The following is a 55,662-nucleotide window of genomic DNA, read 5'->3' as shown; positions in this document are numbered from 1 at the left end:
CGAGAGTGAGCAGGAAGGCCAGGACGAAGACGACGCTGGAGTGGCCGAGGGAGAACCAGAAGCCGACGGACAGCGGCCGCTGCCCCTCGCCCATCAGTTTGCGGGTGGTGTTGTCGATGGCGGCGATGTGGTCGGCGTCGAAGGCGTGCCGCATGCCGAGCGTGTACGCGGTGACGCCGATGCCGACGCCGAAGGACTGCGTGCCGATGGCGTGGTGCTCGGGGGCGACGATCACGACGAGGGTGAACCAGCCGATCACGTGCAGAGCCACGATGACGGCGGCCATCCCTCCCGCCCTGGTCCACTCCTGCCGCGTCATGGAGGTACGGACGCGGTGCCGGGCCGTGGCGGGGAGGGGCGGAGTGGACTCGGGGGCGGCCGTCATCGGGGGAGGGTCTTTCTGCAGGACGGACGGCTGCGGGAAACAGCCTCGCGCCATCCTCCAGTACTTGCGATCTATGCGCAGTAAAGCCCGCGACAGGTCTTGTCCATGGATCCCAAAACCCCGCGGGATCCAGAAAACCGCAGGCCCGGAAACTTCGGGTCACCGACGAGCTCCCGGGCCGGGCACCCTGCGGCCTGATGTCACACCCCGGCGTGCGGTCCGTCCGGCCGGCCGCGGCGCTGCTCGACCATCTCGCGGCTCAGCTCCTCCGTCTCCGTCTCCGGCAGCCGCTCGAAGCCGTCCTCCGTGATGACGGAGACGACGGGATAGATGCGGCGGGTGAGGTCCGGGCCGCCGGTCGCGGAGTCGTCGTCGGCCGCGTCGTACAGCGCCTGGAGCGCGGCCAGGGCGGCCTCGCGCCGGGACATGCCGGGGCGGAACAGCTTCTTCAACGCGCCCCGGGCGTACGGCGAGCCGGAGCCCTCGGCGTGGAAGCCGGACTTCTCGTAACGGCCGCCGGCGACGTCGAAAGCGAAGATGCGGCCGCGCCCGCCCTCGGGAGCCGCGGGATCGTAGCCGGCGAGCAGCGGGACGACGGCGAGGCCCTGCATGGCCTGGCCCAGGTTGCCCCGGATCATCGTGGCCAGCCGGGTGGCCTTCGCGGCGAGGGTCATGGGGATGCCCTCGACCTTCTCGAAGTGCGTCAGCTCGACCTGGTAGAGCTTCACCAGGTCGAGCGCGAGCCCGACGGAACCGGCGAAGGCCACGGCGGTGTGGTCGTCGGCGGGGTGCACCTTCTCCAGGTCCCGCTGGGCGATCAGGTTGCCCATCGTCGCCCGCCGGTCGCCCGCGATCAGCACCCCGTCGCCGAAGGTGAGGGCCAGCACGGTCGTGCCGTGCGGGGCGCCCTCGGCGCGGACGCCGTCCGGGAGGATCCGGCGGGTGCTCAGCAGGTGGGGGCGGTGGGCCGCCAGGAACTCGGTGAAGGACGAGGAGCCCGGCGTGAAGAACTCCTCCCCCAGCCGCCCCTCGTGGTCGATCCCCGCCATGGCGTTCCCCCCTCGTCCGTGACCTTCGTTTCCCGACTCCTACCTGCACCGGGCGGGCGGGAAACGCGAGTTGAGGCCTCAGTGGCCGTTGCTGTGCCGCGCCGGCGGTGCGACGCGGACGTCCAGGTCCGAGATCCGGTGGACGGGCCAGGTGCGGGCATAGCGGGGCGGGGTGCCGCCGGCCGGTGCGATGTGCGCGACCGGGAGACGGTCCGCGGTGCGCAGGACGTCCGCCACCGTGGTGTTCTCGTTGTGGCCGGAGGTCGCGCCCGAGGAGCAGCCCGTGTAATAGCCGATGGGAATGGCCTCGTGGCCGGTGAGCAGGCAGGGCGGGCTCACGCCGAGGCGGTGCAGCGCTCCGGCGGTGCGGTCCCAGTCGCGGCGGCTGTCGGTGTTGCGGGAGACGGTGTTCTCCAGGACGGCGATCTGCACGGCCAGATGCCCGGCCAGGCCGAGCGCGACCGCGGTGGCGGCCACCGGCCGCCATGTCCGGCCCGGGGTTCTGACCAGGTGCCACAGGGCGTCGGCGACCGGGATGGCGAGCAGCGCGTAGGCAGGCTGGAGGAAGCGGGGCGCCGCGTAACCGATCATGAACAGGTACGGCAGTGCGGCCGTGGCGGCGCAGGCCAGGGGGACCAGGGTCCGTCCCAGGCGCCGGGCCCGGGCCGCGACGAGCAGACCGAGGCCTGCGAGGACCGGCAGGGCGAACCACCAGACGGTGACCACGGGGTGGGGCATGGACCCGGTGCACGGCCGGCACAGGGCCCGTCCGCCCAGGCTGCGCAGCTGGTCGTCGACCGCGATCTGCCAGCCCAGTCCGCCCTGGATGCGGGAGGCGTCCGACAGCCGCTGCCCGAGCCCGCCGTGGCCGACGTAGGCCTCGATCACCCATTCGACGGCGCCGGCCGCGAGGCCTGCCGAGAGGACGAGGAGGAGGCGCCAGTGGCGGCGGGCCAGGGCGAGGACGAGCAGCGGTACGGTCACCCAGACCGCGTCGGTGGGCCGCATCCACGCCATGAGGGCGGCGCCCGCGGCGACGCCCCACAGCGCCGTCCGGGCGCGGGGGTGCGCCCGGGCCCGCAGGAAGCAGCCCACGGTGACCAGGGCACCGATCGCGACCCAGTAGTTGGGCATGGCCTGCGGACCGTAGAAGAGGGTCACCCACAGGGACGCGAAGAGGGCGCCTCCGGCGGCCAGGACCCGGGTCGGGAACAGGCCGCGCCAGGCGCGCAGGGCCAGGTAGAGGGCGAGGCCGGACAGCAGGGCGAGGTAGACGCGCAGCAGCGGTGTGGACGACGACCAGGACGCGATCGGCGCCACGAGCAGGGAGACGCCCCGGGAGCGCGGTGCGCTGAAGAAGGCCGCCGGGGTGTCGGGGGTGACCTGGCTGACGTAGACGATCTCGTCCCAGCCGAGGCCGAGGACGGGCCGGACGAGGACCAGTTGCGCGACGGTGAAGACCGCGGCCACCGCGGCGAGCGGTCGGTCGACGCGGCTCCTGCGGCTGGTGCCCGGCCCGGGCGTCTGTGTGCGTCTTCGCCTGCGAACGAGAATCGCGTTCGCGCCGTGGGACATCGTCCACCCCTAACCCCTACGCGCGTAGGGCCGCTGCGACCTCCACGGCCCGTGGGCCGAAGGCGGAGGTCCGATGATCGGAAAACACGGCCAAACTAACCCGCGGGGCGTAGGGGTGCAGACCGGAATTCGGCCAAGTGCCTGACGCGATCGGGAGGTCAGCGGGTGTTCGGGGCGCGGTGCGGGGGCCGGCCCGGGGCCGGACGCCGGGTCGGCGGGGGCACGGGGCGGGTGACGGGGGTGTCCTCACGCACCGTCACCTCGGTGCCGTGGTGGCGGATCGTCAGGGGCGGGCCCGAGCGCAGGGTGTACGTGGCCTGACCGGAGGTCAGCTCCACCCGCAGGCAGCGGCCGAGGAAACCCACCGAGAAGGCCAGCCGGCTGTACCGCTCGGGCAGGCGCGGCGCGAACCGCAGGCCGCCGTCGGCGCAGCGCATACCGCCGAACCCGGCGACCAGCGCCATCCAGGTGCCGGCCAGCGAGGCGATGTGCAGTCCGTCGCGGGTGTTGTGCTCCAGGTCCCCGAGGTCCATCAGCGCGGCCTCGGCCGTGTAGGCGCAGGCCAGGTCCAGATGGCCGGTCCGGGCGGCCAGGACGGCCTGGACGCAGGCCGACAGGGAGGAGTCTCGTACGGTCAGCGGCTCGTAGTAGGCGAAGTTGCGGGCGATCTGCTCCTCGTCGAAGTACTCCTCGAAGAAGCTGCCGCAGCTGTACATCGCCAGCACCAGGTCCGCCTGCTTGATCACCTGCTTGCGGTACAGGTCGAAGTAGGGGAAGTGCAGCATCAGCGGGTACTGGTCCGGGCCGGTGCGGGCGAAGTCCCAGCGCTGGTAGCGGGTGAAGCCGGCGTGCTGTTCGTGCACGCCGAGCTCCTCGTTGTAGGGGACGTGCACCGCCTCGGCGGCGTCCCGCCAGGCGGCCCGCTCCTCCTCGTCGGCGCCGAGCCGGGCCGCCTCGTCGGGGTGGCGTTTGCAGGCGTCGGCGGCGGCGAGCAGGTTCGCCCGGGCCATGAGGTTGGTGTACGTGTTGTCGTCGGCGATCGCGCTGTACTCGTCCGGTCCGGTGACACCGTCGATGTGGAAGACGCCCCGGTCGTCGTGGTGGCCGAGGGAACGCCACAGGCGGGCGGTCTCCACCAGCAGCTCCACCCCCACCTCGCGCTCGAACTCCTCGTCGCCGGTGACCGCCACGTACCGCACCACGGCGTCGGCTATGTCGGCGCCGACGTGGAAGGCGGCCGTGCCCGCCGGCCAGTACGCGGAGCCTTCCGAGCCCTCGATGGTGCGCCAGGGGAACGCGGCCCCGCGCAGGCCGAGCTGGGCCGCGCGCTCCCGGGCGGCGGGCAGCGTGCCGAGGCGCCAGCGCAGGGCCTCGGCGGCGGCCGCCGGCGCGGTGTAGGTCAGCAGCGGCAGCACGAACGCCTCGGTGTCCCAGAAGGCGTGGCCGTCGTAGCCGGAGCCGGTGAGTCCCTTCGCGGGGATGGCGCGCTGTTCGGCGCGGGCGCCGCCCTGCAGGACGTGGAAGAGGGCGAAGCGGACGGCCTGCTGGATCTCCTCGTCGCCGTCGACCTCGACGTCGGCGCGCTCCCAGAAGGAGTCGAGGTAGGCCCGCTGGTCCTTCAGGAGCCCCCACCAGCCGCTGTGCGCGGCCGCCGCGAGGGCCGCCTCGACCTGGTCGCTCATCGCGGGCCGGGAGCGGGCGGCGGACCAGCCGTGCGCGACCAGCTTCTCCACCCGCAGCCGCTCCCCCGGCTCCAGGACCGAGGTGACGGTCAGCCGCGCCACGTCCACGTTGCTCTCGCTGCTGGTGGTGGTCCGTTCCGGGCCGGTGACGAGGTGGTCGGCGGCCACGGCGACCCGCAGGCCGCTGCGCCGGGTGCGGTGGACCAGGCGCAGCCTGCTGCCCGAGGCGAGGTCCTCCTCCGGTTCCAGCGGCGACTTCAGCGCCCGCGCGGCGCGCGGGTCGCCGTCCGGCTCGGGCAGGCTCTCGTTGGCGACGAGTTCCGACTGGACGACGACGCGGGTACGGCTGTCGACGGGCTCCACCTCGTAGGCGACGGCGGCGATCGCCCGCTGGGTCAGGGAGACCAGCCGCGTGGAGCGCACCCGGATGGTCGAGCCGGCCGGGGAGGTCCACTCGCAGACCCGTTCCAGCACGCCGCGCCGCAGGTCCAGGGTCCGCTCGTGGGTGACGAGCCGCCCGTAGCGCAGGTCGAACGGCTCGTCGTCGACCAGGAGGCGCAGCACCTTGCCGTTGGTGACGTTGATGGACGTCTGGCCGGACTCGGGGTAGCCGTAGCCGGCCTCGGCGTAGGGCAGCGGGTGCAGTTCGTGGACGCCGTTGAGGTAGGAGCCGGGCAGGCCGTGCGGTTCGCCCTCGTCGAGGTTGCCGCGCCAGCCGACGTGGCCGTTGGACAGGCCGAACACGGACTCGCTCTGGGCCAGGACGTCGAGGTCGAGCTCCGTCTCGCGCACCGTCCAGGGTTCGACGGTGTACGCCCGCTGCGCGATCACCGCGTGCCCCCCAGTTCGGCGAGGTCCGTCACCACGATGTCGGCGCCGTGCGCGTACAGCGCGTCGGTCTGTCCCACCCGGTCGACGCCGACGACGTACCCGAAGCGGCCCGCGCGGCCCGCGTCCATGCCGGCCAGGGCGTCCTCGAAGACGGCGGCTTCGGCCGGTTCGATGCCGAGGTCCTCGGCGGCGGCCAGGAACGTGTCGGGGTGCGGTTTGCCGGGCAGCTTGCGCTCGGCGGCGACCACGCCGTCGATCCGTACGTCGAAGAAGTGCTCGGCGCCGATCGCGCGCAGCACGTCACGGCAGTTGGCGCTGGAGGAGACGATCGCGGTGCTCAGTCCGTGGGCGCGGACCGCCTCCAGGTAGCGCAGGGTGCCGTCGTAGGCCTCGACGCCGTCGGTGCGGATCTTCTCCAGGACCAGCTCGTTCTTGCGGTTGCCGAGCCCGTGCACGGTCTGCGCGCCGGGTGGGTCGTCCGGGTCGCCGTCGGGCAGGTCGATGCCGCGGGAGGCGAGGAAGGTGCGCACGCCGTCGGCGCGTGGTCGCCCGTCGACGTACTCGTCGTAGTCGGACGCCGCGTCGAACGGCCGGAAGTCCGCGCCGTCGCGCTCGCGCAGGAAGGCGTCGAACATCTCCTTCCAGGCGGCCGCGTGCACGACGGCCGTCTTGGTGACGACACCGTCGAGGTCGAAGAGGCAGGCGTGGATGTCTTCGGGGAGACCGAGCTGCGTCATACAGATCCGGTTCCCCGGCCGGCGATGTCCAGTGAGTGGCGCACGCCACATTCCGGAGGATGGCAGACTCTGCGGTGTGCCGCTCACCTTCGACGACCTCGTCCACCGCGCCCGCGCCCTGCCCCGGGGAGGCCGGCGCGCGATCCTCGGCATCACCGGCAGCCCCGGCGCGGGCAAGTCGACGCTCGCCGAGCGGCTGGTGCGGGAACTGAACGGATCCGGCGCCCCCTGGGTGGCGCACGTCCCCATGGACGGTTTCCATCTCGCCGACGCCGAACTGGAGCGGCTCGGCCTGCGGGACCGCAAGGGCGCGCCGGACACCTTCGACGCGGCGGGGTACGCGGCGCTGCTGCGGCGGCTGCGCTCCCAGGAGCCGGATGACGGCATCGTGTACGCGCCCGGTTTCGAGCGGGTGCTGGAGCAGCCGGTCGCGGGGGCGATCCCGGTGCCGCCGGCGGCCCGGCTGGTCGTGACGGAGGGGAACTACCTGCTGCTGGACACGGGCGCGTGGCGGCGCGTCCGGGCCGAGCTGGACGAGGTGTGGTTCTGCCGGCTCGACGAGGACGAGCGCGTGCGCCGGCTGGTGGCCCGGCACGAGGAGTTCGGCAAGAGCCACGACGAGGCGGTGGCCTGGGTGCTGCGCTCGGACCAGCCCAACGCCGCACTGGTCGCCACGACCCGGGACCGCGCCGACCTCGTCGTGCCGGAGTCCGCCCTGCCGTGTGTGGACGCGCAGGCGTGAACGGACGGCGGGTCAGCGCCCCAGCGTGAGCTCCGGTTCCGCGTCCGCGCCGCCCGCCGCGTCGCCGATGACGGCCGTGAACGCCTCGGTGCGGACCGTCAGGACCGTGCCGTCGCGCTCGAACCCGGGTGTGAACGCGCTGTCGTCACGGCCGTAGCGCACGGCGAAGACGTGCAGGTCCTCGGGTGCGCCGGGGGCCGGTCCGGCCTCGATGGCGGTCGAGGTGACCAGGTGGCGCCAGCCCTCGTCGGGGTTGCCGTAGCCGCGCGGATCGAGGGCCAGGGCGAAGGCGGCCTGCTCCTGGGTGGTGGCCGCGCGGGCGTCGAAGTGGTGCGGGCCGTCCGGGCCCGGGTGGGTCAGCCGCAGTGTGCCGGCCGACGTCACCCGGGGCTCGGCGGTCCTGCGGACCCGGTCGCCGTCGTCCTCGGCGTACGGCATGCCCGCCAGCAGGTACGGGGTGCCGTCGAGGCGTTCCACGGCCACGGTCGTCCACAGGCTGGTGCCGTCGGTGACGTAGAGGGACCGCACATGGCGCAGGACGTGGTCGCGGCCGACGACGGGCTGGGTGACCAGCTTGGCCGCCAGGCCGCCGGCGCGGACGTCACGGACGCGGACCTCGCCCATCGGGCGGCAGAGCAGGAAGCCGTCGGTGACGGGGCCGAAGCCGTGCTGGCGGTTGACGGCGGCGGCCAGGTAGTAGGTACCGCCCGCCTCGATGACGGAGGGGGTCATACGGTCGTCGAAGGCCACCGACACCGTGCCCGCGCGCAGGTGGTGCCGGGCCGCAGCCGTGGACGGGGCGCGGTGCCAGGGCGTGGTGTCCTGGATCTGCCAGACCAGCATCCACGCGAAGTGGCCGTCGACGCCGCCGTCCGCCTTGACCGCGTGCCGGGCCCAGCGGCTGTCGCCCCGGTAGCGGCCCAGGTCGGAGCCGATGCGGGCGCTGAAGTAGCGCAGGCCCAGCACCGACTCGAAGGCGGAGTGCTGTTCGCTGTAGCGCGGGCCGCCGTTGTCGAAGCCGCCGTTCGTCAGGCGGGCGTCGATGTAGCGGGCGAGCGCGTCGCCGTCCTCGGCGAAGACCTCCTCGCCGCTGACCCGGTGGGCCTGGGCGAGGAAGGACAGGGAGATCGGGCCGTAGTTGTTGTCGTAGGCGCCCCCGTGCTCGGGCGGCAGGAGCGCGCCGCGGTCGCGGACGCGGTGGGCGCGGATCTCGTCCTGGTACAGCCGCAGGGCCTCCCGGCGCACCGGGTCGCCCTCGGCGGACGGCAGGTGCCGGGCCAGCATCAGGCCGCCGACGACGCAGCCGATCGCCTGGTTGCCGGCTTCCTGCGGGTTGAAGAACGTGGCCTTGGTGAGCCAGCGCCAGTAGCCGTGCGCCACGTCGAGGAGCCGGGCGCGCTGTGCGTCGTCGACGAGGCCGTCCGCCGCGTCCAGGACGTTGACGGACTGGAGCAGCGCCCATACCGTGCTCGGCCAGTCACCGATGGGGTGGGCTCCGGCCGCCAGGGTGTAACGGGCGTACGGCAGACCGGAGTTGCGCACCCGGAGGTTGGGGTAGCCAGGGTTGTCCTCGGTGTAGACCCGCTCGTCCAGGTGGAAGGCGAGGCTGCGGCGTACCGCTTCCGGCAGGCGTGGGTCCTTGGTGCGCTGCCAGGCGAGGGCGAGCAGGGAGGTGATGCCCAGGGACGTGTCGCCGATGTCGTCGGCACAGTCCGGGTGTTCGAGGTTGCCCTCCGGCGTCATGCGGGCCAGGGCCTGCTCGGTGACGTCGGCGAGGACGGCGTCGTACGCCTCCGGGGTGTCCGGGAGGTCGTGCAACGGGCCGCGCTGGTGAGGGAGGTGCACGGGTGGATCAGCCCTTCATGCCCGAGGTCAGTCCTTCAGTCCGGCATTGATGTCGGCGCCCATGACATAGCGCTGGAAGACCAGGAAGATGGCGATCAGAGGGATCATGGAGATCACCGATGCGCCGAGCAGGACCGACCAGTTGATGTTCTGCGCGCCGACGATGCTCTGGATGCCGATCTGCACGGTGAACTTGTTGGGATCGTTGAGCATCAGCAGCGGCCAGATGTAGTCGTTCCACCGCCACTGGAAGGACAGGATGGCGAGGGTCAGCATGATGGGCCGGGAGAGCGGCACCATGATCCGCAGGAAGATCGACAGTTCGCGGGCGCCGTCGATGCGTGCGGCTTCGACGAGTTCGTCGGGAACCGTCAGGAAGAACTGGCGGAACATGAAGCATCCGGTCGCGGTGAGCACGGCCGGGAGGATGATGCCGGCGAACGAGTTGTAGAGGCCGAGGTCGCGGACCACCAGGAACTCCGGGGCGAGCATGACCTCGGACGGCAGCATCGTGGTGGCCAGGATGCACAGGAAGAAGACCTTGAGCCACTTGTTGTCGTACTTGGCCAGCGCGTACCCGGTGCAGCAGCTGACACCCACCGTGAGGATCGTCGTGATCACGCACACGATGGTCGTGTTGACGAAGTACTGGGAGAAGTTGGCGCTGTTCCACGCTGCCTTGAAGCCCGACAGGGTGGGGTCGTGCGGAACCAGCGTCAGCGGATAGGAGAACAGGTCGCCGGCCGGCTTGAGGGAGCTGAGGATGAACCACAGCACCGGCAGCCCGTAGAGGCAGGCCAGCAGCCACAGCAGTGTCGTCGCGGACACCGCCTGCCGGAGCCCGCCGGTGGCCGCGCCGCGGGGCCGCTTCTTGGAGACGGGCCGTGCGGATCCGGCGTCGACCGGGCGGGGCATGTCTGTGGTTGTCATCGGTTCTCCACCCGCCGGTTGACGATCAGCTGGATGATCGCTACGGCCATCAGGATGAGCATGAGCACGAACGACGCGGCGCTCGCGTAGCCGATCTGGCCCCGTTTGAAGCCGGTCTCATAGATGTACTGGACCATCAGGTTGTTCGACGTTCCGGGTCCGCCGTTGTTGAGGGCGACGAACACCGGGTATTCCTTCATCGCGTTGATCGTGTTGAGCAGGATGACGATGAACGAGGTGGGCGCGATGCTCGGCAGCGTGATGTGGAAGAACTGGCGCCACGGACCGGCGCCGTCGAGGGAGGCCGCCTCGTAGTACGACAGCGGTACGTTCTTGATCGCCGCGATGAACAGCAGCATCGAGAAGCCCGTCCAGGCCCAGGACGCCGCCATCACCACCACCAGCAGCGACAGGTCGGCGTTCGACTGCCAGGGCACGGCGCTCCCGCCGAGCTCGTGGATGATGTAGTTGACCAGTCCGAAGTTCTCACCGAACAGCCACCGCCACAGGACACCCACGACGATGGGCGACAGCAGCCACGGGATGAAGAAGATGACACGGGCGACCGACGCGCCCTTGGCGTGCCTGCTCACCACGACGTTGGCGATGAGCAGCGAGAACGCGAAGTTCAGCGGAACGAAGAGCACGGCGTACAGCAGCGTCCGGGTCAGCGCGTCGTAGAAAGTGGAGTCCCCGAACAGGTTCTGGTAGTTGTCCAGTCCGACGAACTGGAACACCCCTACACCCGTGTAGTTCGTGAAGGAGTAGACGAGCCCGATCACCGCCGGCCAGACGAAGAACAGCGCGAAGAGCACGACGTTGGCCGCGATGAGCACGAGCGGCGCAAGGGTGTACTTGCTGCGTCTCCTGGGCGGGCTCGCGGACACGTCCGGGGCGCTTTTGGTCATCTTCCTGACTCCGTGCTGGTGGAATGGGTTCCTGTGGGCTCAGGTCACGAGCCCGGCATCACGCGGGGGCCCGGAGGCCGGGCGGCGGTGTCTCGACCCCGCCGCCCGGGCCTGCCTGGCCGCGCTCAGCCGCCGACCTGCTGGTTGTAGACGTCCACGATGGTGTCCAGCGCCTTGTCGACCGACTGCTGGCCGTTGATCGCCTTGCCGAGCTCCGTCTTGGTCGGGTCCTCGGGCAGGCTCTTGCCCTTCAGCACCCACTTCGTCTGCGCGGTGTTGAAGTAGCCGGAGATCGGGGCGTAGAGCGGGATCGACTCGTTGTACAGCTTGAACGCCGCCTGCGCCGCATCCGACTTGAAGGGGTACTTCGGGTTCAGGCCGCTCTCGACCGGCAGGAAGCCGGACGTCTCGCACAGCTCCTGGTAGTGCGCCGGCTCGTACAGCCAGGTCAGGAATTTCTTCGCGGCGTCGGCCGCGGCGGCGTTGTTGTTGAAGCCCACCGTCATGCCGCCGCTGTTGACGTCGCTGGCCTGCACCGGCTCGGCGGGAGTCGGGACGCTGGCCCAGTCGAACTTCTTGATGCTCTCGGCGAAGGCGGGAACCTGCCACACGCCGGACCAGTAGGCGACCACGTCACCGCTCTGGAACATGGCCGACGGGTCGGCGCCGCTGGTCCACACCGACTTCGGCATGGTCTTGTCGTCGTTCATCCCGACGAAGCGCTTCACGGCCTTCCTGGTCGCGGCGTCCACCGAGAACTTGCCGGAGGAGTCCGCGTGGACGTACTTCCCTCCGAGCTCGTACACCATGGCGCGGAGCCGGGACGGCGACTGGTCGAAGGTCAGGGAGTACTTGGCGCGGGTCTTCTCCCGGACCTTGTCCGCCGCCTTGATGAACTCGGTCCAGGTCCAGGTCTTCTGGGGCGAGGTCGGGAAGGAGACACCGGCCTTCTCGAACAGCGTCTTGTTGATGAACATGCCGGACGCGGTGACGTCCGAGGGGATGGACAGCACCTTCCCGGACGAGTCCTTGGCGACGAAGTTGGCGTTGATCTTGTTGCTCTTCTTGTTGGCGATGGAGCTGAGGTCGATCAGCTTGTTCGCCCAGATCGGGTCCAGCGCGGGCACGGCCGCCACGTCGGGCAGGGAGTTCGCCTGCGCGGCGTTGTGCAGCTTCGTCGGGTAACCGTCGTAAGGAATGTTGACGAGGTTGACCTTGACGCCGGTTTCCTTCTTGTACTGCGTCACCATCTTCTTCCAGCCCGCGTCCTGCCCCGGAACCGTGGAGATCCAGAACGTCAGCGACTTGGAGGTCCCGCCCGAGTCGGACCCCGACCCGCAGGCGGAGAGCAGAAGGGCACCTGCCGTGGCCACGGCAGCGAGGGGAACCACGCGGCGTATGCCGCCGCGGCCGAGTCGGCGGGAGCGCCGCACACCCACACTGGTCATCTTCGATCCCTTTTCGTCGTAGCGGAGGAAGCACGGCGCCAGCCGAGGCGGCACGGGTGCAGTTCGCGGGAAAAATTCGCTTTCCGGGGGCACGGCCTCGCCCGGCCGCGACGCCTTGACGGGTGGGGTCCCCGGCCATGCCGGCCGACGTCGCACAAGCACGCCCTCGTGCGGCTGCCGTACTTCTCGTACGGGCGGGAGGCTCACCCGGAGTCGGCGTCCCGGCCGACTCAGAAAGCGCTTGTCCGGACATTGGCAGACCGATGGCGCAGCCGTCAATGCTTCGCCCGTACAGCTCCGGTCACGGTTTGAATTCCATGGGCGACCGCGAGCCTGCTGGCGCCCGCCACGGTGCCGGTGTCGCCCACCACGCTGCTGACCACCTCGGTGGGCCAGCTCAGCCGGGCCAGCTCGGCCCGCACACCGGGCAGGAGCTGCGGATCCGCTCCGGTGCCGCCGCCCAGGACGATCAGGCCGGGGTCCAGTACGGCGGCGACGGCGGCGGCGAGCCGGCCCACGTCGGCGGCGTGCGAGGCGATGACCGCGCCGGCCGTGGCATGCCCCTGCCCGGCGAGGGCGACGAGCCGCTCGGCGGTGCGCGGGCGGGGTCCGTCGCCGTCCTGCCAGGCCTCGGCCGCCCGGCGCAGCAGGGTGCGCGAGCCCATGCGCTGCTCCAGGCCCTCGTGGCGCGGGGCGCGGTCGTCGTCCCAGGGGTAGGGCAGCCGGGCCACCTCACCGGCGGCGCCGTTCGCCCCGCGCAGCACCCGGCCGCCGATGACGACGGCGAGACCGATGCCGACGCCGATGCGCAGGTAGCCGAAGGTGTCACGGCCGACGGCGGCGCCCTCGTGGAGCTCGGCGAGGGCGGCGCAGTTGACGTTGTTCTCCAGGTGGACGGGAACGCCCTCGGGCAGCGCGACGGCCATGGCGTCGAAGACGGGGCCGGCCTTGGCGGTCGCGGGGCGCTCCCCGGCGCGGTCCCGGGTGGGGACGTCACCGACGGCCACGACCACGGCCCGCAGCGGGGCCCCGGCGGGCAGCGCGTCGAGGACCTTGCGGACGGTGTCGGCCGCGTCCGGGCGGGAGCCGGTGCCCTCGGCGAGCAGGGTGCCGTCCAGGGCGCAGCCGCGCACCCGGGTCACGGCGGGCCCCAGGTCGACCGCGAGCACGGCGCCGGCGGCCGGTCCGAGACGGTAGATCGCGGCGCTGCGGCCGGTGCCGCCGGAGGCCCTGCCGGAGTGGGCGGCGAGCTCGACGGCTTCGAGCTCGGCCACGGCGGAGGAGACGGTCGGCTTGGAAAGGCCCGCACCGGCCGCCAGCTGGGGGCGGGTGGCCGTGCCCGTTCCGGCCAGTACGTCGAACACCACACGGGCACTCTCACTCAGGTGCATGGTCTCCCCAGGTCGTGCTGCGGCCGTGCAGGGCGGCGGCAGGGGTCGCGCGGCATCGGGATTCCGTGCCTCTTGACGCGCACCCTACTTCGTTAGTTAACTTCCTAACGAACTTCACGGTACTCGCCTGCCGTGTTCCGCAGAAGCCCGTCCCGGGGCTTCCCTACCTCTTCAACTGCCGTGGTCCGACGGGCGGTTCGCCTGCCGTCGTCGTGCCGCGCAACGACGAAAGAGGACCCGTGCAGGACTCCACGCCTTACGTGGTCGGTATCGACGTGGGCGGCACGAAGACGCATCTGCGTGCCCTCGCGGGCGGCGGACGCGTCGTCGACCGTGTCCGCGACAGTGCGGGCTGGCGGCCGCACGAGCCCGAAGCCGCGGCCGGCCGGCTGGCCGCGCTGGTCCGCGAAGCCCTGCCGGCTGACGCACACCCGTCCGCCGTCGCCGTGGGTGGCCACGCCTGCGAGACACCCCGCCAGTGCGAAGCCATCCGGACCGCGCTTCAGGAACGGCTCGGGGTGCCCGCGCTGGTCGTGGGCGACGCCGAACTGCTCGTTCCCGCCGCCGGGCTGGACAAGGGCGTCGGACTGGTCGCCGGTACCGGGTCGGTCGCCGTGGGGCGGCTGCCCGACGGCCGTCCGGTCCAGGTCGGCGGCTGGGGCGCGGTGCTCGGCGACGAGGGCGGCGCGGCCGGACTCGTCCGCGAGGCCGCACGGGCCGTCTGGGCGGCACACGACCGCGGCGAGGAGCCCGACGCGCTGGCCGCGGGGCTGGTCGCCGCGTTCGGCGTGGCCGAGGTGCCGGCGCTCGGCGCCGCGCTGGAGGCCGCCACGGACGTCTCCGCGGAATGGGGCCGGCACTCCCCCGCGGTGTTCGCCGCCGCCGAGGCGGGCTCACCGCTCGCCCGGGCCGTGATCGCCGAGGGCGGCCGGGCGCTCGCCGCGCTCGTCGTACGGCTCGCCGGGCGCGGGGTTGCGGTGGACGACGTGGTGGTGGCGGGCGGCACGGTCCTCGCCCAGCCCGCGCTGTACGCGGCGTTCACCTCCGCGCTCGCCGAGTCCCTGCCCACGGCCCGGCCGCAGCCGCTGCGCGTGCCGCCGGTCGAGGGCGCGGTGGCGCTGGCCCGTTCGCTGCGGTGAGCCGGGCCGGAGCCGTTCACGCTCCCGACACCGGCTGGTGGCCGGTCCCTCCCCGAAGGGTCACCGCACGGCCGTAGATCTTCGCTCGTCCCCCGGCCGCACGGCCGGAGACCTTCGCTCCTCCCCTTGGCCGCACGGCCGGAAGTCTTCGCTCCTCCCCCGGCCGCACGGCCGGGGAACGCGCCGCAGAAGTCTGTCGCAGACCCCCTCGCAGAACTCAGGAGAGGCACAGCATGCCGTCACCAGCCGGGCAGTCCACCACCGCGTCCGTCGACCGGCGCGGTTTCCTCAAGACCTCCCTCGGCGCCTCGGCCGGCCTGCTGGCCGCGCCCACCTTCGCCTCGTGGCTCGGCGCCGCCGACGCGAAGGCCGCCACGGGGCCCGCCGCGTTCGTCGACGACTACCAGTCGAACGTCATGGCGAACCAGACCCCCGAGACCAACGCCGTCGTCCGGATCCTCGGTGGCATGGCAAAGGTGTGGAAGACCGGCGGCGCCTGGGACACCGGCCGCGTTCTGGACCGCGAGGTGCTGCGCGCCAACATGCGCTACTGCGCCCGGGTCACGACCTCCCGCACCGAGGCGCAGGCGAAGGAGGCCTTCCTCTACGACCGCCAGCACCAGAGCTACGCCATGATCGGCGGCCTGGGCCCGCTCGCCGGCCTGTACACGTCGGGTGCCAAGGCGGTCACGTCGATCACCTCCGCCCCGGACGGCACGCCCGCCGGGAAGGTCAACGACACCCTGCCGGCCGACGCCCCGGCCGGATCCGCGCTCGGCGCGGGCTCCTACGACTCGGAGCTCGGCAAGGTGGCCAAGCTGGTCGACACCGTGCGCGGGCCGTACGCCTCGGGCAACCCGGCCAAGTTCGCCTTCCAGTACCCGCGCCCGTGGCGGATGAACGAGGACAGCGAGGTCGTCGACACGGGGAAGAAGGACGCCCTCGGGTACCCGGTGTACGAATCGGACGTGGTCGTGGCCCCGCAGCTGCTGCGCCAGCGCTCCGAGACCCCTCAGGAGGACGGCGGGTTCCCGAGCGGCCACACCAACGCCTTCCATCTGGCCTCTCTGGCCTACGCGTACGCGGTGCCCGAGCGTTTCCAGGAGCTGGTGACAAGGGCGTTCGAGCTGAGCCACACCCGGATCATGTCGGGCATGCACTCCACCGTCGACGTCATCGGCGGCCGGATCATGGCGACGGCCCTGACCGCGGCGACACTGGCCGACCCGGCGAACGCGGAGCTCAAGGCCGCGGCACGCGCCCAGGCCCTCGCCTACTTCACCGAGAAGACCGGCACGACGCCGGACACGCTGTACGCCTACGCCCACTCGGACGCCGGCGACGCCTACGCCGACCGCGAGGCCAACGCCCGTGCGGTCGGGTCCCGGTTGACGTACGTCCTGCCCCGCCGCGGCCACAAGGACCCGCTCACCGTGCCCAAGGGCGCGGAGGTCCTGCTGGAGACACGGCTGCCGTACCTGAGCGCGGCCCAGCGCCGTGAGGTGCTGCGCACGACCGGGCTGCCCTCCGGGTACGTCCTGCTGGACGGCTTCGAGCAGTGGGGCCGGCTGAACCTGTTCGCGGCGGCGGACGGGTACGGCGCCTTCGACACCGACGTCACGGTGACACTGGACGCGGCGGCCGGCGGCTTCCACGCCGCGGACAGCTGGCGCAACGACATCGAGGGCGACGGCGGGCTGACCAAGCGCGGCACGGGCACGCTCACGCTGAGCGGCCACAACCGGTACCACGGCGGCACCGTCGTCGAGGACGGCACGCTGGTCGCCGCGTCCCCGAACGCCCTGGGGCAGGGCGACGTCCGGGTCACGGGCGGCTCCCTGCGCGCGGACCGGGTCCTGCGGGTGCGCGGCTCGTACCTCCAGGAGGGCGAGTCGACACTGGAGCTGACGCTGCGCGAGAACCACGGCCCGGCGCTCACGGTGAGCCGGCGCGTGCTGCTCGGCCGGGGCAGCGTGCTGTCGCTGCGGCTCGACGCCGAGCGGCCGCCGGTCGCGGGGACCACCGTCCCGGTCCTGTCCGCTCCGGCGCTGCGCGGCCGGTTCGACCGTGTCGAGCTGGACTCGACGACGCTGCGGGCCGTGCCCGTGCACACCGCTGACGGTCTGTCGGTGCGGCTCGTGAAGCGGTGACGCCCCGAGCGGCGGGGCGCTGGTGCAGAGTGGGCCCATGAGGGACCTCTGGACCGCTCCCGCCGTTCCCCGGCCGCTGTCGCTCCCCAGGCCGTCGCCGGCGGGGGCCACCCGGCGGCCCGGCAGACGGTGGCCGCTGCCGCTCCTGGTGTCCCTGCTGCTCGCGGCGATGGCGTTCGCCATGGTCAGCACCGCCGTGCGGCAGACCCCGACGATCGACGAACCGGTGTACGTGGGCGCCGCCGCCGAGTACACGCACCAGCACCGGCTGCGCCACAACCCCGAGCACCCGCCCCTCGGCAAGCTCCTCATCGGCGTCGGGGTGGCCCTCGCGGACCCGCGTGTCGACCCCTCCTTCACCGGGGAACAGGGCGCGGTGGGGCGGCACTTGCTCTACGAGACGGGCAACGACCCCTGGCGGCTGATGCTGTGGGCCCGCCTCCCCGTGATCGCGCTGACGCTGCTGTTCGGACTGGTCGTCTTCGCCTTCGCCCGTGAACTGGCCGGAGCGGCCGGGGCGTTGGCCGCGCTCGCCCTGTACTGCTTCTCCCCCGACGTCATCGCGCACGGCTCGCTCGCCACGCTCGACGTGCCGGCCGCCGGGTTCGTGCTGACGTCGGCGTGGCTGCTGTGGCGCGCGCGCCGCAGGCCCTTGCTGTATCCACCGCTCGCGGGGGCGGCGCTGGGGGCGGCCCTGGCCACGAAGTTGAGCATGCTCCCGGCCGTGCCGGTGCTCATGGCGCTGGCCGCCGTGTCGGTGTGGCACGCGTCCGAAGGGGGCCGGCGTCTCGTGCGTGCGGCCGTCGGGGCGGGTGTGGTGGCTCTGGCGGCGATCGCGGTCGTGTGGGTCACGTATCTGCTGGTCGATCCGCGGTTGCGCTGGACGCCGGAGCAGCATGTTCCCGTGGTGCACGGGCTGCGCGGGCTGCTGGTCCGGCTCCTGCCGTTCCCGGAGGCCTGCCGGGACGGGATGCGGGTCCAGTTCGGGCTGGAGAACCGGCCGTGGCAGGGCTTTCTGTTCGGCCGGCTGTATTCGGGCTCGCTCTGGTACTACCTGCCGGCCGCGCTGCTGGTGAAGACGCCGCTCGGGATGCTCGCGCTGTGGGCCGCCGGGGCGGCCGTCGTGGTCGCGGTGCGCCGTCTGCGGCCGGCCGCGCCCTATGTGCTGGCCCCGCCCCTGGTGCTGCTGGCGACGGCCATGCAGGCGGCGCGGGACTTCGGCACGCGGTACGCCGTCTTCCTGCCGCTGTTCCTCGCGGTGGCGGCGGGGTGCGTTCTCGTGGTGCCGCGGCGGTGGATCTCGGTCGGGGTGGGGGCGCTGGTGGCGTTCGTCGCCGTCAGTTCGCTGCGGACGTACCCCTATTACCTCCCGTACGCCAACGAGGCGTTCGGCGGGCCGGGCAGGACGCGGGAGTTCCTGCACGACTCCAACGTGGACTGGGGGCAGGATCTGGGGCGGCTCGCGGAGCGGCTGCGCGAGCGGTACCGCGGTGAGCGGGTGTGGCTGGTGTACAAGGGCAGCGGGGTGCCGTCCTTCTACGGCATCCGGGCCGGTGATCCTCGCGGGGTGCCGGTCGGTGACGTGCGGGGGGTGCTGGTGGTGTCGGACTCGGCGGCCGCGAAGGCGACCGGGCGGCTGGCCGAGTTGATCGGCAGCAGCCGCCCGGTCGACGACGTCGGCCATTCGATCACGATCTATCGCCGTTGAGCGTTCGGCCGGCGTGTCGTGTGCGGGTCAATGAGTCGCGTGGAAGAAGCCGTCCGTGCTCACGTGCTGCATGACGCGACTGGCCACGCGATAGCGCCCGTTGGGCACGTCCGGGCACCTCGCGACGTGTACCGCGAGCGGGCCCGCGAACTCGTAGCCCCTGCGTTCCGCGTGGCGGGACAGGCTGTCGGTGAGGGCCTGGCCCACGCTGGTGCCGTGGCGCGTCAGCTGGTCGTGCACCTCGTCGGCGAGTTCCACGTCGTAGGCGTTGGGGACCATGACCCGGCCCGCCCGGCACACCACGGCGTTGTCGTCGCACTCGTGCCGCAGGGCGTCGAGGACCTCGACCGGCTCCTTGTCGAGGACCCGGGCCCACAGGGCGTCCCATCGGTTCTCCAGTGTCTCCTCCAGCGCACTCAGTGCGCCCATGCGGTCTCACCTGCCGGAAGCGTCGTCGGTTCGGTTGCGGTGGCGGGCCCGGAGAGCGCTAGCGCTCGTCGTAGTCGTCGGGCCGTACCTCGGCCTCCTCCAGGGCCTCGCGCATCGTGCGGCCGGTCGCGCCCGGCGGCCGGGACTGGCTGTCGTCCTGGTGTTCCACGACCTCGTCCGTGGTCTGCGTCTTGGGCCGGTTCTCCTCGGGAACGGTCATGCCGATGGCTCCTCGTGCGTCGTCTCGGGATCTTCTGCCGCGGCGGGTTCCCGCCCGGCGTCCGGGTATCCCCCTGCCGGGCACCTCATGTGCTGCGCGAAGAAGCCCTGGTCACCACGGTGCGTGAGCTATGTTGAACGTCCCCGGGAGACAGGAGGCGAACCGGTGCCATCGCCGCAGCAGGCACGCGCACAGGCATCCGCGATCACCTCGGGAAAGGCCGGCCCCGAAGCGGAGATCTCCCCGTCCGCCCAGCTCAGAGCCCTCTTCGACCGGCCCCGGCTGTCCCCGGGCCAGCGGCGCATCGCCCAGTACCTGATCGAGAACATCACCGAGGCGGCGTTCCTGTCCATCACGGATCTCGCGGACCGGGTCGGCGTGAGCCAGCCCTCGGTGACGCGGTTCGCCTCGGCGGTCGGCTTCAGCGGTTACCCGGCGCTGCGGGAGAAGCTCCAGTCGATCGCGCTGGGCACCCTCGCGGGCGGCGGACCGGCCGAGGAGAACCGGGGCAACGAGCTCCAGGCGGCGGTCGACGCCGAGATCGAGAACCTGGAGAACCTGCGGCGGGACCTCGCCGACCCGGACCTGGTGATCGACGTCGGCCGCAAACTGTCGTCCTCGACCCCGTTGACGGTCCTCGGCCTGCGCATCTCCGTCTCGCTGGCCGAGTACTTCGCCTACGCCGCCCGCCGGATCCACCCGGACGTGCGGCTCGTGACGCGGGGCGGCAGCGTCGCCTACGACGCGCTGCTCCAGTCGCGCGAGGCGGGCGGCACCTGGGTGCTGGCGTTCTCCATGCCCCGGCACGCCCAGGAGACCCTGACGGCCGTCCGGGTCGCGCGGGGCGCCGGGCTCAAGGTCGCCCTGATCACCGACCTGGCTCTCGGGCCGCTCGCGGACGAGGCCGACGTCGCCTTCGCCATCGGGACCGGCTCGCGCCTGGTCTTCGACTCCTACGCGGCCCCGGGTGTGATGTGCTCGGCGCTGCTGCAGGCCATGACGGACGCGGACCCGGAACGGACCCAGGCCCGGCTCGAGGAGTACGAACAGGTCGCCGACCAGCACCACTTCTTCCTCCGGGACTGAGCGGCATCCCACAACAAAGCGGATATGAATGTTTTCATGCCGCTTGAAAACCGGATGGCATATATAAATACTGCACACGGATCGCGACCCGGCCCTTCCGGATCCGTTCCGCACCCGAGGGGCCGGCTCCTACCCGCTTCGGCGCCCCGGGTGTCCGTGGCGGCCCCGGTCATCCCCTAGGCCGGGGCCACCCCGACCCGTCGTCCACCCTCACGACGCCGCACACCCCGGAAGCGATGATCATGCCCCTGACGTCCACGCGCATCAGCCCGGACTGGCCCTGCCAGGTCAAGACCCCCGGGAGCTACGACTGGGAGCGCTCGGCGGCCAAGTGGCTGCGCGAGCTGGTGCCCGCGCGCTACGCCGGCTACCCCGTGTTCGTCCGCCACCCCGTCCTCCTCGCCCGGCACGCCCACATCCAGGTCCAGCAGGAACTCAGGGTGGCCCGCACCGCCCTCCAGACCGCCCGCGCCGACCTGCCCGGACTCGGCCTGCACGAGGGCGTCATCGAGCACACGATCAAGCTGTACGCGGCCGAGGTCATGCAGTTGCAGCACATCGCGCGCAGCGTGCGGGCGGTCACCCAGGCACTGGTGGAGGCAAACCGCTGACCCTCGCGGCATGCCCTGCCTCAGGCGTGGCACCCGTGAGCGGATGAGCACCACCGAAGTCCGGCGCGGTGAGCCGGTGACCACGGTTCTGACCTGGCAGGTACGTCCCGGCCGGGAACGGCAGTTCGAGGAGTGGACGCGCGGCATCACCCGCTGTGCCAGACAGTTCCCGGGCAACGAGGGCGTCTCCTGGCTCACGCCCGAGGACGGCCACCGCTACCACGCGGTGCTGCGCTGGTCCGACCAGCACCGCCTCGCGGCCTGGCTGGAGTCCGAGGAGCGCGCCCACTGGCACCGGCGGATCGAGGACATCGCCACCGAGGTCAGCAGCGAACGCCAGTCGACGACCGGGATGGAGACCTGGTTCAGCCTGCCCGGCACCACCGTGCAGGCCCCGCCCCGGTGGAAGATGGTCCTCACGACGTTCCTCGGCGCGTATCCCTTCACCCTGCTCATCCAGTGGCTGGTCACGCCGCACACCACCGGCTGGCCGCTGCCGCTGCGGGCCGCCGTGTTCCCGCTGGTACTGCTGCCGACGCTGACCTACCTGGTGATGCCGAGGCTCAGCCGGCTGCTGCGGCTGTGGCTGTATCCGCGCGACGGCGACTGAGGGCCGTGAGGCTGCTGTGACCCGAGTGGCCCCTGGGAAGCGGGAGCCGCCCGTGCGCACAAGGCAGTCTTCGAACGGGCCCGCGTGTGCGATGCTCAACGCGTGACGAGCGAGCCCGTGCCACCGGCGGAGCCCGGTGCCGCAGCGGACCTGGCCGAACTGGCAAAGATCGTCGCCCGGCAGCGCGCCGAGCTGGACCGGCTGCGCGACCAGGCGGCGACGTCGGCTGTCGTCGAACGGGCCAAGGGCGCCGTGATGGCGCTCACCGGGTGTTCCGCCGACGCGGCGGACGAGCAGCTGCTCCAGCGGGCCAAGGCGGCGCGTCACACCCTGCTGGAGGAGTGCTGGATCACGCTCGGGTCCCTTGCGCCCACGGCACCCGGCCCAGGTGAGGCGACCGAGCCCCTCGGCGCCGGCTCCCCCGGCTCCGGCACCGCCGCCCTGGTGGAGACGGCCGCTCCGGACGACGTCTCCGCCGCCCTGGCCCGCCTCGGGCAGGCCCTCGTCCGGGTGATGACACCGCCCGACCTCGCCCGGTGCCTGCTGGAGCATCTCGCGCCCGACATGGCGGCCGACGCCGTCATGATCTACGCCCGCAGGCCCGACGGCGGACTCGAACTGATCGGGCACGCCGGCATCGACGACCAGCTGGCCGCCCAGTGGAGCCGGGTGCCGCCGCTGAGCGGAATCCCGGCGCTGGAGGCGCTGCAGGCGGGCGAACCGTGCTGGCTGGAGGACGTCAGCACGCATGAGCGGCGGGACCTGCTGATCGGGGACCCGCCCGAGCGGTGGCGGTCGCGCGCCTGGCTGCCCGTGCTCACGGCGGGCTCGGCCCGGGTCTGCATAGGCGTACTGCGCGCCCACGCCGGATCGTTCACGCCCCGCGACCGCGCGCATCTGCGGGGCGTCACCGGGCTGTGCGCCGGCCGGCTGCGCGCCTTCGACGCACCGGCCGAGCGGGCCGGCGACGCCTCCACGGACGCGGTGCAAGCACTGTTCGACGCGCTGCCGGTCGCGGCGATGCTGCTCAGCCCCCTGCGGGCCGCGTCGGGCGAGACCGAGGACTTCCTGGTGGAGGCGGCGACCGCACGGGCGGGTGACCTGCTGGGCCGCCCCGGTGAGGAGCTGGCCGGCCGGCGGCTGCTGGAGTTCCGGCCCGCCCTGACGGAGGAGCCGCTGTGGCAGGGCTGCCTGCACACCCTGGCCACCGGGGAGCCGTACGAGAGTGAACCGTTCGCGCACGAGGAGGTGGTGGCGGGCATCGCGGCGCTGTCCACGTATTCGGCGCGGGTGGCGCGGCTGGACGACGCGCTGGTCGTCAGCTGGATCCGGCACGGCTCCTCCGACCGGCAGGAGCAGCGGCTGGCGGATCTCCAGCGGCTCGGCAACATCGGCTGGGCGAACTGGAACCTGGCCACGCAGGAGGCCTCCTGGTCGACCCAGGTGTTCGCCATCTTCGGCCGGAACCCCGCCCAGGGGCCGGTGCGGCTCGCCGGGATGCCGGAACTCGCGCTGCCCGAGGACGCGCCCGCGCTGACCCGCGCCGTCCGCGACCTCGTCCAGCGGGGGCGGGCGTTCGACCTGCCGTTCCGCGTCAGGACGAGCGGCGGCATCCGGCATCTGCGGCTCGTGGCCGAAGCCGTGACCGATGTGCACGGCACCCCCGTCGAGGTGCACGGTGTCGTCCAGGACATGACGGCCCGGCGGCGGGCGGAGCTCGCCCTGGTCGAGAGCGAGCAGGCGATCCTCACGCAGCACGACGTGCTCCAGGCCGAGCGGACCCTGGCCTCCCGGCTCCAGCACGCGCTGCTGCCGCTGGCCAACCGGCCCGTCCACCTGGCGGGGCTGCGCGTCGAGGTCGCGTATCTGCCCGCCCAGTCGGGTGTGCACGTCGGCGGTGACTGGTTCAGCGCCGTGGAACTGCCCGACCGGGACGCGCTGCTGGTGGTCGGCGATGTCGCCGGGCACGGCGTCGACGCCGTCGCCACGATGGCCCAGCTCCGCTTCACCGCCAAGGGCATGGTCATCACGGGCTCCTCGCTGACCGGCGCGCTGGTCCGGCTGAACACGCTGCTGCTGCACTCCCGCGATTCCCACGCGACGGCCACCATGGTGCTGGCCCGGTACGACCCCGGGCAGCGGCGTCTGGTCTGGGCTCAGGCGGGGCACCCCCCGCCCCTGCTGCTGCGCGACGGCGAGGCGCGGTATCTGAGCCGCCCCAAGGGCATGCTGCTCGGCGCGACCACGGCTCCGGTCTTCGAGGAGGCGGAGTGCCGTCTCGAACCGGGCGACCGGCTCATCCTGTTCACCGACGGTCTGGTCGAGCACCCTCCGCAGAGCATCGACCGGGGCCTGGAGCGTCTGGCCGAGGCCGTGGCCGCCCCGCCCACGGACGCGCCCGCGGCCCTGGGGCCGTTGCTCGCGCGGATGCTGCCGGACGAGCGGCGCGACGACGTGTGCGTCGTGGACGTCCGGGTTCCGAGAGTTCTGGAGGCATAGGGGGTTCGACAGCCGGAACCCCGCTCAGTCGACCGGGTGACCGGGCTTGATGCCGTAGGCGCCCGAGAGGCGCAGCAGCGGCCCGTCGTACTCCTCGTCGCCGCCCCACTCGACCGGGTCGAGGACGAAGCCGATGTGGTCGCCGCCGCCCGCGCGCGTCACGACCCGGCCGACGAACCAGGCCGGCGCGTCCGCCAGCACGACGGCCCCGCCGTAGGCCTCGCGCAGCCGGAGGCCCTCGAACTTGTCCGTCCGGTCGCCGGTCCGGCCGCCGAACCGCTCCGCGAGGCCGTACTGTGCACGGGCGAGCAGGTGCACCGCGAGCACCTCGGCGTCCCGTGCCACCCGGAAGGTGTGGTTCACCTCGGACAGCCACACGACGAACCGCACGGGATCGATCGAGCACTGCGAGGCGAACCCGACCAGGCACCCCGCCCGTTCACCGCCCGCGACGGCCGTGACGACGCACATGTCGGGGTCCAGCCGCCCGATGAACGCGTCCATGCCCGCCATGCCCACACCTCTCCCTCACCCTCGCGGCCACTCCCCTCGGTTTCCCTCACCTCACCATGCCGGGGGTGGGGTTGCCATCCCGGGTGATCCCGGGTGCCCTCTCAGGGGGCGGTGATGCTGCCGGCGAGTCCACGGGGGGCGGTCAGTCGGTTTCCGGTGCCGTGCGGGACTCCAGGGCGAGGCGGGTGTCGTCGCCGTAGACGCCGGTCTCGTCGCCGCGGATGCCGTACCAGAGCTGGAAGCGGGCGACCGCCGCGGTCAGGGTGGGGTCGTAGCGGCCGTCGGTGGAGCCGTCACGGTAGACGTCGGGGATGCGCAGGAGGCGCTCCTGGAGTTCGGTCACCTCGGGGCCGGCGGCTCCCTCGCGGAGGGTGCCGGGGCCGTCGGGGTCGGCGGCGGGCGGGGTGGGTGTGGGGGTCGGGGCGGGGGCGGAAGCGGACGCGGTGGGGCGGGGCGCGGGGGCCGCCTCGTCCTCGGTGTTCTCGCCCGGGAGCAGCAGGGCGGCACCGCCGAAGCCGAGCACCGCCGCGGTGACGACGGCCACCGCGACGGCTGCCCGGCGCAGTCCTGATCCGGGCCCGATGCGGCGGTCGCCGTTCCCGCGGCCGAGGGGCGGGAGTTCCTGCGTCAGGTCCTCGGAGCCGGCCGGCCGCCGGGGCAGGACGACGGACTCGTAGCCTCCCGGCGTGTGACGGCGAGGCTCGTGGCCGTTGGAGTCCTTGAAGCTGTCGCTGCCGGGCTCGTCGCCGGCCCGTGCCGCGGCGAGCTCCTCGCGGTACTCCCGCATCAGTTCCGCGAGGGTGTCCGTGCGGCGGGGCCGCAGAACGCGGATGGGTTCGAGGGCCGGGCCGTCGTGCGGTTGCCGTGGCTCGGACGGTGTCGACACGCTGCTCTCCTTCCGTCCGGGCTCGGGAGCGCCCGTCTTCGGGGATCGTCCTGCCGCCGCATGCGCGGCTGCCGCTAGATACGCGGCTGCCCCGCCATGGGTTCAGAGGGAACTCGGTTCCGCCCCACGAGTGCACTGAGTGCCATCCGTACCCTTCCGGTGCTACGTTCCCGCTCATGAGCTCCGACAAAGCCGACGCCGGCCCCGGAAAGCCGCCGATGCGGGACGCCCTGGTGGCGGCAGCCTTCCAGCTGTTCCTCGAGCGGGGTTACGAGCAGACCACCATCGACGACATCGTGGCGCTGGCCGGGGTCGGACGGCGCTCCTTCTTCCGCTACTTCCCCTCCAAGGAGGACGTGGTCTTCCCGGACCACGAGCGGTGCCTGGCCGACATGACGGCCTTCCTGGCCGCGGGCACCGGCGACGAGGAACCCGTGCGGCGGGTCTGCGACGCGGCCCGGCTCGTGCTGCGGATGTACGCCGAGAACCCGACGTTCTCCGTGCAGCGCTACCGCCTGACCAAGAAGGTCCCGGGGCTGCGCGCCTACGAGTTGTCGGTGGTGTGGCGCTACGAGCGGGCCCTCGCCGAGTATCTGCGCCGGCGTTTCACGGCCCGCCGGGACGGGACCCTCCAGGCCGATGTGATCGCGGCGGCGGTGGTCGCGGCGCACAACAACGCGCTGCGCTCCTGGCTGCGTTCGGACGGGCAGGGCGAGGCGTACGCCACCGTGGACCACGCGCTGGCGTACGTGCAGTCCGCGTTCGGCGGCACGCCGGTGCCTCCGGCCGGGGAGCAGCCCGAGGACGTGGTGGTCGTCGTCTCACGGCGCGACGCGCCGTTGTGGCGGGTGGTGCAGGAGATCGAGTCGACGCTGGGGCGCGACCGAGGGTCCGCACATTGAGGGAACGGAGTGCCTTTACGAGTGGCACTCAGTGCCATACTCTGGCTGCGTGCACGGTGGCACGGCGAACCGGGCACGCGTGTGCGCGGATGCCCTCGCACACGGGATTCCGGCCGAGTGCAGGGAGTTGACCAGCGTGTACCACCACTCAGGAACCGTCACTCAGCAGGCAGCCGGCTCTCCGACGGGTCTGCTCGACCCGAGGGGCCCGGACACCGAGGCCATCCTCTTCCAGCGCTGCACCTGGTGCGGCACGGCCATGTACCACCGGGTGCTGTGTCCGGTCTGCCGCGGCAGCGAACTGCGCACGGAGCGCAGCGAGGGCGTGGGCACCGTGCGCCACTCGACGGTCGTGCACCGCAACACGCCCGCGGCGCGCAATGTGTCCCTGATCGAGATGTCCGAGGGGTTCATCGTGCGCGGCCGGGTGATGGGCCCGCCGATCGGCATCCACAGCGGGGACCGGGTGCGGCTGTCCACGGCCAAGGACCCGGTACGGGGCGAGCCGGTCTTCCAGTTGGTGGACGAGCCGTACCGGGCCTGGCGCTGACGGGCGGTCCGGTCACCGGATCCCGGGGAGCAGGTCGCCGGTGCGCACGGGCCGTCCCGTCTCGAAGCTGCGGTTGGCGGCGAGACCGACCGCCAGGGCGAGTGCCCCGTCGCGTTCGGTGGCCGTCGGGTGGGTGACGGCCGCGGTGTCCGCCGGACGGCGGGGACCGGCGGGGCCGAACAGCGCGTCGAGCATGCGCGGGTCGCCGCCGCCGTGGGCCTCGTGGGCGACCGCGAGCGGCACGTCCGCCGGGGGCTGCCACAGCGGGCGCAGGGTGAGGCGGGCGCCGCCCGCGTGCTCCGCCGCCGTGTCCCCGTGCAGGGCGCCCGCGGCCGAGGTGACCCGGGTCAGCGGTGGCTGCCAGCGGCTCTCCTCGACCTCCAGCTCCAGCCGGCCGGCACTGCCGTTGAACATCACCCGGTAGCCCTCCCACGGGGAGTAGGCCGTCAGGTGGTACGTCATCGTCGCGCCGCGCGCGTAGCGCACGAGGACGGACATGTCGTCCTCGATGGTGATCGGCCCGTCGAAGACGTTCCGGTCGCGCAGGTAACCGTCGTCGCGTTCGGCGTCCAGGTAGAGGGCGCGCAGGGTGTCGTTGGCAGCGAGGTCCAGGGCGAAGGGGTCGTCGGCGGCGCGATCGGCGCCGTGGGCGCGGTCGTACTCCCGGCGCAGTCCGTGCCGCTCCCCCGCCTCGCGGCCGTAGAAGCCGAGCCGCCCGTAGCCGAAGGCCTCCCGGGGCTCGTCGGCGAGCCACCAGTTCACCAGGTCGAAGTGGTGCGAGGACTTGTGCACCATCAGGCCGCCGCTGTGGTGCTTCTCGCGGTGCCAGCGGCGGAAGTAGTCGGCGCCGTGCCGTACGTCGAGCAGCCACTCGAAGTGCACCGAGAGCACCTCGCCGATCGCGCCGTCGGCGAGCAGGGCGCGGACCTTCTCGTGCACCGGGTTGAAGCGGTAGTTGAAGGCGACGGTCAGGGAGTTGCCGGTCGCCCGGACGGTGTCGAGGATGCGGGCGCAGCGCTCGGCGTCGACGGTCATCGGTTTCTCCGTGACGACCCGGCAGCCGGCCTTCAGTGCCGGGACGATGTAGCGGTCGTGCTCGGCGTCGACGGTGGTGACGACGACCTCGTCGATGTCCTCCTTGGCGAGCAGGCCGGTGAAGCGGTCGGGCTCCCACTCGGTGGCCGCCGGAGCGCCGGCCTCGGCCAGCAGCCGGTTGTGGAAGGCCATCCGGGTCGGGCTGGGGTCGCACAGCGCCGCCACGAGGTGGCCGGGGCGTTCGGCGAGGCCCCGGGTGAACAGCTGGGCCCGGTGGCCCGTGCCGACGACGGCTGCGCGCAGGACGGGATTTCGGCTCATGCCAGGTGGTCTGTCCCGGGGACGGGCTGTCCACTCCCCCGGGGCCGAAAGCGCTTGCCGGGCGGGGAGTCCCGCAGCCCGAAGCAGGGTCGGCGCGCGAAGGCGTGCGCGGAAGCCGGGTCAGCGTGAAAGCGCGTGCGCGAGCCGGGGTCAGCGCGTCAGGGTGAGGCGGATGCCCACCGTGCCGTCGACGCCCCGGCGCAGCCGGCTGCCGAGCAGGGTGAGCCGGCCGACGAGGCCGTACTTGCGGGCGATCAGCCGCCGGTAGCGGGCGGTGGTGGCCGCGTCGCAGATCTCCGCCGTGGCGGGCACCTGCTCGCCGGTGGGGTTGCCGCGCAGGTCGCAGGGGCCGACCAGGACGTCGGCGCGGTTGCGGATCCGCTTCACCTTCCAGGAGTCGGCCGACGTCCAGGCGCCGAGCGCGTTCCCGTCGCGCACCACCCAGACGGGGGTGGCGACCGGCGTACCGTTCCTGCGGTAGCTGGTGATCAGCAGGTACTTGCCCTCGCCCAATTCGGCCGGCGCGCTGTCGTCCATGCCGGGCAGTGTACGAGCGCTTCCCGCGCGGTGTGCCCCCGGATCCTCAGGTCAGCGCGGCGGCCATTCTCCGTACCGCCTCCCCGATCACCTCGGGGGAGGTCGCCAGGTTGAAGCGGACGTGTCCGGCGCCGCCGGTGCCGAAGGGGAGGCCGGAGTTGAGGGCCACCCGGCCGCGGTGCAGGAAGGTGTCCGCCGGGTCGTCGCCGAGGCCGAGCGCGCGGCAGTCGAGCCAGGCGAGGTAGGTGGCGTCGCCCGGGCGGTAGCGGATCGCGGGCAGGTGCTCGGCCAGCAGGTCCGCGAGCAGCCGCCGGCCCGCGTCCAGGCCGGACAGCAGGGCGTCCAGCCAGGTGCCGCCGTCGCGCAGGGCGGCGGTGTGGGCGATGACGCCGACGTGGCTCGGGCCGTGCCCGACCTCCTCGGGCATCCGGGCCAGGTCGGCTCCGGCCCCGGGCCCGGCGATCGCGAGGGCGGCCTTGAGCCCGGCCAGGTTCCACGCCTTCGAGGCCGACATCAGCGACAGTCCGCGCTCGGCGCCGGGCACGCTGAGGTACGGCACGAAGTCGGTGCCGCCGACCACGAGCGGCGCGTGGATCTCGTCGGCGACGACGCGGACGCCGTACCGCTCGGCGAGCAAGGCGACGGCGGACAGCTCCTCGGCCGTGTGCACGGTGCCGGTCGGGTTGTGGGGGCTGCACAGCAGGTAGGCGGCCCGTGCCCCGCCCGCGACCGCCTGCCGGAAGGTCTCCTCCAGGACGCCGAGGTCGATGCGCCCGTCCGCCCCGAGCGGGGCCTCCACCACGCGCCGGTCCATGTGCGCGACGAACTGGTAGAACGGCGGGTACACCGGCGGGTTCACGACCACCGCGTCCCCGTACCCGGTGACCAGCCTGAGCATCTCGACGACGCCCAGCATGACGTCGGGCACGATCGCGGTGCGCTCCACGGCGATCCCGTCCCAGTTCCACCGCTTCCCGGCGAAGGCGGCCAGCGCCTCCGCATACGCCGTGCCGACGGGGTAGCCGGTGTCGCCGAGGCGGAGCGCGTCCGTGACGGCGCGGACGACGGGCTCGGCGAGCGGCACGTCCATCTCGGCCACCCAGACCGGCAGCACGTCCTCGGGATAGGTGCGCCACTTCATGCTCGTGCGGCGGCGGAGATGGTCCAGGGTGAGAGCCTGCAGGGGATTCGGTTCACCGGACGTCTCGTGCGGGATCCTGGTCATGGGCACACGATAGGGGGCTGTGCAGTGAGCGGGAATCGTGAGGACGGGGAGCGGTCAGGGGCCGAAGGCCCGTTGCTGGAGATCGCATGCGACGAGTCGGGGTCGGACGGCGAGAACCTCACCGGCGGGAACACGGACGTGTTCGCGCACGCCAGCATGGCGCTGTCGGTGGCGACGGCAGCGGCGGCCGTGCGGGAGATCCGGGACCGGATCCGCTCCCCGGCCGAGGAGTACAAGGCGAACCACCTGCTGCGGGAGAAACACCGCGCGGTGCTGGAGTGGCTGCTCGCGCCGGACGGGCCGATCCACGGGCGGGCGCGGGTCCACCTCATGGAGAAGTCCTTCTTCGTGGTGGACCGGGCCGTCGGTCTGCTGCTGGGCGACCCCGGCCCGGCCGTCACCCTGTTCCGCGGCGGCTGGCGGGCCTTCGGGGAGGACGGCTGGCGGGCGTTCCTGGAGGCGGCCAACCAACTGCTGCGGGTGCGCAACAACGGGGAGCCGGGCGCCCCCGTGGAAGTCTTCTACGACACGATCGACACCCTGCGGCGAAGCCGTCCGGACACGGACGTGACGGAGGTCCTCGACCGGCTGGCCGCGACCAGAGCCCGCGCGGTGTCCTACCGGGCGGCGTTCCTGGACGGGCCGCCCCTGATCCCGGTGCTCAACCCGCTGCTGCCGGCGATCGTCCGTACGGCCGCGCTGTGGAGCGGCGACGGGCGGCCGGTGCGTCTGGTGCACGACCGGCAGAACATGCTGACCCCGGACCGCATCGCCTGGATCGAGGAGACGGCCCGGCAGGCGGGGGCCGGCCTGGCCGGGCTGCGGCTGGTCGTCGCGCGTGAGGACGCGCGCGTGCAGGTGGCGGACTTCCTCGCCGGGATCGCCCGCAAGATCGCCTCCGACGAGCTGAACGGACGCGGGGACCCCGCGCTCACCGCCCTACTGCGGCCCTACGTCGATCCGGCCTCGGTGTGGGGCGACGCGCGCAGCCGTGCCCTGCTCGCCGCCCCGGCGCAGCTCGGTCCGGCCGTGCCCGCCGCCGGACGGCGGTGAAGAGATCACGCGTGCGCTGAACACGGCACGGCTGCGCCCCGTATGGGAAGAGGGCACTCAACTCAAGGAGTGTCCCGCGGTGTTCACATCGTGATGTTCGGGTTCGGGAGCCATGCATGAGGCACGCACGACGACGGGTCGTCCGGCGAGTGACACGGCTGGCGGCCGTCGGCGGACTCCTCCTCGGAGGAGCGATGGTCACCAACGCCGTGGCGAGCGAGCCCGCCGACCCCTCGATCGGCGTCCCGTACTCCGCGCGGCCGGCCACGAGCATGGGCACCGACCTGGTGTCCCGGCTCGGCACCTCCCGTACGGCGGGCAGCTGGGTCGACTCCGCGGGCCGGCCGGTCGTCGGGGTCACGGACGAGAAGGCGGCCGACGAGGTCGAGCGCGCCGGTGCGCGGGCGAAGATGGTGCGCCACAGCATGAGCGACCTCAAGTCCGCCACGGCGACGCTGCGTTCGGCGCCCCGGGTGCCCGGCACCGCCTGGGCCGTGGACTACAAGAGCAATGAGGTGGTGGTCCGGGGCGACAGCACCGTCTCCGCCTCCGACTGGTCGCGGCTGACCGACGTCGCGGAGGGCATCGGCGGCTTCGTGCGCATGGAGCGCACCGAGGGCACGTTCACGACGCGGGTCAACGGCGCGCAGCCCATCCTGTCGACCGCCGGGCGCTGTTCGGCGGGCTTCAACGTGACCGACGGGACGACCGACTACATCCTGACGGCCGGGCACTGCGGGCCCGACGGCTCCGTCTGGTTCGCCGACGGCCGGGGCCGGCAGCAGGTCGGCTCGTCGCTCAAGGGGAGCTTCCCCGGTGACGACTACTCCCTGGTGAAGTACGACAGCGGCCGCGCGGGCGAGGGCGCGGACGTCGTGGCGGTCGGGGGTGGCAAGGGGGTGCGGATCACGGGCGTGGCCGATGCGGAGGTCGGGCAGAAGGTCTTCCGCAGCGGGAGCACGAGCGGGCTGCGCGAGGGGGAGGTGACCGCGCTGAACGCTACGGTCAACTACCCGGAGGGCACGGTCACCGGTCTCATCGAGACGAACGTGTGCGCCGAACCCGGCGACAGCGGCGGCCCGATGTTCGCCGACGGCATCGCGCTCGGGGTGACGTCGGGCGGCAGCGGGGACTGCACGGCGGGCGGTACGACGTTCTTCCAGCCGGTGACGAAGGCGCTCACCGAGCTGGGCGTCAAGCTGATCGTGGCCAAGCAGGCCGGCGGCACCGGCGCCTCCCCCGCGCCGGCGGCCTCACAGGGCGCGGCCTCGCCGGGCTCGTCGGCGCCGGTCACGGGCGAGGACGTGTCGGGCCTGCTGGCCCGCCTCACCGACCCGCGCAACGTCGGCCCCGGCCTGCTGGTCATCGCGGGCAGCCTCGTCGCCCTGGTGGCGACCCGGTGGATCCGCGCGGAGCAGGACCGCAAGGCGTATCGGCAGTACTACTCGGCCACTTGGGGATGACGTCGGTACCTGGGTGAGGCCGCCTCACGACCGTGCCGCTCGGCGCCACCGAGCTCCAGCGGGTGGTCACGCCCGAGGACATGCTCCCAGCGCTGCGCCAGGTCTTTGTCGCGGCCCTCGGCACGCGGACGCCCCCGCAGCGTGTGCCAGAGCCTGCCGACGGCCGCCGGGAGCATCGCCGTCCTGCTGCCGGGCATCCCCGCCTGCACGGTCGAGGTGAACGCCGAGTTCCCGGGGTCCGACCCTGCGAACGACGAACCGGGCGAGGCGGAGCTGGATGCCGGGTGTGCAGCGGCAGACGCGCGTGATCGTGGACGACCTCGGACTGGCCATGACGTCCGGCGCGCTGGGCCGTGCGGGCCTGGACCGGGAGGATGCCGCGTGCTGGGCCGGGTCGTCGACGGGGCCGTCCCGGCGCGCACCGATGCCGGGCGGGTGACGGTCTACACCCCGGTTGGTCTGCCCTGGCAGGATCTCGCATTCTTCCGGGCCGCCTGTGAGGCGGCGCTGCGGGACGGGGTCGGGGTCGGCTTCCGGTTCCCCTCGCGGCCGGAGGACGAGGGTGACGCGTGAGCACGCCGGCGCCGGGGCGGCTCTGCCTCACCCCAGCGTGAGCAGCACCGTCGCCACCCCCGCGCCCAGCAGCCCCAGCGCCTGGGGCCGGCTGATCCGCTCGTGCAGGAGGGCGAGGCCGAGGATGACGGGCAGGGCCGGGTAGAGGGACGCGAGGACGACGGCGACGGCGAGCAACTGGCGCTGCGCGGCGAGCAGATACAGCACCAGGCCGAGGGCCGCGCCGGCCCCGATGGAGAGGGCCTGGACGCAGCGGCCGGGCGGCAGCCTCAGCCGGCGGGCGTGGCGGGCGGCGTCCGGCAGGAGGACGAGGACCGCGGCGACACGGCCCGCGGCGACGGGCCACAGTCCGCTCGCGGCACCGGCCTGCCCGAGGGCGAGGTACTGCACGGCCACGCCCGCGCTGGCGAGCAGTCCGTCCGCCGTGCCCCGGCCCGCGCCGCCCCTGCCTCCGGAGACGAACCACAGCGCGGGCACCGTGACGGCGATGCCCAGCCAGGCCAGGGCCCCCGGGCGGTCGCCGAGGACGAGCACCCCGCACAGCACCGACAGCGCGACGCCGGTGACGGCGCTCACGGGCACCACGACGCTCATCGCGCCGCTGCTGAGCCCGCGGTTGAGGAACCGCATGGCGACGCCGCTGCCGACCCCGGACAGCGCGCCCCACAGCAGGTCGGCGGTGTGGACGGTGCCGGCGGGGATGAGGAGCGCGGCGGCGCAGGCGAGCAGCAGCCCGCCGAGCTGGCCGAGGAAGGTGACGGCGGCGTGGTGGATGTGCCGGGACAGCAGGCCGCCGGCGAAGTCGACGATGCCGTAGACGACGGCCGAGGAAAGTGCGAGAAGGGCACCCATTGGATCAGGGGTGCCCCGGTACGAGGGTCCGATGCGTCAGCGGACCTGGCTGACGCTCAGGCCGCGGGCGCGGACTGCGGGGCCGCGGCGGCCCACTCCAGGACGAGCCGCTGGTACTCCTCGCGCTGCTCGACGCTCAGTGTCCCGCCCGACCGGCGCCACAGGGCCCGGATCTCCTCGTTGACCTCGTCAGCCGTGCGCTGGGAAGAGGATTCAACAGTGGTGGACATGCTGTGAAGCATACGTCGCTGGAGGTGAAGACGATGTGAGTAATCCCGAGCTAAACGGTCATTCCGGACAGTGTTGCTGATCACGTCCATCTCCCAGTAAACGTGAGCCTGTTCACGCTTCGACGGATCCCAGCACCAGCACTTTGATGGCCAGGACGGCCGCGCCGCGCGCCCAGTCGTGAAAATCGGACACCTTCGTCTCCAGTTCGACCGGGGTGGCCAGGGGGTGCCGGTTGTCGCGGACGGTGTCCTCGACCGTCTTGCCGGCCACGTCCATCAGCCCCACCCCCTCCCCCGCGAGCAGGATCTTCTGCGGCATCACGAAGTTGGAGATCTGCGCGACGAGCGTGCCCAGGGCGCGGGCTGCCTCGTCGACGACCCGGGCGGGCATCGGGTCACCGGCGGCCGCCGCCGCGAGGATCTCCTCGTAGGTCCGGTCGCGGCCGGTGGCGGCCTGAACCTGGTAGCGGATGTTGGGGATGGTCAGCAGCGAGACGGCACTGCCGCGCCGGCCGTCCGGGGTGAGCGGCCCGCCCGGGTCGACGATCCAGTGTCGGCCGAAGCCGCGGTCCTCCTCGGCGTAGGCCACCCGCTTGCCGCCCAGCACGAGCCCGTAGCCGATGCCGGCGCCGATGGTGAGGACGACGAAGCGGTCCAGGCCGCGCCCGGCACCGAACCAGGTCTCGGACTCGACCAGGGCGGCGACGTCGTTCTCCACGACCACGGGCAGCCCGGTGCGCTCCTCGACGAGTTCGGCCAGGGGCACGTCCCGCCACAGCAGGAAGGGGGACTCCCCGACGACGGCGCGGTCCTGGACGAAACCGCCGACCCCGATGCCGATCCCGGCGAGCCGGGGGTGGTCGCGGACCAGCTCGGCGGTCATCTCCCCCAGCACATCGGCGACTTCGGCCGGGTCGTGGGTGGTGAGCGGACGGTCGTGTCGGGCGACGATGTCGCTTCTGAGCGTGGTGACGACGCCGTAGACCATGTCCTCGGTGATCTTGAAGCCGAGGAAGGACCAGGAGTCGGCGACGACGTCCAGCGGTGTCGAGGGGCGGCCCTGGCGCGCCTCCGCCGGCACTCCCGCCTCGGCGACCTCGACCAGCAGGCCGGACTCGATCAGCGGCTTGGTCAGCCGGGTGAGGCTGCCGGCCGACAGTCCCAGCCTGCGGGCGAGTTCGGTGCGCGACAGCGGGCCGTGCACGAGCACCTCGATGGCCACCGAGCGCTCTCCCGGGCTCAGCGGCGGCCAGCTGGCGATGCCTGCGGTCATGTCGGTGCGACTCCCCTCGCCCTTTTCTTTCGCACTGAAACCAATATGACCACTCTACGGCGATGATGGTTCCTGCGAAAAGATGTTTGCACCCCTCTTGACGCGGCAATTGTTTCGCGCCAAAAGTAAGTCCCGCCAGAGGACGAGCCGCCGCAGCGAGGGAGTCTCCCGATGACCATCGCCTCCAGCAGCCCTCCGTCGCGTCTGCCCGTGGGCGGCGCGGCGGAGGGCCGCAGCAAACCCAGGACACGACGGACCGACGTGGGCGAGAACCGGGGTGACGGACGGCTGGCCGCGCTCTTCATCGCGCCGGCGCTGCTCGGCTTCGTGGTCTTCCTGCTCTGGCCGACGCTCCGGGGCATCTACTTGAGCTTCACCCGCTTCAACCTGCTGACTCCGGCCGAGTGGGTGGGCCTGGACAACTACGTCCGGATGGTCCACGACCCCATCTTCTGGAGCTCGTTGAGGGTCACCGTCGTATACGTCGTCATCAACATCGGCGTGCAGACGGTAGCGGCGCTCGCCATCGCCGTCCTCCTCCAGCGGCTGACCCAGTCGGCGATGCTGCGCGGCATCGTGCTCACGCCGTATCTGATGTCGAACGTCGTCGCCGGCCTCGTCTGGCTCTGGATCCTCGACACCCAGCTCGGCATCGGCAACGAGATCATCAGCGCCCTCGGCGTCGACCGCATCCCGTTCCTCGCCGACGAGACCTGGGCGATCCCGACGATCGCGCTCATCAACGTCTGGCGGCACGTCGGGTACACCGCGCTGCTGCTGTTCGCCGGTCTCCAGGCGATCCCGGGCGACATGTACGAGGCGGCCCGGGTGGACGGCGCGAGCGAGTGGCGGATGTTCTGGCGGATCACCATGCCGCTGCTGCGCCCGGTGCTCGCGGTCGTGCTGATCATGACGGTGATCGGGTCGTTCCAGGTGTTCGACACCGTGGCCGTCACCACCGCGGGCGGTCCGGCGAACGCGACCAACGTGCTCCAGTACTACATCTACGGCTCCGCCTTCGGGCGCTTCCAGTTCGGCTACGCCTCGGCCATGTCCGTCGCCCTGCTGGTCGTGCTGAGCGCGATCACCGTCCTGCAGTACCGGCTCACCCGGGCCGGCCGGACCGACCTCGGCTGACGGAAGGGAGACACCGCCATGGCCGCCTTGACGACAACGACGCCCACGACCGTGCGACCGGTGCGGCGCAGGTTCCCCTTCGGGCGGGCCGCCGCCTGGACCGTGATGGGACTGATCGTCCTCATCACCCTGCTGCCGTTCTACTGGATCCTGCGCACCGCGCTGTCCACCAACGCGGGGCTCAACGCCGACCCGACCAACCCCCTGCCCGTGGATCTCACCACGAGCGGCTTCGAACGCGCCCTGGGCATGCAGTCGGCCGAGGAGGCCGTCAAACAGGGGGGTGCCGGCGGCGGGCTCGACTTCTGGCGCTATCTGCTCAACTCGGTGCTGGTCTCGACCCTGATCACCGGCTGTCAGCTGTTCTTCTCCGCGATGGCGGCGTACGCCTTCTCGCGGCTGCGCTGGCGCGGGAGGGACAAGGTGTTCGGCCTGTTCCTGGCCGGGATGATGGTGCCCGCCATCTTCACCCTGCTGCCGAACTTCGTGCTCATCAAGCAACTGCACCTGGTGGACACGCTCCTCGGCATCGCGCTGCCCACCATGTTCATGACGCCCTTCGCGGTGTTCTTCCTGCGGCAGTTCTTCATGAACATCCCGCAGGAGGTCGAGGAGGCCGCGCTGCTGGACGGCGCCGGGAAGATCAAGATCTTCTTCCGCGTGGTGCTGCCGATGGCGTCCACGCCGATCGTCACCCTGGGCGTGCTGACGTACATCACCTCCTGGAACGACTACTTCTGGCCGCTGATGGTCTCCTACAGCGACAGCTCGCGGGTGCTGACCGTGGCGCTGGCGATCTTCCGGGCGCAGACCCCGGCGACCGGCGTCGACTGGTCCGGGCTCATGGCGGCGACGCTGATCGCCGCGCTGCCGATGCTGGTGCTGTTCGCCTGCTTCGCGCGCCGCATCGTCAGCTCCATCGGCTTCACCGGGATCAAGTAGAGGGACTGTCATGCGAATTCGTTTGCGTACGCTCGTCGCGGCGACCGGAGCGCTGGCGCTGTCCCTGGTCAGCGGATGCGCGCAGCAGGGCGCCGCCGGGTCTTCCGCCCACACGGTCACGTACTGGCTGTGGGACGCCAACCAGCTGCCCGCCTACCAGGCCTGCGCCAAGGGGTTCCAGAAGGAGAATCCCGGACTGAACGTCAAGATCACCCAGTTGGGCTGGAGCGACTACTGGACCAAGCTCACCGCGGGGTTCATCGCCGGCACCCAGCCGGACGTGTTCACCGACCACATCCAGAACTTCGGCCAGTACGCCGACCTGAAGGTCCTCGAACCTCTCGACGACCTCGGCATCGAGAACTCCGACTACCAGCCGGGCCTCGCCGCCAACTGGGTCGGCAAGGACGGCCACCGCTACGGCGCCCCGAAGGACTGGGACACCGTCGCGCTGTTCTACAACTCGAAGATGACGAAGGCCGCCGGCCTCACCGCCGAGCAGCTCAACAGCCTGTCCTGGAACCCGAAGGACGGCGGCACCTTCGAGAAGGCCATCGCCCACCTCACGATCGACAGGAACGGCAAGCGGGGCGACGAGCCGGGCTTCGACAAGAACCACGTCAAGGTGTACGGCCTGGCCACGGGCGGAGGCGGCTTCGGCGACGGCCAGACGCAGTGGAGCAACTTCGCGGCCTCCGCCGGGTGGAGCTACCTGGACAAGCCGCGCTGGGGCACGGAGTACCAGTACGACAGCAAGACCTTCCAGTCGGTCATCCAGTGGTACTTCGGCCTGGCGAAGAAGGGTTACATGCCGCCCCTGTCGGACTACAACGTGCAGTCCAACCAGCAGAACACGCAGATCGCGGCGGGCAAGGCGGCCACCGCGTTCGACGGGGCCTGGATGATCTCCACGTACGCGGGCTTCAAGGGCCGGGACATCAAGACCGCCCTGACGCCCGTCGGCCCGACCGGCAAGCGCGCCACGATGATGAACGGCCTCGCCGACTCCGTCACCAAGGCCTCCAAGAACAAGACGGGCGCCAAGAAGTGGGTGGCGTATCTGGCCTCGGACAAGTGCCAGAAGGTCGTCGGCCGGTACGGCGTCGTCTTCCCCGCGACGAAGGCCGGGACCGAGGCCGCCGTCGCCGCGTACCGGAAGAAGGGCATCGACGTCTCGTCGTTCACCAAGCCCGTGGCCGACAAGAAGGACTTCCGGACCTTCTCGTACCCGATCGCCAGCTACTCGGCGGACATGACGGCGCTCATGGCGCCGGCGATGGAGGACATCTACGGCAACGGGAAACCGGTCAGCAGCCTCGACGAGACCAACGAACAGATCAACCTGATCCTCTCGCAGTGATCCACCGACCAGTGAAGGGCACGCCTTACATGACGTTCTCCATCGGCATCGTCGGCGCCGGACAGTTCTCGGGCCAGTTCGCCACGCTGTTCCAGGCCCACCCCGGCGTCAGCGACGTCTACGTCACCGACCTGCTGCCCGAGCGGGCCGAACAACTCGCCTCCGCCCAGGGGCTGACGGGCACCTTCCCGTCGTACCAGGCCATGCTGGAATCGGAGGACGTCGACGCCGTCGCGATCTTCACCCAGCGCTGGACGCACGGCCCGCTGGTGCTCCAGGGCCTGAGCGCGGGCAAGCACGTGTACTCCGCGGTCCCCATGGCGATCACCGCGGAGGAGATCGCGGCGATCATCGACGCCGTCAAGGCCACCGGGCTGACGTACATGATGGGCGAGACCAGCGAGTACAACCCGGCGACGGTCCACGCCCGCAACCAGATCGCCGAGGGCGCCTTCGGGCGGCTCTTCTACGCCGAGGGCGACTACGTCCACGACATGGACCTGGGGTTCTACGAGGCCTACCAGTACAGCGGTGGCGAGAACTGGAAGGCCACCGCCAGCTATCCCCCGCTGCTGTACCCGACGCACGCGGTCGGCGGGGTGCTGGGCGCCTGGAGGACGCACGCGGTCAGCGTGTCGGCGATCGGTGTCGTCGACGACCGGGGCGACGGCGTCTTCGACAAGGAGATCAGCCAGTTCGGCAACGACTTCTCCAACGCCACGGCGCTGTTCGAGGTGGCGGGCGGCGGCTCGTTCCGTACGAACGAGTTCCGGCGGGTCGGCTACCCCTCGCACATACGGGAGTCGCGCTTCCGCTTCTTCGGCACCGAGGGGAGCATGGAACAGCTCGCGACGGTCGCCCTGTGGCAGGACAAGAAGGGGGTGAAGGACATCAGTGAACTGCTGGAGCCCAAGCCCACCATGGCGCCCGACGACCCCTCGCTCCAGCACATCGCGCCGGAGCTGCGGGCCGCCTTCACCTCCGGGTCGGCTCCCGTGCACGACCGGGCGCGGCTGCCGAGGGAGTTCGACCACCTCCACAACGGCCACGAGGGCAGCCACCACTTCCTGGTGGACGACTTCGTGACCGCCGTCAACACGCGCACCCTGCCGTCGGTGAACGCGTGGGTGGCCGCCCGCTACACCCTGCCGGGCATCATCGCGCACGAGTCGGCGCGGCAGGGCGGGGTGCGGCTGGAGATCCCGGACTTCGGAGACGCGCCGCAGTAAGGGACGGGGCCGAGCCGGGTGCCTGGATCAGGTGCCCGGCTTGCGGCCGTACACGAAGACGTCGTCGCCCTTCTTCAGCAGCGACCAGTACGTCTTGGCGTCGGCCTTGGTCATGTTGACGCAGCCGTGCGAGCCCGGCGGGTTCCACATGCTGACGCCGACCGAGTGGAAGGCCTGGCCGCCGTCGAAGAACTGGCTGTAGGGCATCGGCACGTCGTAGATCGAGGAGACGTGGTCGATGTCCCGCCAGTAGATCTTCTTCAGGCCGGTGCGGGTCTCGTAGCCGTCGCGGCCGGTGCGGACCGGGACGGGGCCGTAGACGAGCTTCTTGCCGTCCTGGATCCAGCTCAGCTGGAGGCTCAGGTTCACGCAGGCGATCCGGCCCTTGTTCACCGGGCACTTGCCGTCCTTGTTGGGGTTCTTCCCGACGGCCTTCTGCTTCTGCATCAGGTCCATCACGCCCCAGGTGACGGGCCCGGCGTAGCCGGCGTTCGGGGAGATGCCGTGCTTGGTCTGGAAGGCCTGGATCGCCTTGCAGTCGGCGGCGGACTGCTTGCCGTCGACCGGGCGGCCCAGGAACTTCTCCACCTGCTTCTGGTACGGGCCGGTCTGCGTGGTGCAGCTCGCGGCCGCGGCCGGACTGGCCCCGAGTGCGAGTGTGAGCGGCGCCACCAGTGCGGTGATCCCGAGCGCGATGGCGCCCCGTCTGCGTACGTCCCCCATGGCTGGTCATACCCCTTCGGAAGTGGTCGGTGTCTGCGATCCCTGCCAGGTAGACGGGCGTGCGGGGGGTTCGGTTGTGCGATCGGCCGCACTGGGACGGAACAGTGACATCCCCGAAGAATCGCGACGCCCTCGCCCACAGCATCGGCACGCCGTCCGCAGCGCGATCCGGCCGCCAGGGCGCTCCGGCTGGTCTTTCCGCTCACCCTCGGGCTCCTGATGGCGTCGCGCGGCAGGCGGCTCGCCCACCGGAGCAGGCCCGTGGCGGTGCCGGCCGCGTCACGGAAATCCCCCCGGGCGATCGTCCTCGTGCCCGCCTGCAGAGAGGTGGATTCACTCCCCCACGTACTGGAGGCGCTGCACCGGCAGACGCGTCCCGCGGACCGCGTCATCGTGACACTCGATCCGCACAAGGAGAGCCGGCGGACCGCGGAACTGGAACAGATCGCCCACGCGGCAGGAGCCGAGGTCTGGCATTCGGCGGGAAACCGCCAGGCCCGTGCCGCCCCGGTCCTGCGCGCCGTCACCGCCTGGGTTCTCGGGTACGTGTCGGTGGAACTGCGGGCCATGGTGGACAACCCCGACGAGCCGGACCCCGCCTTCCGGCTCGGTCTGTACCGCATGCCCTTCCAGGAGCTGCCCAGGCTCCGCGCGACCGCCCCTGGCCTTGCCGAGCGGGGCGGTCCGCAGGGCCTGGCCGCCGGGCTGGACGCCCTGCTCGACCACTTCGCCGGGCTGCGGGGGGACGACCCGGCCGACCGGTGATCGTCCCGGTCAGCGGTAGCCGGTCGTGTCGGCCGGCTTGTCCGCGTCCTGCACCTCGACCAGGTAGCGCCAGGCGTCCGGGCGGCTGCCGTCGAGGTCGGTGAAGCCGTACTCCCGGGCCAGGCCGCCGCTGGAGAGGGACCGGCCGTTCCAGCGCGCCACGTCCGGGTCGGCGGCGAGCGCGGCCACGGCCCGGCCCACGTAGCGCGGGGTCTCCGAGATGGCGAAGTGGGGCTCGCGCTCCAGGGCGTCGCGCCAGTTGTCCTCCCGTACCCCGAAGGTGTCGAGCATCATCTCCGAGCGCAGCCAGCCGGGGGTGAGGGCGACGGCGGTGGCGCCGCGCGGGCCGAGTTCATGGGCGAGGGCGAAGGCCATGCGCAGGACGGAGGCCTTGGCGAGGTCGTAGAAGAAGTTCACGCGGTAGTGGTCGCCGTTGTAGTCGGCGGTGCCGTCGGTGACCTCGACGACCAGGCCGCCGGGGTGGCGCAGCAGCAGGGGCAGGGCGTGGTGGCTGGTGATCGCGTGCGTCTCGACCGCGAGCCTGAGCAGGCGCAGGCCGTGGTCGAGGTCGTGCTCCCAGAGCGTGCTCTCCCACTCGAAGAGCTTCTCGCCGCCCCAGATGTCGTTGACCAGGACGTCGAGGCGGCCCTGCTCGTCGGCGATCCGGTCTACCAGGGCACGGACCTGCGCCGGGTCGAGGTGGTCGGCGGGTACGGCGATGCCCTGCCCGCCGGCCTCGGTGACCAGGTCGGCGGTGTCCTCGATGGTCTCGGGCCGGTCGTACTCCGAGCGGCGGGCGCGGGTGGTGCGCCCGGTGACGTAGACGGTGGCGCCTGCCGCGCCGAGTTCCACCGCCATGCCCCGTCCGGCGCCCCGGGTCGCACCGGCGACCAGTGCGACCTTGCCTTTCAGTGGAGCTGACATGTCCGACCTCCCGAGACCGTGGCTGCTTGTCGCCTCCACAGTGACGGGTAAGCCGGACATCTTCTGTCGCCTTTTACGGGCGACACGCGGTCAGTGGCCGCGGGCGATCCACTCCTTCAGGTGCGGGGCTTCCGCGCCGATGGTCGTGGCGTCTCCGTGGCCGGTGAGGACCTTCGTCTCGGGCGGCAGCGCCAGGAGGCGGTCGCGGATCGAGTCGATGATCGTCGGGAAGTGCGAGAAGGACCGGCCGGTGGCGCCGGGGCCGCCCTGGAAGAGGGTGTCCCCGGTGAAGACGGTGGCGAGCTGGGGGTCGTACAGGCACACCGCGCCGGGCGCGTGCCCCGGGGTGTGCAGGACCCTCAGGTCGGCGCCGCCCGCCTCGATCACCTGGCCGTCGACCAGCCAGGCGTCGGGCTCGCGGTCCGGGTGGGTCTGCTTCCACAGCGGCAGGTCGTCGCGGTGCAGCCAGATGGTGGCCCCGGTGCGCTCGGCGAGTGCGGGGGCGGCGTCGATGTGGTCGTTGTGGGCGTGGGTGCACACGATGGCCGTGAGCCGGCGGTCCCCGACGGCCCGGGCGATGGCGTCGGCGTCGTGGGCGGCGTCGATGACGATCGCCTCGTGGTCGTCGCCGACGATCCAGACGTTGTTGTCGACGTCCCAGGTGCCGCCGTCGAGGCTGAACTGGCCCGAGGTGACGAGGTGTTCGACGCGCGGGGCCATCACAGCACCACCACCGAGCGCAGCACGTCGCCGTGGTGCATCCGCTCGAACGCCTTCTCCACCTCGTCCAGCTGGATGGTCTCGGTGACGAACGCCCCGAGGTCCAGGCGCCCCTGCAGATGCAGGTCGATCAGCATGGGGAAGTCGCGGGAGGGCAGGCAGTCGCCGTACCACGACGACTTCAGCGCCCCGCCCCGCCCGAACACGTCCAGCAGCGGCAGTTCGAGTTTCATCTCGGGGGTGGGAACGCCGACCAGGACGACCGTGCCGGCGAGGTCGCGGGCGTAGAAGGCCTGCTTGTACGTCTCCGGGCGGCCGACGGCCTCGATGACGACGTCGGCGCCGAAGCCGCCCGTGAGGTCGCGGATCGCCTCCACCGGGTCGGTCTCACGGGAGTTGACGGTGTGGGTGGCGCCCATCGTCCGGGCGGTTTCCAGCTTGCGGTCGTCGATGTCCACGGCGATGATCTTCGCCGCTCCGGCGAGGTGCGATCCGGCGACGGCCGCGTCGCCGACGCCGCCGCAGCCGATGACGGCGACCGTGTCGCCCCGCCCGACGTTTCCGGTGTTGATCGCGGCACCGATGCCCGCCATGACGCCGCAGCCGAGCAGCCCGGCCACCTGCGGGGCGACGGCCGGGTCAACCTTGGTGCACTGCCCGGCCGCGACCAGGGTCTTCTCGGCGAAGGCACCGATACCGAGGGCCGGGGACAGCTCCGTGCCGTCGGCGAGGGTCATCTTCTGCCGGGCGTTGTGGGTGTCGAAGCAGTACCAGGGCCGCCCGCGCAGACAGGCCCGGCACTTCCCGCACACGGCACGCCAGTTGAGGATCACGAAGTCACCGGGTTCGACGTCGGTGACGCCGTCGCCGACCGCCTCGACCACGCCCGCGGCCTCGTGGCCGAGCAGGAAGGGGAAGTCGTCGCTGATGCCGCCCTGTTTGTAGTGCAGGTCGGTGTGGCACACCCCGCAGGCCTGGACGCGCACGACCGCCTCCCCCGGACCGGGATCGGGCACGACGACCGTCTCGATCCGTACCGGCTCGTCCCTGCCGGGTGCGATCACACCGCGTACTTCCTGCGCCATGCTGACTCCTTCGTCGGCCCGGATGCCTTCCGTTCCGACCCTACGCGCGACTGATCGGTAAGGGATGCGGATCGGCCACCCGCGGCGCCGAATCACCAGCTCACGCGCTGCGGGGAAAACGCCGGGCACCGCACCGGCGGCCCCCGTAACCTGACAGCTCCGCCCGACGCCGAAGGAGCGACGTGAGCCTCGCTGAGACCGACACCGGCACGCCCGCCTGGCGGCTGCTCCTCGGATACGTACGGCCGCACCGCCGGTCCCTGTTCGCCGGTGCCGTGCTCTCGCTGGTCACCGGCGCGACCGGGCTGATGCTGCCGCTGGTGGCGCGGGGCCTGATCGACGACCTGGCGCACGACCGGGCCATCACAGGCGCGCTGCTGCTGATGTCGGCCCTGGTCGTGGCCAACGCGGCGGTTGGGGCGCTGGGTTCGTACGTGCTGCGGCGCACCGCCGAGTCGGTGGTGCTCGGTGCACGGCGCTCGCTGTCGTCGTATCTGCTGCGGCTGCGCGTCGGGGCCGTGGACCGCACCGAGCCGGGCGATCTGATGGCCCGGATCACCTCCGACACCACCCTGCTGCGCGAGGTCACCACAGACTCGCTGGTCGGGCTGGGCACGGGCGGGCTCACGCTCGTCGCCACGGTGGTGATGATGGGCCTGGTGGAGCCCGTGCTGCTGGGCGTCACCCTGGCCGTGATCCTGGGCGCGGGCGTGATCCTCGGCGTGATCGTGCCCCGCATCAACAAGGCCAGCCGGCAGGCGCAGGACGCGGTGGGCGTCATGGGCGCCTCGCTGGAGCGGATCCTCGGCGCCCTGCGCACCGTGAAGGCGTCCGGTGCCGAGCACCGGGAGGAGCGCACGCTGCACGAGGCGGCGCAGGAGTCGTGGCGGCAGAGCGTGCGGGCCGCCAAGTGGTCGGCGGCCGCGGGCAACACGGCGGGGCTCGCCATGCAGATCGCCTTCATCACGGTGCTCGCGGTGGGCGGCGCGCGGGTGGCGACCGGGGCGATCGACGTGGGCACGCTGGTGGCGTTCCTGCTGTTCGTCTTCTATCTGATGTCGCCGATACAGCAGGTCGTCGGCGCCGTCACGCAGTACCAGACGGGCGCCGCCGCCCTCACCCGCATCCAGGAGGCGCTGCTCCTGCCGGCCGAACCCACGGCGGCTGCCGCCCCGCTCCCCTCCCCCGGCGCGCAGCCCGCCGCGCTCGCCTTCGACGACGTCCGCTTCCGCTACGCCGACGATCTGCCGTACGTCCACCACGGCGTGACGTTCGCCGTGCCCGCGCAGGGCATGACGGCGTTCGTGGGCCCCTCCGGCGCCGGCAAGACCACCGTCTTCTCGCTCATCGAGCGGTTCTACGATCCGGAATCCGGGGTGATCACGCTCGACGGGCGCGACCTCGCCGACTGGGAGCTGACGCAGCTGCGCGCGGCGATCGGCTATGTGGAGCAGGATGCTCCGGTCCTGTCGGGCTCCCTGCGGGACAACCTGCTGCTGGGCAATCCGGAGGCGGACGACGACGCCCTCGCCCGAGTGCTGAAGACCACCCGTCTCGACGGCCTGGTCGCCCGGCTGCCCGCCGGCCTCGACACGCTCGTCGGACATCGCGGCACCAAGCTGTCGGGCGGTGAGCGGCAGCGGGTCGCCATCGCCCGGGCGCTGCTGCGCCGCCCCCGGCTGCTGCTGCTCGACGAGGCGACCTCGCAGCTGGACGCGGTCAACGAGGCGGCGCTGCGCGACACCGTCGCGGACGTGGCCCGTACGACCACGGTCCTCGTGGTGGCGCACCGGCTGTCCACGGTGACCATGGCCGACCGGATCGTGGTGATGGACGCGGGGCGGGTCAAGGCGGTCGGCACGCACCGTGAGCTGTTGGCCGCCGACCCGCTGTACGCGGAGCTGGCGGCGACCCAGTTCCTGGCCTCGGCGGACTGAGCCCGGGCGGGTGTCGGGGCCGCCCGGATCGGGGCGTCCCTCACACAGATCTCGTCCTCTCGTCCTGTGCTCGGCGGGGATGCGCTCACGGTCAGCGTGGGTCCGCTCACCCGGTAAGGCCCGGCGTCCCGGCTGCGCTTGCCTGCGTTTGCCGAGCGCGCCGCACGGGAGGAGGCTCGACTGGAGAGGCTCCTCGCGGCCCGCTCCCGACCGGGTCGGGGCCCTTCGAAGGAGGTCATCATGGGAACCGCGGCAGACCCCGCCTTCGACAGAGAGACCCTGCGCCAGGGTGTGGAACAGAGCCCGGACCTTCTGCTCTCGCTCTACGCGGACGACGCGGAGTTCCGCATCGTCGACCACACGACCCAGCCCAGCCACCCCAAGGTCCTGCACGGCCGGGACGAGATCAGCCGGATGCTGGAGGACGTCTACAGCCGCGACATGACGCACAAGCTGGAGCGGTGCGTCATCCAGGGCGACGAGGCCGCCTACAGCGAGAGCTGCCGGTACGCGGACGGTGTGCGCGTCCTGTCCGAGTCCATGCTCTCGCTGCGGGACGGCAAGATCGCCGAGCAGACCCTGGTCCAGGCCTGGGACGAGTAAGAGAGACATGCGGGGGGCTCGGTTAGGGTGGGGGCCGGGCCGTGACTGGCGCTGAGGTGGAGCACCACCGGGGAGCGGCCTCGCAGAGATCGTTGCCGTGCGCCTGGGCGAAGCAGCACACCAGCCCAGGAGTGGATCATGTCGCAGGCACGGCTCATGGACGGCACCTCGCTCGCCCGGCGGATACTGCGGGAGACCGGCGAGCGCGCCGCCGGCCTCACCGAACGGACGGGCACGGCACCGTGCCTCGCGACGGTCCTGGTCGGCGAGGACCCGGCGTCCGTCACCTACGTCCGGATGAAGCAGAACCGCTGCCGCACCGCCGGCATCACCTCCCGGCACGTGGCGCTGCCCGCCACCACGACCACCGAGGAGCTCGTCGGCACGATCCAGGCTCTCTCCGCCGACCCCGGCGTGCACGGGATCCTCCTCCAGCACCCGATGGGCGAGCACATCGACGAGCGGGCCGCGTTCGAGGCGATCGCGCCCGGGAAGGACGTCGACGGGGTCACCTTCGCCTCCTTCGCGACGATGAGCTTCGGCCTGCCGGGCTTCGTCTCCTGCACACCCGGCGGGATCATGCGGCTGCTCGACGAGTACGGCGTCGAACCGGCCGGCCGGCGGGCCGTGGTCGTGGGCCGCAGCGCGATCCTGGGCAAGCCGGTCGGCATGCTGCTGCTCGCCCGGGACGCGACGGTGACCTACTGCCACTCGCGCACCCGGGACCTGTCGGCGGCCGTGCGCGAGGCGGACATCGTGGTGGCCGCGGTGGGGCGGCCCCGGCTGATCCGCGGCCAGGACGTCAAGCCGGGCGCCGTCGTGATCGACGCCGGGTACAACGCCGGCAACGTCGGTGACGTCGACTTCGACTCCGCCGTGGAGCGGGCCTCGCTGATCACGCCGGTGCCGGGCGGGGTCGGCCCGATGACCATCGCGACGCTGCTGGAACAGACCGTGGACGCCGCCGCCCGGCAGCTCGGTGTGCCCGGGGTGTGATCAGCGCATCCAGGCGCTGTACGACATGACGTCGCCCTTCCGGACGCCGTATTCGGGTTCAGCGGTGGAGAAGGTGGTCTCCAGGCCGAGGACGGCGCCGGTGACCGGGTTCATGATCAGCATGTGGTGGGCGCCGGGACCGTCGTACACGTACGCCTGACCGCGTCGCCCGAGGCGGTCGGTCACCTGGCCGACGGGCCGCAGCCCCTCCGTGCCGGCCAGGAGGCGGGCCAGGGCCGCGGTCTCCGGGGCGCCGAGGGTCCAGTGGTCGAGCAGCACCTTGACGGCGTCCAGCAGTTGGGGCGTGGTCAGCGGCGTGTCCGAGTACTGGGCCTGCGTCAGATAGGCGCGCAGCCGGGCGGGGTCGTGCGGCGGCGGGGACTCGGGCGGGGCGTCGCTCCAGCTCGGCGGATAGGTCTGGTCGCTCAGCACGTGCCCGTCGTCGACGAGGTGCGGCTCGCCGCCCGCGCCGGAGAGGACGGGACGGCCCGGATGTCTCGGGTCGGTCGCGACGACGAGCTCCGTGTGACTGCCGTCGGCCCGCCAGCGCACGATGCGCTCCTCGGGCACGGTGATCGGGGGCTTGTCGTCCGACATGCCCATGCTCCAGGACTGCACGTGCGTGCCCTTGCGCAGACGGGGCGAGCCGTCGGCGGCGGCCTGTTCGGCGCGCTCGGCCAGCCGGTTCAGGGGCAGGGGTGTGGAGCCGGTCTGCACCACCAGCGGACGGGGTGCGGCGACCGCCGGTGTGGTGTTCGGGCCGCTCAGTACGAGGGTCAGCGCCAGGGCGGCGACGACGGCTGTGGCGACGAGCCCCCACGCCAGCCGGGGCCGGCCCGTGCCGGGCACCAGCCGCTCCCTCAGACGGCTCGGCGGCCGCTCCCGCAGCAGCCGCTCCAGCCGGCGCTCGGCGCCGTGGTCCAGGGGGCCGTCGCCGAAGTGGGGGCCGTCGGACGGCACCGGGTTGGCACCGCGCAGCAGTTCGAGTTCGTCAGCCATGGCCGTGTTCCTTAGGGGCGGTCACGTGGGCGGCGGCGGGCAGGGGGCGCGGGGGCCGGGCGGGGCGGGGGGCCGGGGGCGTGGTTCGAGGAGCACGCGCGTCCGCTGCGCTCGTGAGGCGCGGCGTCGGTGGGCCGTCGCCCTGCGCGGTCGCGGTCGCGGTCGCGGGGAGGATGTCGGTCATCGCCGGTTCCCCTCCCCCGATGAGTGCCCCGTGTCCGCCATGTCCCAGGGGCGCGTCCCGTCGATCTCGGCTCTGAGGCGGCGGCGGGCCCGGTGCAACCGCATCGCCGCGGCCCGTCTGCCGCAGCCGAGGACGATCGCGACCTCGTCGATGCCGAGTTCCTCCCAGGCGGTCAGGCGCAGCACCTCCTGGTCGGCCGCGGAGAGCCGGGCGAGTGCCTCGTGCACCCAGGCACCGGGGGTGTCGGCGTCGGGGCCCGCCGCGATGTGCCGCCCGTGGGCGGTGTGGTCGTTGCCGAGCCGGTCGACGAGCCGGCGGCGGCGTCCGTGGCCGCGCACCGCGTTGGCCAGGCAGTTGCGTGCCACGCCGTACAGCCAGGGCAGCGGGGAGGAGGGCAGGTCGGCCCGGCGCCGCCAGGCGACCGTGAACACCTCCGCCACCACTTCCTCCACCTCGCCGGCCCGCCCGTCCAGTCGCCGCGCGACATAGCGGCTGACCGCCCAGTAGTGCTCGCGGTAGGCAGCGGCGAAGATCTCGTCGTTGCTCATGTCCCGTTCGTGTCCGGCACCTTCTCGATCGTCACGCGCGTTTCGGTGATTCTCGTCGCGTCGGGAAAGTGTGACGCCCGGGCGGGGCGCGGACACAGGCGGGGCATGAGGCACCTGAAGTGGCTGACGACCACGGATCACAAGACGATCGGCACGCTGTACCTGGCCACGTCGTTCGCGTTCTTCGTCATCGGCGGCGTGATGGCGCTGCTCATGCGCGCCGAGCTCGCCCGGCCCGGTCTGCAGATCATGTCGAACGAGCAGTTCAACCAGGCGTTCACGATGCACGGCACGATCATGCTGCTGATGTTCGCGACGCCGCTGTTCGCCGGCTTCGCGAACTGGATCATGCCGCTGCAGATCGGCGCGCCGGACGTGGCCTTCCCCCGGCTGAACATGTTCGCCTACTGGCTGTACCTGTTCGGCTCGCTCATCGCGGTGGGCGGCTTCCTGACGCCGCAGGGCGCGGCCGACTTCGGCTGGTTCGCCTACAGCCCGCTCTCGGACGCGGTCCGCTCGCCGGGCATCGGCGCCGACATGTGGATCATGGGTCTGGCCTTCTCCGGCTTCGGCACCATCCTCGGCTCGGTCAACTTCATCACCACGATCATCTGCATGCGCGCCCCGGGCATGACGATGTTCCGCATGCCGATCTTCACCTGGAACGTGCTGCTGACCGGTGTGCTGGTCCTGCTGGCCTTCCCGGTCCTGGCCGCGGCCCTGTTCGCCCTGGAGGCGGACCGCAAGTTCGGTGCGCACGTCTTCGACTCCGCCAACGGCGGGGCGTTGCTGTGGCAACACCTCTTCTGGTTCTTCGGCCATCCAGAGGTGTACATCATCGCGCTACCGTTCTTCGGGATCATCTCCGAGGTCATCCCGGTCTTCTCCCGCAAGCCGATGTTCGGTTACACGGGTCTGATCGGCGCGACCATCGCGATCGCGGGTCTGTCCGTGACGGTGTGGGCGCACCACATGTACGTCACCGGCGGTGTGCTGCTGCCGTTCTTCTCCTTCATGACCTTCCTGATCGCGGTCCCGACCGGTGTGAAGTTCTTCAACTGGATCGGCACCATGTGGAAGGGCTCGCTGTCCTTCGAGACACCGATGCTGTGGGCGACCGGCTTCCTCATCACGTTCGTGTTCGGCGGGCTCACGGGCGTGCTGCTGGCCTCGCCGCCGATCGACTTCCACGTCTCCGACTCGTACTTCGTGGTCGCGCACTTCCACTACGTCGTCTTCGGGACGGTCGTGTTCGCGATGTTCTCCGGCTTCCACTTCTGGTGGCCGAAGTTCACCGGCAGGATGCTGGACGAGCGCCTCGGCAAGATCACCTTCTGGACGCTGTTCATCGGCTTCCACGGCACGTTCCTCGTCCAGCACTGGCTGGGCGCGCAGGGCATGCAGCGCCGGATCCCCGACTATCTGGCGGTGGAGGGCCTGACGACCCTCAACACGGTGTCGACGATCAGTTCGTTCCTGCTCGGCATGTCGATGCTGCCGTTCTTCTACAACGTCTGGAAGACGGCGAAGTACGGCGAGCGGGTCACGGCCGACGACCCGTGGGGCTACGGCCGCTCCCTGGAGTGGGCCACCTCCTGCCCGCCGCCCCGGCACAACTTCGTCGTGCTCCCACGGATCCGCAGCGAGTCCCCGGCGTTCGACCTGCACCATACGGACGTCGCGGCGGCGGAGCGGGAGTTGACGCTGCGATGACCGCCAAGGAGGGCCTGCCCGTGGACGTGGACCTGCGGGCGTTCCACAACGAGGTCGAGGGTCATCTGCTCGCCGCCGCCGCGCACGAGGAGGCCCGTGCGGCCGCCGCGCGTTTCGCCGCCGGGCTCGACCGGCTGCCGGAGGCCGGACGGGAGGAGGTGGAACGGCTGTTCGCGGCGGAGCACCTCGCCCTCGCCCGGGCCTCCTGGCAGCGGACGGCGCGGCGCGGGCGGGAACTGCGCGGCGAGTACGAGGCGGCGTACCGCAGGCTCCGCGCACGATTGCTGGCCGTTCTGTTGCTGGGCTTCACGCTGCTGGTGGCGGCGGACCTCGTGGTGCTGGTGTCGGTCTAGGGCCCCGCGGCGAGCCGGCCGGTGTCAGGCCCCCGCCACCGACTGACCGAGGAGGCCGGGCAGTTGAGCGGCCTCGGCGCGGTCAACAACCTCCGCCACCACTTCCTCAGGGCGGGCTCCACCCCGGGGGTCGCAGGATCCCCAGCAGTTGACGGACGAGTTCGTCGACGACCTCGTCCAGCGTCGCGTCGACCCAGCCGGCGCTCCAGTCGTGCAGCAGGCCGTTGACGCTGCCGATGAAACCCGTCGCCGCGAGGCGGTAGTCGCGGGGTGCCGCCTCCCCGCGCGCGGCGGCAGCCCGGGCCTCGGCGCAGATGAGGTCGACCCAGCCGGCCCGGCGGGCGAGCCGCTGCTCCTCCAGGCGCGGGCTGACGCCGATGATCTCGACGAAGGTGATGCGGATCCGGCGCGGATCGGCGGCGAGGTTACCGGCGTAGGCGCGGAAGATGGCGGTCGCGCGCTCGACGAGCGGCAGGTCCGCCGCACCGGCCGCCGCCTCCAGCACCGCCGCCTCGGCCCAGTCGTTGACCCTCAGGTGCAGGGCCGCGAGGACGTCCTCCAGGGTGCGGAACTCCTCGTAGAACTGACGGGTCGACAGCCCGGCCGCCTCGCTGAGGGCCGCGACGGTGGTGGCGCGGAAGCCGGGGGTGTCGCCGAACAGGTGGAGCGCGGCGTCCAGGAACCGCCGGCGTCGCTCGGCCTGCCGCTCCTCGGCACTCTTGCCGCCGTAGCGGCCGGTCGGCGCTCTGAGTCTGCCCGGCACCGGCTCCCCCTCTGTCGCTCGAACACCATCTTCGCCCGAACACCCGTCTTCGGTCGCACGCGATTTTGTCGTGGCCGCGGTCTTGTGGAAAAGGCGACCCCTTCCTTACTTTGCAGTAAGTTGACTCTGAAAGTACGTGTGTTCAGATTCCTCACCCCACCCGCAGAGGAGGGATCAGCCATGCCCGCATTCCGACGACGGCACCTGTGCTCCCTGACCGCCGCCCTGGCGCTGACCGCCACCGTTCCCGCGACCGCCGCCCACGCGGACGCCCCCGACGCCCCCGCCGCGTTGCGCCAGGTGCTGTTCGTGGGCAACAACTGGGACGGCACCGCCGAAGTCATCAAGTCCACCGGGGACTTCGCGAAGATCGGCCGGATCGACGTCGTCCCCGACAAGGACGAGCGGATGGCGGAGATCAACGCCGATCCGATCAGATGGATCGCCTTCATGACGATCCGCAACAGCGTCGGCGAGGGACACGACCAGTTCGTCGACGACATGTACTCCACGCCGGACGGGAGGTCGGTGGTCGTCTCCCGGCCCAGCTTCGCCGACGTCGTGTCGATCGACCTCGCCTCCGGGCGGATCAACTGGCGCTTCCCGGTGTCCGGTTTCCGCGCCGACCACATGGCCGTCTCCCCCGACGGCAAACGGGTCGCCGTGTCGGCGTCCACCGGCAACGCCGTGCACGTCCTGGACATCGAGACCGGCAAGCAGCTCGGCAAGGCCACCACCGGTGACAAGCCGCACGAGAACATCTTCACCAAGGACGGCAAGTACATCTACAACATGTCGATCGGCGACGTGAACACGCAGACCGACGCCCCGTGGCTGGACTGGACGAAGGGCGACCGCCGCATCACCGTCATCGACGCGACCACGTACCAGCAGGTCAAGGTCATCGACATGCGCTCGCGCCTGGACGCGATCGGCCTGAAGGACTTCTCCGACGCGGTCCGGCCGGCGGTGTTCTCGCCGGACGAGTCGAAGCTGTACTTCCAGGTGTCGTTCTTCAACGGCTTCTTCGAGTACGACCTGGCCTCCGACAAGATCACCCGTACGAAGACCCTGCCGAAGAACCCGGCGACCGGCGACGACCGCACCACCTTCGTCAACGACTCACGCCACCACGGCCTCTCGATGAGCCCGGACGGCAAGAAGCTGTGCGTCGCGGGAACCATGGACGACTACGCCACGGTCGTGGACCGCACCACCCTCCAGGAGGGCCCGCTCGTCACCGCCGCCAAGCCCTACTGGGCCACGGTCAGCGGTGACGGCAGGAGTTGCGTGATCTCCGAGAGCGGCTCCGACCAGGTCACGGCCATCGACTTCGCCACCGGGAAGAAGACCGTGTCCGTGCCGGTCGGGGACCACCCGCAGCGCGTCCGGCTCGGTCAGGTGGAGGCCGGCTGGACGAGCCCGTCGGCTAGCTGACCTCCTTCGCCGCCCAGGCCGCCAGCTCGGAGCGGGCCGCGGCGAGCAGATCCGCCGAGGGAGCCGTCGCCCCGTTGGTCACCAGCGCGTAGTGCAGGACGCCCGCGTCCGGCGCGGTGAGCAGCAGGCGGCGGCTTCCCGTGCCGCCGGGCTCCTGGGCCACACCGACCGGGGTCGTCGAGGTGTACGCGGGCGGGACGTGGGACGTGCCCAGGTCGGACACGACCGTGGTGGAGGCGGTCGGGAAGCTCGCCGGCAGGTGCAGTTCGGTGGGTGCCCGGCCGCCGTCCGAGCGCCACAGCAGCAGCCCGTACTGTCCGGAGCCCACCAGCCGCTTCACGTTCGGCAGCGAGTTCGGCACCGGGTTCCAGGTCAGGGTCGTCGAACCGTCCCGGGAGCGGTCCTCGTAGGTGAAGCCGACCGTCGTGCCGGCCGTGGCGCTCGGGTAGAGGCGGTCCAGGAGCCGGGCGTCCTGGCGCAGCACCGGCTTGCCCGAGTCGTCGAGGCGTACGGCGGACAGGTCCTCGTCGTTCCAGGCGTCACCGGCGGTGAGCACCTTGTCGGGGTTGCCGTTCATCAGCTCGCGGTGACGGCCGTTGTAGATGTCCCACTGCCACTGCGAGCCGGAGAGCACGGGCCCCGAGGCCGCCGGGTCGGACCACCAGTCGGCTCCCTTCACGCGGGAGTCGAGGGCCTGGTACATCGCCTTGAGGACGGTGGGCGCCTTGTCGGAGACGTTGCCCGCCAGCGGGTGCCCGAACTCGCTGACGACGGCGGCGGTCTGCGCGGTGGCGGCCCGGTCGCGGACCGTGCGGAAGTCGCCCGTGTACTGGCCGTCGGCCGCCTTGCCCCACATGAAGACGCCGGAGATGGCCTTCTGGTCGTAGAAGTGGGTGTTGAAGACGTAGCGCGGGCCGAGCTTTCCGGCGTCGAGCAGGCCGCCTTCCTGCTTCTGGAAGTCGAGGTTGGCGTTCCAGAAGAGGTTCGGTTCCACGAAGGCGGGCTTGTCACGCCAGCCGGCCGCGTCCATGCGGGCCCGGAACTTCTCGAAGAACGGCCACAGCACGTCCTTCTCCCAGGCGCGGCTGGTCTGCCCGGAGTCGTAGACGCCCGCGTGCGGCTCGTTGTAGGGGTCGAAGCCGGCGATGCCCTTGAACTGGTCGGCGCTCAGGTGCTGTTCGACATACGCCATGGTCTTCTCGGCGGTGGCGAGGAAGGCGTCCTGCACGCCGTGCGCGTTGTGCCAGAAGTCGTACGTGGCCCGCTTCACGGCCTCGTTCTGGGTGATGTTCTGCCCCCAGAAGAGGCAGATCCCGCAGGACTCGTCCGGGTAGTTCCCGGCGTCCACGGCCCACTTGGGCGCACCGTCGCCGGTGTACCAGCTGTCGGCGTCGAACAGGTGCCGGGAGTAGAGGTCCTGGTGGAAGTCGGGGTAGACGCGGATGCCGGCGTCGAGGAAGGCCTTCATCTGGTCGGTGGCGGCGGCCAGGTAGGCGGTGTCCACCGTGCCGCGCTCGGGCTCGGCGTAGGCCCAGGAGAGCAGGAAGCGGACGGTGTTGCCGCCGCCGAGGGCGCGCAGGGCGGTCGCCGACTTGCGGGCGTCGGCGACGGAGGCGAAGGGCAGGCCCTTGTTCTCCGCGAGCTTGGTCTCGCCGGAGACGTTGTAGCCGCGCAGGACGACCTCGCGGCCGGAGGCGTCGGTGAAGCGGCCGTTCTTCACGGTGACGGCCGGGTCGTCGAACCAGAGGGAGCCGGGAGGGGGCGCGGCGGTGGGGGGGGGGGCCCCCCCCCCCCCCCCCGGGCCCCGGGGGGCCCCCCCCCCCCCCCCCCCCCACAACCGGTAATGGGCCGCTGCC

The 55,662-nt window shown here is 71.8% G+C and carries 51 protein-coding genes, 1 pseudogene and 1 riboswitch (1 of these 53 cut by a window edge); of the genes and pseudogenes, 24 read left to right on the top strand and 28 right to left on the bottom strand.

What is annotated here, in order from left to right; all coding sequences use genetic code 11:
• From ACFZDA_RS16520 to ACFZDA_RS16500, 5 genes are all read right to left on the bottom strand, one after another.
• Window positions 1-385: the 5' end (the start) of a HoxN/HupN/NixA family nickel/cobalt transporter gene (locus tag ACFZDA_RS16520; protein ID WP_391081134.1), read on the bottom strand. The gene continues 752 nt to the left of window position 1, outside the view; 385 of the gene's 1,137 nt are visible here — the first part of the coding sequence; its start codon is at window positions 383-385; the stop codon falls past the left edge of the window.
• Between the two features lie 200 nt (window positions 386-585).
• Window positions 586-1,434, bottom strand: a complete 849-nt coding sequence (gene prcB / locus ACFZDA_RS16515; protein ID WP_391081131.1) for a proteasome subunit beta — start codon at window positions 1,432-1,434, stop codon at window positions 586-588.
• Between the two features lie 78 nt (window positions 1,435-1,512).
• Complete coding sequence (locus ACFZDA_RS16510; protein WP_391081128.1) at window positions 1,513-3,009, bottom strand: hypothetical protein; 1,497 nt, start codon at window positions 3,007-3,009, stop codon at window positions 1,513-1,515.
• 158 nt (window positions 3,010-3,167) lie between these two features.
• A complete protein-coding gene (locus tag ACFZDA_RS16505) occupies window positions 3,168-5,522 on the bottom strand; it encodes a glycosyl hydrolase family 65 protein (RefSeq protein WP_391081126.1) in 2,355 nt (784 codons plus the stop codon).
• On the bottom strand, window positions 5,519-6,259 hold the full coding sequence (locus ACFZDA_RS16500; protein ID WP_391081124.1) for a beta-phosphoglucomutase family hydrolase: 741 nt from the start codon (window positions 6,257-6,259) through the stop codon (window positions 5,519-5,521). The genes ACFZDA_RS16505 and ACFZDA_RS16500 overlap by 4 nt, the downstream gene beginning before the upstream one ends.
• 76 nt (window positions 6,260-6,335) lie before the next feature.
• Between ACFZDA_RS16500 and ACFZDA_RS16495 the strand changes: the two genes are divergently transcribed.
• Window positions 6,336-7,001, top strand: a complete 666-nt coding sequence (locus ACFZDA_RS16495) for a nucleoside/nucleotide kinase family protein (protein ID WP_391081121.1) — start codon at window positions 6,336-6,338, stop codon at window positions 6,999-7,001.
• A gap of 12 nt (window positions 7,002-7,013) precedes the next feature.
• On the opposite strand, the gene ACFZDA_RS16490 is transcribed toward ACFZDA_RS16495, so the two are convergent.
• The 5 genes from ACFZDA_RS16490 to ACFZDA_RS16470 form a co-directional block, all read right to left on the bottom strand.
• On the bottom strand, window positions 7,014-8,846 hold the full coding sequence (locus ACFZDA_RS16490; RefSeq protein ID WP_391081118.1) for a hypothetical protein: 1,833 nt from the start codon (window positions 8,844-8,846) through the stop codon (window positions 7,014-7,016).
• 27 nt (window positions 8,847-8,873) lie between these two features.
• Window positions 8,874-9,776, bottom strand: a complete 903-nt coding sequence (locus ACFZDA_RS16485; protein ID WP_391081115.1) for an ABC transporter permease subunit — start codon at window positions 9,774-9,776, stop codon at window positions 8,874-8,876.
• The gene (locus tag ACFZDA_RS16480; RefSeq protein WP_391081113.1) at window positions 9,773-10,684 is read right to left on the bottom strand and encodes an ABC transporter permease subunit; all 912 of its coding nucleotides are present in this window, start codon (window positions 10,682-10,684) and stop codon (window positions 9,773-9,775) included. Before ACFZDA_RS16480 ends, ACFZDA_RS16485 begins: the two co-directional genes overlap by 4 nt.
• A gap of 125 nt (window positions 10,685-10,809) precedes the next feature.
• A complete protein-coding gene (locus tag ACFZDA_RS16475) occupies window positions 10,810-12,132 on the bottom strand; it encodes an extracellular solute-binding protein (RefSeq protein ID WP_391081110.1) in 1,323 nt (440 codons plus the stop codon).
• 275 nt (window positions 12,133-12,407) lie between these two features.
• On the bottom strand, window positions 12,408-13,523 hold the full coding sequence (locus ACFZDA_RS16470) for an ROK family protein (protein ID WP_391081108.1): 1,116 nt from the start codon (window positions 13,521-13,523) through the stop codon (window positions 12,408-12,410).
• Window positions 13,524-13,762: 239 nt separating this feature from the next.
• On the opposite strand from ACFZDA_RS16470, the gene ACFZDA_RS16465 reads away from it, so the two are divergent.
• From ACFZDA_RS16465 to ACFZDA_RS16455, 3 genes are all read left to right on the top strand, one after another.
• The gene (locus ACFZDA_RS16465) at window positions 13,763-14,662 is read left to right on the top strand and encodes a BadF/BadG/BcrA/BcrD ATPase family protein (RefSeq protein WP_391081105.1); all 900 of its coding nucleotides are present in this window, start codon (window positions 13,763-13,765) and stop codon (window positions 14,660-14,662) included.
• 233 nt (window positions 14,663-14,895) lie between these two features.
• Entirely contained in the window at window positions 14,896-16,812 is a 1,917-nt protein-coding gene (locus tag ACFZDA_RS16460; RefSeq protein WP_391081102.1) for a phosphatase PAP2 family protein, read from the top strand.
• A 169-nt stretch (window positions 16,813-16,981) separates the two neighbouring features.
• Window positions 16,982-18,520: a phospholipid carrier-dependent glycosyltransferase gene (locus ACFZDA_RS16455; RefSeq protein ID WP_391081725.1), complete on the top strand. Its 1,539-nt coding sequence runs from the start codon at window positions 16,982-16,984 to the stop codon at window positions 18,518-18,520.
• Window positions 18,521-18,547: 27 nt separating this feature from the next.
• Here the strand turns inward: ACFZDA_RS16455 and ACFZDA_RS16450 are convergent, their stop codons facing one another.
• Entirely contained in the window at window positions 18,548-18,949 is a 402-nt protein-coding gene (locus ACFZDA_RS16450) for an FhaA domain-containing protein (RefSeq protein WP_391081099.1), read from the bottom strand.
• A 58-nt stretch (window positions 18,950-19,007) separates the two neighbouring features.
• Window positions 19,008-19,169: a hypothetical protein gene (locus ACFZDA_RS16445; RefSeq protein ID WP_391081096.1), complete on the bottom strand. Its 162-nt coding sequence runs from the start codon at window positions 19,167-19,169 to the stop codon at window positions 19,008-19,010.
• A 165-nt stretch (window positions 19,170-19,334) separates the two neighbouring features.
• Here ACFZDA_RS16445 and ACFZDA_RS16440 point away from each other — a divergent pair, with 165 nt between their 5' ends.
• From ACFZDA_RS16440 to ACFZDA_RS16425, 4 genes are all read left to right on the top strand, one after another.
• Complete coding sequence (locus ACFZDA_RS16440) at window positions 19,335-20,255, top strand: SIS domain-containing protein (protein WP_391081093.1); 921 nt, start codon at window positions 19,335-19,337, stop codon at window positions 20,253-20,255.
• 236 nt (window positions 20,256-20,491) lie between these two features.
• Entirely contained in the window at window positions 20,492-20,866 is a 375-nt protein-coding gene (locus ACFZDA_RS16435; protein ID WP_391081092.1) for a hypothetical protein, read from the top strand.
• 43 nt (window positions 20,867-20,909) lie between these two features.
• Complete coding sequence (locus ACFZDA_RS16430) at window positions 20,910-21,476, top strand: antibiotic biosynthesis monooxygenase (RefSeq protein WP_391081089.1); 567 nt, start codon at window positions 20,910-20,912, stop codon at window positions 21,474-21,476.
• 102 nt (window positions 21,477-21,578) lie between these two features.
• Complete coding sequence (locus tag ACFZDA_RS16425) at window positions 21,579-23,975, top strand: SpoIIE family protein phosphatase (protein ID WP_391081087.1); 2,397 nt, start codon at window positions 21,579-21,581, stop codon at window positions 23,973-23,975.
• A 24-nt stretch (window positions 23,976-23,999) separates the two neighbouring features.
• Here the strand turns inward: ACFZDA_RS16425 and ACFZDA_RS16420 are convergent, their stop codons facing one another.
• Window positions 24,000-24,488, bottom strand: coding sequence for a flavin reductase (locus ACFZDA_RS16420; RefSeq protein WP_391081084.1), 489 nt, complete (start codon window positions 24,486-24,488; stop codon window positions 24,000-24,002).
• Between the two features lie 142 nt (window positions 24,489-24,630).
• Window positions 24,631-25,374 carry a peptidoglycan-binding protein gene (locus ACFZDA_RS16415; protein ID WP_391081081.1) on the bottom strand — a complete coding sequence of 248 codons (744 nt, stop codon included), beginning with the start codon at window positions 25,372-25,374 and terminating at the stop codon, window positions 24,631-24,633.
• Between the two features lie 176 nt (window positions 25,375-25,550).
• On the opposite strand from ACFZDA_RS16415, the gene ACFZDA_RS16410 reads away from it, so the two are divergent.
• Window positions 25,551-26,276 carry a TetR family transcriptional regulator gene (locus ACFZDA_RS16410; RefSeq protein WP_391081078.1) on the top strand — a complete coding sequence of 242 codons (726 nt, stop codon included), beginning with the start codon at window positions 25,551-25,553 and terminating at the stop codon, window positions 26,274-26,276.
• A gap of 136 nt (window positions 26,277-26,412) precedes the next feature.
• Window positions 26,413-26,826, top strand: coding sequence for a zinc ribbon domain-containing protein (locus ACFZDA_RS16405; protein WP_391081074.1), 414 nt, complete (start codon window positions 26,413-26,415; stop codon window positions 26,824-26,826).
• A 12-nt stretch (window positions 26,827-26,838) separates the two neighbouring features.
• Here ACFZDA_RS16405 and ACFZDA_RS16400 read toward each other — a convergent pair whose 3' ends face one another.
• The 3 genes from ACFZDA_RS16400 to ACFZDA_RS16390 form a co-directional block, all read right to left on the bottom strand.
• The gene (locus ACFZDA_RS16400; protein WP_391081071.1) at window positions 26,839-28,182 is read right to left on the bottom strand and encodes a Gfo/Idh/MocA family oxidoreductase; all 1,344 of its coding nucleotides are present in this window, start codon (window positions 28,180-28,182) and stop codon (window positions 26,839-26,841) included.
• Between the two features lie 150 nt (window positions 28,183-28,332).
• The gene (locus tag ACFZDA_RS16395; RefSeq protein WP_391081069.1) at window positions 28,333-28,719 is read right to left on the bottom strand and encodes a PPOX class F420-dependent oxidoreductase; all 387 of its coding nucleotides are present in this window, start codon (window positions 28,717-28,719) and stop codon (window positions 28,333-28,335) included.
• 46 nt (window positions 28,720-28,765) lie between these two features.
• Window positions 28,766-29,944: an aminotransferase class I/II-fold pyridoxal phosphate-dependent enzyme gene (locus ACFZDA_RS16390; protein ID WP_391081066.1), complete on the bottom strand. Its 1,179-nt coding sequence runs from the start codon at window positions 29,942-29,944 to the stop codon at window positions 28,766-28,768.
• A 24-nt stretch (window positions 29,945-29,968) separates the two neighbouring features.
• On the opposite strand from ACFZDA_RS16390, the gene ACFZDA_RS16385 reads away from it, so the two are divergent.
• The 3 genes from ACFZDA_RS16385 to ACFZDA_RS16375 all read left to right on the top strand — a co-directional run bounded on the left by ACFZDA_RS16385 (window position 29,969) and on the right by ACFZDA_RS16375 (window position 33,033).
• Window positions 29,969-30,997 carry a hypothetical protein gene (locus tag ACFZDA_RS16385; protein WP_391081063.1) on the top strand — a complete coding sequence of 343 codons (1,029 nt, stop codon included), beginning with the start codon at window positions 29,969-29,971 and terminating at the stop codon, window positions 30,995-30,997.
• 116 nt (window positions 30,998-31,113) lie between these two features.
• On the top strand, window positions 31,114-32,460 hold the full coding sequence (locus ACFZDA_RS16380; RefSeq protein ID WP_391081060.1) for an alpha-lytic protease prodomain-containing protein: 1,347 nt from the start codon (window positions 31,114-31,116) through the stop codon (window positions 32,458-32,460).
• A gap of 381 nt (window positions 32,461-32,841) precedes the next feature.
• Window positions 32,842-33,033, top strand: a complete 192-nt coding sequence (locus ACFZDA_RS16375) for a hypothetical protein (RefSeq protein WP_391081058.1) — start codon at window positions 32,842-32,844, stop codon at window positions 33,031-33,033.
• A gap of 27 nt (window positions 33,034-33,060) precedes the next feature.
• On the opposite strand, the gene ACFZDA_RS16370 is transcribed toward ACFZDA_RS16375, so the two are convergent.
• The 3 genes from ACFZDA_RS16370 to ACFZDA_RS16360 form a co-directional block, all read right to left on the bottom strand.
• A complete protein-coding gene (locus ACFZDA_RS16370; protein WP_391081055.1) occupies window positions 33,061-33,885 on the bottom strand; it encodes an EamA family transporter in 825 nt (274 codons plus the stop codon).
• A gap of 56 nt (window positions 33,886-33,941) precedes the next feature.
• Window positions 33,942-34,127 carry a hypothetical protein gene (locus tag ACFZDA_RS16365; protein WP_037667954.1) on the bottom strand — a complete coding sequence of 62 codons (186 nt, stop codon included), beginning with the start codon at window positions 34,125-34,127 and terminating at the stop codon, window positions 33,942-33,944.
• 100 nt (window positions 34,128-34,227) lie between these two features.
• Window positions 34,228-35,388, bottom strand: a complete 1,161-nt coding sequence (locus ACFZDA_RS16360; protein ID WP_391081051.1) for an ROK family protein — start codon at window positions 35,386-35,388, stop codon at window positions 34,228-34,230.
• 171 nt (window positions 35,389-35,559) lie between these two features.
• Here ACFZDA_RS16360 and ACFZDA_RS16355 point away from each other — a divergent pair, with 171 nt between their 5' ends.
• The 4 genes from ACFZDA_RS16355 to ACFZDA_RS16340 are packed head-to-tail and all read left to right on the top strand — an operon-like array spanning window position 35,560 to window position 40,056.
• Window positions 35,560-36,525, top strand: a complete 966-nt coding sequence (locus ACFZDA_RS16355) for an ABC transporter permease subunit (RefSeq protein WP_391081049.1) — start codon at window positions 35,560-35,562, stop codon at window positions 36,523-36,525.
• A gap of 18 nt (window positions 36,526-36,543) precedes the next feature.
• Window positions 36,544-37,467, top strand: a complete 924-nt coding sequence (locus ACFZDA_RS16350; protein ID WP_391081046.1) for an ABC transporter permease subunit — start codon at window positions 36,544-36,546, stop codon at window positions 37,465-37,467.
• Window positions 37,468-37,477: 10 nt separating this feature from the next.
• Window positions 37,478-38,827, top strand: a complete 1,350-nt coding sequence (locus ACFZDA_RS16345; protein WP_391081044.1) for an extracellular solute-binding protein — start codon at window positions 37,478-37,480, stop codon at window positions 38,825-38,827.
• 29 nt (window positions 38,828-38,856) lie between these two features.
• Window positions 38,857-40,056, top strand: a complete 1,200-nt coding sequence (locus ACFZDA_RS16340) for a Gfo/Idh/MocA family oxidoreductase (RefSeq protein ID WP_391081042.1) — start codon at window positions 38,857-38,859, stop codon at window positions 40,054-40,056.
• Window positions 40,057-40,083: 27 nt separating this feature from the next.
• Here the strand turns inward: ACFZDA_RS16340 and ACFZDA_RS16335 are convergent, their stop codons facing one another.
• Entirely contained in the window at window positions 40,084-40,779 is a 696-nt protein-coding gene (locus tag ACFZDA_RS16335; protein WP_391081040.1) for a L,D-transpeptidase family protein, read from the bottom strand.
• 501 nt (window positions 40,780-41,280) lie between these two features.
• Between ACFZDA_RS16335 and ACFZDA_RS16330 the strand changes: the two are divergent.
• Window positions 41,281-41,544, top strand: a pseudogene (locus ACFZDA_RS16330) (TetR/AcrR family transcriptional regulator); the annotation flags it as partial.
• A gap of 9 nt (window positions 41,545-41,553) precedes the next feature.
• Here ACFZDA_RS16330 and ACFZDA_RS16325 read toward each other — a convergent pair.
• The 3 genes from ACFZDA_RS16325 to ACFZDA_RS16315 form a co-directional block, all read right to left on the bottom strand.
• Entirely contained in the window at window positions 41,554-42,468 is a 915-nt protein-coding gene (locus ACFZDA_RS16325; RefSeq protein ID WP_391081036.1) for an SDR family oxidoreductase, read from the bottom strand.
• Window positions 42,469-42,558: 90 nt separating this feature from the next.
• Window positions 42,559-43,188 (bottom strand): MBL fold metallo-hydrolase, encoded by a 630-nt coding sequence (locus tag ACFZDA_RS16320; RefSeq protein WP_391081033.1) that lies wholly within the window; start codon window positions 43,186-43,188, stop codon window positions 42,559-42,561.
• Window positions 43,188-44,273 carry an S-(hydroxymethyl)mycothiol dehydrogenase gene (locus tag ACFZDA_RS16315; RefSeq protein ID WP_391081030.1) on the bottom strand — a complete coding sequence of 362 codons (1,086 nt, stop codon included), beginning with the start codon at window positions 44,271-44,273 and terminating at the stop codon, window positions 43,188-43,190. The genes ACFZDA_RS16320 and ACFZDA_RS16315 overlap by 1 nt, the downstream gene beginning before the upstream one ends.
• A gap of 182 nt (window positions 44,274-44,455) precedes the next feature.
• On the opposite strand from ACFZDA_RS16315, the gene ACFZDA_RS16310 reads away from it, so the two are divergent.
• From ACFZDA_RS16310 to ACFZDA_RS16300, 3 genes are all read left to right on the top strand, one after another.
• Entirely contained in the window at window positions 44,456-46,210 is a 1,755-nt protein-coding gene (locus tag ACFZDA_RS16310; protein ID WP_391081027.1) for an ABC transporter transmembrane domain-containing protein, read from the top strand.
• A 240-nt stretch (window positions 46,211-46,450) separates the two neighbouring features.
• Window positions 46,451-46,813, top strand: a complete 363-nt coding sequence (locus ACFZDA_RS16305) for a nuclear transport factor 2 family protein (protein WP_391081024.1) — start codon at window positions 46,451-46,453, stop codon at window positions 46,811-46,813.
• A 31-nt stretch (window positions 46,814-46,844) separates the two neighbouring features.
• A riboswitch (ZMP/ZTP riboswitch) is annotated at window positions 46,845-46,929 on the top strand.
• Window positions 46,930-46,951: 22 nt separating this feature from the next.
• Window positions 46,952-47,809, top strand: coding sequence for a tetrahydrofolate dehydrogenase/cyclohydrolase catalytic domain-containing protein (locus tag ACFZDA_RS16300; RefSeq protein ID WP_391081021.1), 858 nt, complete (start codon window positions 46,952-46,954; stop codon window positions 47,807-47,809).
• Here ACFZDA_RS16300 and ACFZDA_RS16295 read toward each other — a convergent pair whose 3' ends face one another.
• Window positions 47,810-48,808: a CU044_5270 family protein gene (locus tag ACFZDA_RS16295; RefSeq protein ID WP_391081018.1), complete on the bottom strand. Its 999-nt coding sequence runs from the start codon at window positions 48,806-48,808 to the stop codon at window positions 47,810-47,812. It lies immediately after the preceding gene.
• A gap of 180 nt (window positions 48,809-48,988) precedes the next feature.
• A complete protein-coding gene (locus ACFZDA_RS16290; protein WP_391081015.1) occupies window positions 48,989-49,540 on the bottom strand; it encodes a sigma-70 family RNA polymerase sigma factor in 552 nt (183 codons plus the stop codon).
• 105 nt (window positions 49,541-49,645) lie between these two features.
• On the opposite strand from ACFZDA_RS16290, the gene ctaD reads away from it, so the two are divergent.
• A complete protein-coding gene (ctaD, locus tag ACFZDA_RS16285) occupies window positions 49,646-51,253 on the top strand; it encodes a cytochrome c oxidase subunit I (protein ID WP_391081012.1) in 1,608 nt (535 codons plus the stop codon).
• Window positions 51,250-51,606 (top strand): hypothetical protein, encoded by a 357-nt coding sequence (locus tag ACFZDA_RS16280; RefSeq protein WP_391081009.1) that lies wholly within the window; start codon window positions 51,250-51,252, stop codon window positions 51,604-51,606. The genes ctaD and ACFZDA_RS16280 overlap by 4 nt, the downstream gene beginning before the upstream one ends.
• Window positions 51,607-51,712: 106 nt before the next feature.
• On the opposite strand, the gene ACFZDA_RS16275 is transcribed toward ACFZDA_RS16280, so the two are convergent.
• Window positions 51,713-52,369: a TetR family transcriptional regulator gene (locus tag ACFZDA_RS16275; protein WP_391081006.1), complete on the bottom strand. Its 657-nt coding sequence runs from the start codon at window positions 52,367-52,369 to the stop codon at window positions 51,713-51,715.
• Window positions 52,370-52,549: 180 nt separating this feature from the next.
• On the opposite strand from ACFZDA_RS16275, the gene ACFZDA_RS16270 reads away from it, so the two are divergent.
• Complete coding sequence (locus ACFZDA_RS16270) at window positions 52,550-53,806, top strand: PQQ-binding-like beta-propeller repeat protein (protein ID WP_391081004.1); 1,257 nt, start codon at window positions 52,550-52,552, stop codon at window positions 53,804-53,806.
• On the opposite strand, the gene ACFZDA_RS16265 is transcribed toward ACFZDA_RS16270, so the two are convergent.
• Complete coding sequence (locus ACFZDA_RS16265) at window positions 53,799-55,526, bottom strand: cellulase family glycosylhydrolase (protein ID WP_391081002.1); 1,728 nt, start codon at window positions 55,524-55,526, stop codon at window positions 53,799-53,801. The two genes, ACFZDA_RS16270 and ACFZDA_RS16265, sit on opposite strands and share 8 nt — an antisense overlap.
• Between the last annotated feature and the right edge of the window lie 136 nt (window positions 55,527-55,662).

Source organism: Streptomyces sp. NPDC007991 (assembly GCF_042958445.1).
Taxonomy (GTDB): domain Bacteria; phylum Actinomycetota; class Actinomycetes; order Streptomycetales; family Streptomycetaceae; genus Streptomyces.
This window is presented reverse-complemented; position numbering and strand designations above follow the sequence as displayed.

Bases quoted from the DNA above. Each gene is read 5' to 3' on its own strand.
- prcB (WP_391081131.1), bottom strand. From the start codon at position 1,434: ATGGCGGGGATCGACCACGAGGGGCGGCTGGGGGAGGAGTTCTTCACG.
- ACFZDA_RS16510 (WP_391081128.1), bottom strand. From the start codon at position 3,009: ATGTCCCACGGCGCGAACGCGATTCTCGTTCGCAGGCGAAGACGCACA.
- ACFZDA_RS16500 (WP_391081124.1), bottom strand. From the start codon at position 6,259: ATGACGCAGCTCGGTCTCCCCGAAGACATCCACGCCTGCCTCTTCGAC.
- ACFZDA_RS16485 (WP_391081115.1), bottom strand. From the start codon at position 9,776: ATGACAACCACAGACATGCCCCGCCCGGTCGACGCCGGATCCGCACGG.
- ACFZDA_RS16480 (WP_391081113.1), bottom strand. From the start codon at position 10,684: ATGACCAAAAGCGCCCCGGACGTGTCCGCGAGCCCGCCCAGGAGACGC.
- ACFZDA_RS16475 (WP_391081110.1), bottom strand. From the start codon at position 12,132: ATGACCAGTGTGGGTGTGCGGCGCTCCCGCCGACTCGGCCGCGGCGGC.
- ACFZDA_RS16470 (WP_391081108.1), bottom strand. From the start codon at position 13,523: ATGCACCTGAGTGAGAGTGCCCGTGTGGTGTTCGACGTACTGGCCGGA.
- ACFZDA_RS16460 (WP_391081102.1), top strand. From the start codon at position 14,896: ATGCCGTCACCAGCCGGGCAGTCCACCACCGCGTCCGTCGACCGGCGC.
- ACFZDA_RS16455 (WP_391081725.1), top strand. From the start codon at position 16,982: ATGGCGTTCGCCATGGTCAGCACCGCCGTGCGGCAGACCCCGACGATC.
- ACFZDA_RS16450 (WP_391081099.1), bottom strand. From the start codon at position 18,949: ATGGGCGCACTGAGTGCGCTGGAGGAGACACTGGAGAACCGATGGGAC.
- ACFZDA_RS16445 (WP_391081096.1), bottom strand. From the start codon at position 19,169: ATGACCGTTCCCGAGGAGAACCGGCCCAAGACGCAGACCACGGACGAG.
- ACFZDA_RS16435 (WP_391081092.1), top strand. From the start codon at position 20,492: ATGATCATGCCCCTGACGTCCACGCGCATCAGCCCGGACTGGCCCTGC.
- ACFZDA_RS16430 (WP_391081089.1), top strand. From the start codon at position 20,910: ATGAGCACCACCGAAGTCCGGCGCGGTGAGCCGGTGACCACGGTTCTG.
- ACFZDA_RS16420 (WP_391081084.1), bottom strand. From the start codon at position 24,488: ATGGCGGGCATGGACGCGTTCATCGGGCGGCTGGACCCCGACATGTGC.
- ACFZDA_RS16410 (WP_391081078.1), top strand. From the start codon at position 25,551: ATGAGCTCCGACAAAGCCGACGCCGGCCCCGGAAAGCCGCCGATGCGG.
- ACFZDA_RS16400 (WP_391081071.1), bottom strand. From the start codon at position 28,182: ATGAGCCGAAATCCCGTCCTGCGCGCAGCCGTCGTCGGCACGGGCCAC.
- ACFZDA_RS16395 (WP_391081069.1), bottom strand. From the start codon at position 28,719: ATGGACGACAGCGCGCCGGCCGAATTGGGCGAGGGCAAGTACCTGCTG.
- ACFZDA_RS16390 (WP_391081066.1), bottom strand. From the start codon at position 29,944: ATGACCAGGATCCCGCACGAGACGTCCGGTGAACCGAATCCCCTGCAG.
- ACFZDA_RS16380 (WP_391081060.1), top strand. From the start codon at position 31,114: ATGAGGCACGCACGACGACGGGTCGTCCGGCGAGTGACACGGCTGGCG.
- ACFZDA_RS16370 (WP_391081055.1), bottom strand. From the start codon at position 33,885: ATGGGTGCCCTTCTCGCACTTTCCTCGGCCGTCGTCTACGGCATCGTC.
- ACFZDA_RS16365 (WP_037667954.1), bottom strand. From the start codon at position 34,127: ATGCTTCACAGCATGTCCACCACTGTTGAATCCTCTTCCCAGCGCACG.
- ACFZDA_RS16360 (WP_391081051.1), bottom strand. From the start codon at position 35,388: ATGACCGCAGGCATCGCCAGCTGGCCGCCGCTGAGCCCGGGAGAGCGC.
- ACFZDA_RS16355 (WP_391081049.1), top strand. From the start codon at position 35,560: ATGACCATCGCCTCCAGCAGCCCTCCGTCGCGTCTGCCCGTGGGCGGC.
- ACFZDA_RS16350 (WP_391081046.1), top strand. From the start codon at position 36,544: ATGGCCGCCTTGACGACAACGACGCCCACGACCGTGCGACCGGTGCGG.
- ACFZDA_RS16345 (WP_391081044.1), top strand. From the start codon at position 37,478: ATGCGAATTCGTTTGCGTACGCTCGTCGCGGCGACCGGAGCGCTGGCG.
- ACFZDA_RS16340 (WP_391081042.1), top strand. From the start codon at position 38,857: ATGACGTTCTCCATCGGCATCGTCGGCGCCGGACAGTTCTCGGGCCAG.
- ACFZDA_RS16335 (WP_391081040.1), bottom strand. From the start codon at position 40,779: ATGGGGGACGTACGCAGACGGGGCGCCATCGCGCTCGGGATCACCGCA.
- ACFZDA_RS16325 (WP_391081036.1), bottom strand. From the start codon at position 42,468: ATGTCAGCTCCACTGAAAGGCAAGGTCGCACTGGTCGCCGGTGCGACC.
- ACFZDA_RS16320 (WP_391081033.1), bottom strand. From the start codon at position 43,188: ATGGCCCCGCGCGTCGAACACCTCGTCACCTCGGGCCAGTTCAGCCTC.
- ACFZDA_RS16315 (WP_391081030.1), bottom strand. From the start codon at position 44,273: ATGGCGCAGGAAGTACGCGGTGTGATCGCACCCGGCAGGGACGAGCCG.
- ACFZDA_RS16305 (WP_391081024.1), top strand. From the start codon at position 46,451: ATGGGAACCGCGGCAGACCCCGCCTTCGACAGAGAGACCCTGCGCCAG.
- ACFZDA_RS16300 (WP_391081021.1), top strand. From the start codon at position 46,952: ATGTCGCAGGCACGGCTCATGGACGGCACCTCGCTCGCCCGGCGGATA.
- ACFZDA_RS16295 (WP_391081018.1), bottom strand. From the start codon at position 48,808: ATGGCTGACGAACTCGAACTGCTGCGCGGTGCCAACCCGGTGCCGTCC.
- ACFZDA_RS16290 (WP_391081015.1), bottom strand. From the start codon at position 49,540: ATGAGCAACGACGAGATCTTCGCCGCTGCCTACCGCGAGCACTACTGG.
- ctaD (WP_391081012.1), top strand. From the start codon at position 49,646: ATGAGGCACCTGAAGTGGCTGACGACCACGGATCACAAGACGATCGGC.
- ACFZDA_RS16280 (WP_391081009.1), top strand. From the start codon at position 51,250: ATGACCGCCAAGGAGGGCCTGCCCGTGGACGTGGACCTGCGGGCGTTC.
- ACFZDA_RS16270 (WP_391081004.1), top strand. From the start codon at position 52,550: ATGCCCGCATTCCGACGACGGCACCTGTGCTCCCTGACCGCCGCCCTG.